The sequence below is a fragment of the Leclercia sp. W6 genome (genome assembly GCF_003336345.1).
Classification (GTDB): domain Bacteria; phylum Pseudomonadota; class Gammaproteobacteria; order Enterobacterales; family Enterobacteriaceae; genus Enterobacter.
Genome location: NZ_CP031104.1, coordinates 4,798,619 through 4,856,289, shown reverse-complemented (window position 1 = coordinate 4,856,289; position 57,671 = coordinate 4,798,619). Strand labels below are relative to the sequence as shown.

Sequence of the window (57,671 nt, the reverse complement as noted above, 5' to 3'; positions counted from 1 at the left end):
ACCACCGGCACGATACAGGGGGTCATTGCCGCCGGACAGACCACCGATGCCAACCGCCCGACCCTGAACGGTAGCGGTGAAGCGGGCAGCACCATCCGGATTTATGATAACGGCCAGCTCGTGGGCGAGACCGTTGTCGGTGCAGACGGCACCTGGAGCTTTACTCCGGAGACGCCCCTTGCCGACGGGCCACACTCCCTCACCCTGACGGAAACGGATCTCACCGGCAACACCAGCGCCCCCTCAGAGCCGTTTGCTTTTACTGTCGATAGTACGCCTCCGGACCAGCCGACCATCGACCAGATCCCTTACGGCACCCAGGTCATAGGCACCGCCGAGCCAGGCAGCACCGTCACCATCTACAACGCGTCCGGGGAGCCGATTGGCAGCGCCACAGCCAACGCTCGCGGCCAGTTCAGCATTACCCTCACTGAAGGGCAGGCCGTGGGGGATGGCATCCGCGCGGTAGCTTCCGATGCCGCCGGAAACCAGAGCCAGCCAGCGACCGCCGTAATCAGCGATATCACCCCGCCTGACGCGCCAACCGATCTTCAAATCTCCCTGGACGGAGCCACCGTTACCGGTAAGGCGGAAGCGGGCAGCACCGTGACCATCCGCGATGGCGACGACGTGATCGGCGCAGGCCCGGCGGACGCTGACGGCAACTTCACCATTATTCTCACCACCCCGCGGCTGAACGGTGAGAACCTGGCGGTTACCGCTACCGATGCCGCGGGCAATACCGGACCAGAAAGCAGCGTTACCGCCCCGGACGTCACCCCGCCCGAGGCGCCGGTTATCGTAAGCGTGGTGGATGGCATGGACGACATCACCGGCGTGGTCAATGACGGGCAGGTCACCAATGACCGCCAACCGCTCATCACTGGCACCGGTGAGCCGGGCGCCACCATTTACATCTATAACGGCGACGAGGAGGTCGGTTCTGCCAACGTCAACGCAGACGGCACCTGGTCTACCAACGTCACGCTGGGCGCGGACGGCGGCTACGTCCTGCGGGCGGAAGCGGTGGACAGTGAAGGCAACCGCAGCGTCCCGTCCAACACCTGGAGCATTATTCTCGATGCCACCGCGCCGGGTACGCCTGCCATCGTCCAGGTGATCAACGATCTGCCTGACTCCGCTGGCGTGATCGATAACAACAGCGCCACCAACGACAACCGCCCTACCCTCTACGGCACCGGTGAAGCCGGGTCGACCATCACTATTCTGGTGGATGGCGTGGAGGTGGGCACCGCGCTGGTAGGCAGCGGCGGCGAGTGGAACTTCACCCCGGCGACAGCGCTTGAAGATGGGGAGCACGCCATCACGGTGGTGGCAAAAGATACCGCCGGGAATAACAGCGCTGCCTCCGACGCCTTTACGCTGACCGTTGATACCACCGCGCCCGCCGCCCCGGTCATTACCCGGGTGGCAGATAACACCGGCAGCGTGCAGGGTGATGTGGGCAACAACGTCCCCACCGACGAAACCCGTCCGGTGTTCTACGGCACCGGCCCGGCGAACGCGCAGATCGCCCTCTATGAAGGCACCACGCTGCTGGGCACTGCCATCACCAATGCGCAGGGCGAATGGAGCCTGCAAGTGACCGCCCCGCTGGGGAATGGCACTCACACCATTACCGCCACCGTCAGCGATGCGCTGGGCAACACCGCCACCTCTGAGAGCTTTAACCTGGTGGTGGATACCCTCGCGCCAGACACCCCGGCGTTACCGGAGATCACCGTCAATCCTGAAGGCGGCGAGGAAGCGATCCTCACCTCCGGCGGCAGCACCCGCGACACCACCCCAACCCTGAGCGGTACCGGTACGGAAGGCGAAATCGTCACCATCTACGACAGCACCACCAAAATCGGCGAAACCACCGTCCAGCCAGACGGGAGCTGGAGCTGGACCCCGCCAGAGGGACTGCCTAACGGCACCTACGATCTCAGCCTGACCGTGACCAACAAAGATGGCGCGGGCAACGAGAGCGCCCCGTCGCAGCCGGTGAGCATTACCATCGATACCGACGCGCCGGATCAGCCCGCCGCCCCGGTTATTACCGATAACGTCAGTGAAATTACCGGCCCGGTTGGCAACAACGGCGCCACTAACGATACCCGTCCGGTACTGAGCGGCACGGGCACGCCAGATGACACCATCAGCATCTACGACAAGACCGCCACGGGCAACGTCCAGGTGGGCGAAGCGGTGGTCGACATCAACGGCAACTGGAGCTGGCGACCTGATGACGAGCTGGCCCAGGGGCAGCACAGCTTCACCGTGACCGCCACCGACGAGGCGGGTAACGTCTCGGCGATCTCAAACACCATCATCGTGACCGTCGACAGCGTAGTACCGGCGATCCCGGTTATCAGCAGCGTGGATGACAACCTCCCGGCGGGCGGCAGCAGCAACGACAATACCCCGACCGTCACCGGTACCGGCGAAAACGGCACCACCGTGATCCTTTACAGCAACGGCGTGGAGGTGGGACGCAGCCAGGTCACTGACGGCAGCTGGAGCATCACCACTCCGGAACTGCGGGATGGCCCGACTACCCTGACCGTGGCGGCGGTGGATGCTGCCGGGAACGTCAGCGGTGCGGGCAACGATTTTGCCTTCACTATCGACACCCAACCGCCAGGTAACCCACAGCTGCTTGAGATCTCTGGCAGCACCCTGGCCGATGGCACGCTCTACGTGAAAAACGCTACTCCGACCCTGAGCGGCAGCGGGGAACCGCTCAGCACCATCACCATCGTTATCGACGGCAATGCCGTAGGCGAGGTGCAGACCGATGCCGAAGGCCGTTGGGAGCTGCCGCTGCCGGAAGGCACCCCGCTGAGCGATGCCAGCCATACCATCACCGTAGTGGCGCGCGACGCGGCGGGTAACACCAGCGAAAGCACGCCGGTTAACCTGATCGTTGATACCCAGGCGCCGGGCGTGCCGGTGGTGACCGGAATTGTTTCCGGCGGTACGCCGCTGACCGGTACCGCCGAGGCGGGCGCTACCGTGACGGTACGTGGCCCGGATGACGTGGTGCTGGGCACCGGCGTCGCCAACGCCCAGGGTCAGTTCTCCGTCGCCCTGACCCCGCCGCAAAGCGACGCGGTCACCCTGAGCCTGACCGCCAGCGACGTGGCGGGCAACACCAGCCAGCCGGGATCGTATGACGTTCCGGCCACGCCAGCGCTGCCGGACGTTCCGGTCATCAACGAGATTGTTGATGACAACGGTACCGGCGGCAACGTTAAAGGCGGCAGCTCCAACGACACCACCCCGACCCTCACCGGCACCGCCATCCCGGGCAGCGAGGTGACAATCTATCTCGACGGCAGTACCACGCCGCTGGGCACCGTCACCGCCGACGCCACCACCGGCGCCTGGTCGTTCCCGATCGTAACCGCCCTGGATGAGGGCAGCCATAGCTTCAGCGTCACCGCCACCGTTGACGGCCAGACCAGCGGCCTGTCGCCGGAAGCGACGGTCAATATCGATATCACCCCGCCATCCGCCCCGGCGTTCGGTAGCGTCGTGGACGACGTGGGCCCGGTTTCGGGCGCCATCGTCAGCGGCAGACCGACCAACGATGACCTGCCGACCTTTAACGGCACGGCGACGCCGGGCGACGTCATTACCCTCTATGCAGGCGACACTGTGCTCGGTACGGCAACGGTGGGCAACACCGGGGCCTGGAGCATTACCCTTGCCCAGCCGCTGGATGATGGCACCTACAGCCTGACCCTCAGCGCCACCGATCCGGCGGGCAACGAAAGTCCGCGCTCGGCACCGTTCACGCTGGTGGTGGATACCAGCGCAGGCGAAGTGCTTATCACCGGCGCTAACGACAATATCGATCCGGTCAGCGGCAACGTAGCTAACGGCGGCAGCACCAACGACAACACCCTACCCTCTCCGGCACAGCACAGGCGGGCAGCAGCGTGGCGATCTACGATGGCATTACGCTGCTGGGTACCGTCACCGCCAGCGCCACGGGCGCCTGGAGCTTCACCCCCACCCGCGTGCTGGCGGAAGGTCAGCACAGCTTTACCGCAGTCGCTACCGACAGCGCGGGTAACGTCAGCCCGGTATCCGGTACTTACACGCTGTTCGTGGACATGACTCCACCGGCCACCCCGGTCATTGTCAGCGTCAACGATAATGTGGAGGGTAGCACCGGCCCGCTGACCAACGGCCAGGTCACCAACGACACCCGCCCGGAACTGACCGGGACCGGCGTGGCGGGCAGCACCGTGCATATTCTGGATAACGGCGTGGAAATCGGCACCGCCTTCGTTAGCGAAAGCGGCAACTGGAGCTTTATCCCTGAGACCAATCTGACGCAGGGCTCGCACGATCTGCGCGTCAGCGCCACCGATGCCGCAGGCAACCTCTCGGGCACCTCGCCAGCCTTTACGCTGAATGTGGATACCGCCGCCCCGCTGGCGCCGGTGGTGATCACCGTGGCGGATGCTGTCGGCGCGGAGATCACCACGCTGGAAAGCGGCGATACCACCAACGACACCCGTCCAACCTTTACCGGCAGCGGCGAAGTGGGTGCCACGATCCGTATCCTTGTTGACGATCAGGAGATCGGCACCGCGGTGGTTAACGCCGCAGGCAGCTGGACCTTCTCGCCCGATCAGCCCCTGGAAGAAGGCACCCGCAGCATTCGCTTTACCGCCACTGACGTCGCCGGAAATACCGGGGATGCCAGCGAGCCGTTTGTTCTGACGGTGGATACCCAGGCCCCAACGGCGCCGACCCTCACCGCCATCAGCGATAACGTCGGCACCATTCAGAACCCGATCACCACCTCCGGCCAGAGCACCGACGACACCACCCCGACCCTGAGCGGCAGGGCTGAAGCCAATGCCACGGTGGATATTTATGACAACGGCGCTCTGATCGATACCGTGCAGGCTAACGAAGCGGGTGACTGGACATACACCCCAGACCAGGCGCTCAACAACGGCAGCCACACCTTTACCACCCGCGCCACCGACGCGGCGGGCAACGTCAGCGAGCTCTCGCCGGGCTTCACCCTGATTGTCGATACCCTTAAACCGGTTGCGCCGGTGATCGCCCTGGCCCAGGATGACGTCGCACCGGGCACCGGTGCGCTCGCCAGCGGAAGCAGCACCAACGACACTCTCCCGGTGCTCACCGGCACCAGCGAGCCGAATGCCCGGGTGCAGATCTTTGAAGGCGAAACCCTGGTGGGTGAAGGCGTGGCGGATGCGCAAGGAAACTGGACGGCCACGCTCACCGAGCCGCTCAGCGACGCTGAGCACAGCTTTACAGCGGTAGCCATTGATGCCGCGGGCAACGCCAGCGATCCATCCGCCGCCTTCACCCTGACCGTCGATACCCAGCCGCCAGCAGCGCCGGTGCTGGTTTCGGTCACTGATGATGTCGGTGCCGGAGGCATCCTCGACAACGCCCAGCTGACCAACGATGCGAACCCGACGTTGCGCGGCACCGCAGAGGCGGGCGCCACGGTGAACATTTACGACGGCGCCACCCTGCTGGGCACCGCGCTCGTCGGGGCCGACAACGCCTGGATCTTTACCCCGCAGAGCCCACTGGGCGACGGTCTGCACACCCTGACGGTGACAGCCACCGACGCGGCGGGCAACGTCAGCCCGCCGACCAGCGGATTTGTGATCAACGTGGATACCATCGCGCCGCCAGCGCCTGCCATCGTCTCGGTTGTGGATGACATCGGTTCGGTACAGGGGCCTGTTCTCAACGGCAACCCGACCAACGATACCCGTCCGACCCTCAACGGCACCGCCGAAGCGGGGGCCATCGTGCGTATTTACGACGGCGACATCCTGGTGGGCGAGACAATCGCTAACGCCGAGGGCCAGTGGACCCTGGCGCAGACCACCACCGCTCTCATCGACGGGGTGCATAACTTCACCGCCACCGCCACCGACACTGCGGGCAACCTCAGCGCGAGGTCACCGGTTACGTCGATCACCGTTGACACTATCGCCCCGGGCGCGCCGGGTAGCTTCACCGTGCTCAACAACGGCAGCACCCTCACCGGCCAGGGCGAAGCGGGCAGCACCATCACCGTGCGCGATGGCGACACCGTGATTGGCACCGGGGTCGTTGACGAGACCGGCAACTTCTCCCTCACCCTCACCACGCCAAAACAGAACGGGGAACTGCTGACGGTAACGGCAACCGACCGGGCCGGGAACACCGGCGCGGAAGGCCAGATCGTCGCTCCGGACACCACGCCGCCTGCCGTTCCGGCGATCACCGACGTGGTGGACAACGTGAGTGCGTATACCGGCACCGTCAACGACGGGCAGACCACCAATGACAACACGCCGCTGGTGCGCGGCACCGGCGTTGCCAACACCACCATCCTGCTCTACAGCGGCACGGATCTGGTTGGCACCACCCAGGTCAGCGCAGAGGGAACCTGGGAGATCCAGCTGACGGCACCGCTGCCTGATGGCGGCCATGTCCTGACCGCGCAGTCGGCGGACGCCGCGGGCAATAACAGCGCGCCGTCCAACAGCTGGAGTATCGTAGTGGATGCCACTGCCCCGGACGCCCCGGTTATCACCCAGGCGATCAACGATCTCTCCGGCAGCCCGGTTGCCATCAACAATAACGGCGCCACTAACGACAACCAGCCAACCCTGAGCGGTACCGGGGAGGCGGGCACCATCCTCAGCATTCGGGTGGACGGCGAGGAAGTGGGCACTGTTCAGGTAGGCGCGGGGGGTGAATGGACCTTCACACCGCCGGAGGCGCTCGGCGAAGGATTGCGCGTCATCACCGTGGTGGCGACCGATGCCGCCGGGAACACCGGTGAACCGTCCGCAGCCTTTAACATCACTATCGATACCGTACCGCCAGCCGCCCCGGTCATCACCCTGGCCGTGGACAACACCGGCAGCGTCACCGGCGACGTGCTCAGCGACCAGCCGACCGATGAGAATCTGCCGCTGATCCGCGGAACGGGTCCGGCGAACGCGCAGATTAACCTCTATGACGGCACCACCCTGCTAGGCACCGCCACCACCAGCGCGACGGGAGCATGGAGCGTACAGCTCACCACGCCGCTGGGGAACGGCACCCACGCTCTGACCGCCACGGTGATCGATGCAGCAGGCAACACCGCCACCTCCGACACCTTTAACCTGGTGGTGGATAACGTGCCGCCTGCCACGCCGGAGATTCCGGCTATCACCGTCAACCCGGACGGCAGCGGCGAGACCCCGCTTACCGGCGGGGGCAGCACCCGTGATACCACCCCAACCCTGAGCGGGACCGGGAATGAGGGGGATCTCGTCACCATCTATAACGGTACCACCCCTATCGGTGAAACCACCGTGCAGCCGGACGGGACATGGACCTGGACGCCGCCTGCGGATCTGCCTAACGGCACCTACGATCTGAGCCTGACCGTGACCAACAGCGACGGCGCGGGTAACGAGAGTGCGCCATCCCAGCCGGTAAGCATCACCATCGATACCGAAGCGCCAGAGACGCCAGCGCTGCCGGTGGTGACGGATAACGTCAGCGATATCAACGGCCCGGTAGCCAACAACGGCGCCACCAACGATACCCGTCCGGTGCTGAGCGGCACAGGCACGCCGGACGACATCATCACCATCTATGACGAGACCCTCAACGGAAACAATCCGGTGGGCGAAGTGGTGGTCGACATCAACGGCAACTGGACGTGGCGTCCGGACCTGCCGCTGACGGAGGGCACCCACAGCTTCACCCTGACCGCCACCGACCCGGCGGGCAACGCATCGCCGGTATCTGGCAGCATGACCGTCACCGTTGACAGCGTCGTGCCAGCGATCCCAACTATCGGCATCGTGGATGACAACGTCGGTCCGGTCATCGGCAACATTGCGGCGGGGGGCAGCAGCAACGACAATACCCCAACCGTCACCGGTACCGGAGAGAACGGCACCACGGTGATTCTCTACAGCAACGGCATTGAGGTGGGACGCGGCCAGGTCACTGACGGCATCTGGACCATCACCACTTCGGAACTGCGAGATGGCCCAACCACCCTGACCGTGGCGGCGGTGGATGTTGCCGGGAACGTCAGCGCGGCGGGGAGCGACTTCGCCTTCACCATTGACACCCTCCCGCCTGCCATCCCGCAGCTGCTGGCGATCTCCGACAGCACCCTGGCGGGCGGCCAGCTCTACGCCAACAGCAGCACCCCGACCCTGAGCGGGACCGGGGAGCCGCTCAGCACCATTACCGTCTCTGTCGACGGACAACCGCTGGGCGAGGTGCAGACCGACGCCCAGGGCCAGTGGACGCTGCCGATCCCCGACGGCACCCCGCTCTCCGATGCCCCGCACACCTTTACCGTGGTGGCGCGGGATGCGGCGGGCAACACCAGCGAAAGCACGCCGGTTAACCTGATCGTTGATACCCAGGCGCCGGGTGCGCCGGTGGTGACCGGGATTGTCTCCGGCGGTACGCCGCTGACCGGTACTGCCGAAGCGGGTTCCATCATCACGGTGACCGGCCCGGGCAACGTGGTGCTGGGCACCGGGGTCACCAACGCCCAGGGGCAGTTCTCCGTCGCCCTGACCCCGCCGCAAAGCGACGCGGTCACCCTGAGCCTGACCGCCAGCGACGTGGCGGGCAACACCAGCCTGCCGGGATCGTATGATGTTCCGGCTACGCCAGCGCTGCCGGACGTTCCGGTTATCGACGCCATCGTGGATGACAACGGCACCGGCGGCAGCATCAACGTTAAAGGCCTCAGCTCCAACGACGCTACGCCAACCCTTACCGGCACGGCGATCCCGGGCAGCGTGGTGACCGTTTATCTCGACGGCAGCACCACGCCGCTGGGCACCGTCACCGCCGACGCCACCACCGGGGCCTGGTCGTTGCCGGTTGCCACCGCCTTGAGTGAAGGCAGCCACAGCTTCAGCGTCACCGCTACCGTCGACGGCCAGACCAGCGGCCAGTCGCCGGAAGCGACGGTGAATATCGACCTCACCCCGCCTGCGGCACCTGCTCTGGGCACGCTGGTGGATAACGTCGGCATTGTCACCGGTTCAGTAGTTAGCGGTACCCCGACCAACGACAACCAGCCAACCCTGAACGGCACGGCGACGCCGGGGGATGTGATCACCATTTATGCCGGTGATACCGTGCTCGGCACCGTACCGGTGAGCGCAACCGGAGCCTGGAGCTTCACCCCCACCGAGCCGCTGGCGGATGGCACCTATACCCTGCTCCTCACCGCCACCGATCCGGCGGGCAACCAGAGCCAGCCGTCGGCACCGTTCTCGCTGGTGGTGGATAATGTGGTAGCACCACCGGTTATTACCGGGGCGAACGATGACGTCGGGCCGGTGACCGGCAACGTGGTCAGCGGCGGCAGCACCAACGACAACACCCCAACCCTGACGGGCACCGCGGAAGCGGGCAGCAGCGTCGCCCTCTATGAAGGCACCCGCCTGCTCGGCACCGTGGTTGCCAACGCCAGCGGGATCTGGAGCTTCACTCCGACGGTAGTGCTGCCGGAGGGCCAACACAGCTTTACCGCCATCGCCACCGACGTGGCGGGCAACGTCAGCGCGGCGTCCGGGGCTTACACTCTGACCGTGGACATGACGCCACCAGCGACGCCAGTCCTGGTCAGCGTTAACGACGACGTGGCAGGCAACACCGGCGTACTGGTAAGCGGCCAGATCACCAACGACGCGCGTCCGGAACTGACCGGGACCGGCGTGGCGGGCAGCACCGTGCGCATTCTGGATAACGGCCAGCAGATCGGCACCGCGCTGGTGGACGACAGCGGCAACTGGCGCTTTACCCCGGACACCGATCTGGCTCAGGGGCCGCACGAGCTGCGCGTCAGCGCCACCGATGCCGCAGGTAACGTCTCGGGCACCTCTCCGGCCTTCTCCCTGAACGTCGACACCGTCGCGCCGCTGGCACCGGTACTGGCAAACGTGGTGGATGACGTCGGGACCCTTACCGGCACGGTAAACAACGGCGGCATCACCAACGATACCCGCCCAACCTTTAACGGCACCGGTGAAGCGGGCTCGATTGTCAGTATCCTTGTGGATGGAGAAGCGGTCGGCACCGCGGTGGTTAACGCCGCCGGGAACTGGACCTTCACCCCTGACACCGACCTCGCCGAGGGGCTGCGCAGCGTCACCTTCACCGCCACCGATCCGGCGGGGAACACCGGTCCTGCAAGCGCAGCCTTTACCCTGACGGTAGACACCACCGCTCCGGCAGCACCGACCATCGTGGCCGCCGCCGATAACGTGGGCAGTATCCAGACGCCGCTCACCGTTTCGGGCCAGGTGACTGACGATCCGACCCCAACCCTGTCCGGCCAGGCGGCCGCCAGCGCCACGGTGACGATCTATGATAACGGTGTGGCCCTTGGCAGCGTGCAGGCCAGTGCCGCCGGGGAGTGGAGCTTTACCCCGGCCACGGCGCTCGGTAACGGCAGCCACACCTTCACCGCCAGCGCCACCGACGCGGCAGGCAACCTCAGCGAAGCCTCGGCGGGCTTTACGGTGATTGTCGATACCGTCAAACCGCTCGCCCCAGTGATCGCCCTGGCCCAGGATGATGTCGGCAGCATAACCGGGGCACTCCCCAGCGGACAGCGCACCGATGACACCCTGCCGGTGCTCACCGGGACCAGCGAAGCGAACGCCCGGGTGCAGGTGTTTGAAGGCGATATCCTGCTGGGCACCGCCACCGCGGATGCCAGCGGCAACTGGTCGATTGCCCTGACCACGCCGCTCACCAACGACACGCACAACTTCACGGCGGTGGCAACGGATGCGGCGGGTAACGTCAGCGATCCGTCCAACACCTTCAGCCTGACGGTAGATACCCTGCCGCCAGCGGTGCCGGTGCTGGTCTCAGTGGTGGATGATGTCGGCACGGTGACGACCCTTACCAGCGGCCAGCTGACCAACGACGCGAGACCAACCCTCAGCGGCACCGCGGAAGCGGGCGCGACGGTGAGCATCTACGACGGCACCCTGCTGCTCGGCAGCGTGGTGGCCGATGCCAACAGCGCCTGGAGCTTTACTCCGACTACCCCGCTGGCGGATGGCCTGCACACCCTGACGGTGACCGCCACCGACGCGGTGGGCAACGTCAGCCTGCCGACCGCGGGCTTTACTGTGAATGTCGATGCCACCGCCCCGGCTGCACCTGTCATCACCTCGGTGGTGGATGACGTCGGCTCGATCCAGGGCCCGGTGATCAACGGCAATCCGACCAACGACAACCGTCCAACCCTCAACGGCACCGCCGAAGCGGGCGCAATAGTGCGCATCTACGACGGCACCACGCTGGTAGGCGAGGTAACGGCCAACGCCCAGGGCCAGTGGACGCTGGCGCAAACCACCACCGCCCTCACCAACGGGGTGCATAACTTAACCGCCACCGCCACCGATGCGGCGGGCAACCTCAGCGCAGCGTCGCCGGTCACCGCCATCACCGTCGACACCATCGCTCCGGGGGCACCGGGCGGCTTGACTGTACTGGAGAGCGGGGGCCGGATTAACGGCACCGCCGAGGCGGGCAGCACCGTCACCATTCTCGGCACCGACAACGTGACCGTGTTGGGCACCGGCATAGCCGACGCGTCCGGGCGCTTCAGCATCGCGCTCTCCACGCCGCAGGTGAACGCCGAACTGCTGCACCTCTTCGCCACCGACCGGGCCGGTAACGTGGGGCAGACGGTGGATCTGCGGGTGCCGTACTCGGTGATCCCGAATCCGCCGGTCATCACCAGCGTCAACGACAACGTGGGCAGCATCATTGGCAATCTGATCAACGGACAGAGCACCGACGATACCACCCCAACGCTGACCGGGACCGCGCAGCCGCTCTCCACCATCACTCTGTATGACAACAATGTGTTGTTAGCCACGGTGACCACCAACAGCGCCGGGGTCTGGACATACACCCCAACCGTGCCGCTGGGTAATGGCCCTCACGCCTTTACCGCCACCGCAGGCAATGCGGCTGGCACCAGCGCGGTAACGCCGCTGAGCTCGATTGTCGTGGACACCGTCGCCCCGGGCACGCCGCAGGGAACCTTTAACGCCGACGGCAGCGTTCTGAGCGGAACCGCCGAAGCGGGGAGCACCATCACCCTGCTGCTGAGCGATAACAGCGTGGTGACCACCACCGCTAACGCCCAGGGCAACTGGAGCTACACCTTCCTCGACAGACAGTCCGAAGGGGAGCGGATCACGCTTTCCGCCACCGATGCGGCGGGCAACACCTCCGCTACCGGCACGGTGATTGCGCCAAACCTGCCGCTGTCGGCGAGTGACAACGTGGTGGGGCTGGCCCTGACCACCAACGCCACCACCAGCACCGCCCAGTACAGCGACTACGGCGTGCAACTGGTGGGCGGCGTCGGCAACGTGCTGTCGCTGCTGGGAGAGAACTCCGCCCAGGTGACCTTCACCGTACCGACCGGCGGTAGCGCAGATATGGAGATCAACGCCAGCGCCACGGGCATCGTGCTCTCCCTGCTCAACACCCTGGAGATCATTGTGCAGCGCTGGAACGGCAGCTCCTGGACCACCGAAGTGGATACTGGCCTGCCGCAGTTCGCCAACCTGCTGACCCTGGGCGCCAGCGGCGTGACCCTGAACCTGGCCGGTCTGCCGGGCGGGCAGTATCGCGTGCTGAGCTACAACACCAACCTGCTGGCGACCGGGTCGTACACCAGCCTGGACGTGGACGTCACCCAGACCACGGCAGGTACGCTATCCGGCACGCTGGTGCAAAACGGTAACGTCATTACCGATATCGATCCGGTGAGCGGCAGTGACAGCGCGCCAAACGGCACGGTGGTGACCAGCGTGACCAACGCCAACGGCGTTACCGTCAACGTGGCGGCGGGTGCGGCGGGCACCACCATCAACGGGCTGTACGGCACCCTGACCCTGCACACCGACGGGAGCTACACCTACACCCTGACCAATACCAGCGCCTCGGTGCTGGGCCGGACCGACACCTTCACCTATAACATCGCCGGAAAAGGGGCCACGGACGACGCCCGCCTGGTGATCACCCTGGGTGAGAACACGGTGCGCAACAGCGTGACGGCGGTGGACGACACCGCCTCCCTGACCTTCGGCACGCAGGTACAGGCCATCGACTACGGCCCGTCAAGCCAGGGCGGCTTTACCGTGGTGGGAGTTAACCTCGGCAACGTGCTGAACCTTAACCTGCTGGACGATCGTAGCGAGACCATGAAGTACAGCGTGGCGGAGGGTACCACCCGCTCCATGACCATCCAGAGTAGCGTCGGCGGGGTGGCCCTGGCCTCGGTGTTTGACCTCTATATCTACAAGTTCAACCCGGCAACCCAGAGCTACGAGCGGGTGCGCACCGAAGCAGGCTGGCTGCGCGCGCCGCTGCTGGGCGGCACCTCGGCACCGCTGACCCTGACCCTGCCGGCAGGGGATTACATCTTCCTGATGAACACCGTCTCGGGGATCACCGCCCTGACCGGCTACCGTCTGAACGTGCTTGAGGACCACGTTTATGCCGTCACCAGCACCACCGCCAGCACCACCGGCGACGTGCTGCAAAGTGACATCGCGCCTGCGGGCACGCTTGTCACCCAGGTGAACGGCGTTAACGTGAACGCCACCGGCACCACCCGCATTGAGGGAGAGTACGGCACGCTGCTGATCGACGCCCAGGGCAAATATACCTACACCCTGCGCGCCGGAGTGGGCGCCGACCAAATCAGCACCCCGGACAGCTTCATCTACACCGTGACGGCACCGAATGGCGATAAGGACACCGCCTCGCTGAACATCACCCCGACACCGGTGGCGCTGGATGCGGTGAACGACGTCAGCCGCGAGCTGGTGGTGGATACTACCCCGCAGGTGGCCGCCTACCGCGATGACACGGTGGGTAACGCGACGTGGAACGCCGCCCTGCTGGCATCCACCACTGGCCGGGGCAGCGGCACGTTTGTGGTGGACGCCAACACCGCCCTGCATGACATCGTGCTCCACTTTAACGTCGCCTCCCTGCTTTCGCTGGGCGGACTGAACGTAAACTGGACCATTACCGGGGGAGGGGTTACCCGAAGCGGTTCATTCAATGGCGGCCTGCTGCTGGGTGGCGTGGCGACCATTAACGTCACCGGTCTGGATCTGGACGCCGGAACCTACACCCTGAGCTATACCGGCTCCATGGGGCCGCTGGGGTTAGGCCAGATCTCCATCACGCCTTATGTCACCGGTACCACCGTCTACCTGAACAATGAGCTCACCACTGCGGGCCACACCGTCACAGGCAATATCTTCGACGGCACGGATTCCGGCGGCGTGCTGGATCAGCTGCACTCGGTGGACAGCCGTCTGAGCATTACCGGCTATAACGGCACCACCACTATCCTTGATCCGTACACCACGGCCAACGCCACCGCCAACATTCAGGGGCATTACGGCGTGCTGAACATCGGAGTGGATGGTCACTACACCTACACCCTGAACAGCGGCGTCTCGCTGGCCTCAATGACCACGAAGGAGACCTTTACCTACAAACTGACCGGCGATAACGGCACGACCGACACCGCCACCCTCACCATCAACATGGCACCGAAGTTCGTCAGCACGGAGCATAACGATACCTTCACCGGTAGCGCCTATGGCGACACGCTGATTTACGAAGTGCTGAACAACACGGCGGGGAACGGGACGGCAGGCAACGGCGGTAACGACCACTGGACCAACTTCTCACTGGCGCAGGGAGACAAGATCGATATCAGCGATCTGCTGGTGGGCTGGAACGGAAGTAGCGCGACGCTCGGTAACTATTTGCACGTCACAAATAGCAATGGCAATACCGTGATCTCCGTCGACCGAGACGGAGCGGCAAATATTTACACGAATACTACACTGGTAACACTGGATAACGTTCAGACAACTTATGAGGAGCTGGTTAACCAGAATCACATCATCACCGGTTAGCGCTAATAACAAGACCCGGGCGCTCGTCGCCCGGGCTTAACATTATAAAGTTGTTCAGTTTTTTTAGGGATAATGCCATGAACAAAGTACCTTGCTGGTGGCTTGGGTGCTGCCTGTTGTCTGCACAGGTCCTTGCCGCCGATTCGCCTGCGGTAATCAGTTTTGGACAATTAAATGAAAATCAGGCGCTGCCCGCTCTGGATGGACGGGTCGCCCTGCCCACCCGTCAGGCTGCCCCCGGTACCTTAACCCTCGGCGATGCGGTGACCCGCGCCGTCAACTGGCATCCCACCATTCGCGAAGCGGTGGGCAAACTTTACGAACAGATCCAGCAGGTCGATGTCGCTAAATCGAAATACTATCCGCAAATCAGCGCCGGGATAGACAACGGCTACAGCAACAACTCCAGCGATACCGGCTTTACCCCCTCGGTGGTGGTCTCCCTCTCCCAGATGCTCTATGACTTTGGCAAGGTGGCAAGCCAGGTGCGCGCCGAAGACGCGGGCGTGGTGCAACAGCAGGCCAACGTGCTGTTGAGCATCGACACTATCGCCCGGGATACCGCCATCGCGCTGGTGCAGGTGCAGATGTGGCAGCAGATGGTGGAGACCGCCGAAGAGCAGCTTGAGGCGCTCGGCGCCATTGGCAAGCTGACGCGCCAGCGTAACGACGAAGGGGCCACCTCGCTCTCGGACGTGGTGCAGACCGACGCCCGTATCGAAGGGGCGCGTTCGCAGCTGATGCAGTATCAGGCCAACCTCGACAGCGCCCGCGCCACGCTGATGAGCAACCTCGGCTGGAGCAACCTGAATGCGGTCAGCAACGCCTTCCCGGAAAAACTCGCCCGTAGCTGCGACATCAACGAGCCGGATGACCGGCTGGTGCCCGCGGTGCTGGCGTCCTGGGCGCAGGCTAATGTGGCGCAGGCGAACCTCGATTATGCCAATGCGCAGATGACTCCTACCGTCTCGCTGGAGCCGCAGGTGCGTCACTACATGAACAACCGCTACCCCGGCCACGATACGCTGGACAAAACCCAGTACAACGTCTCGGTGAACGTCGAGATGCCCATCTACCAGGGCGGCGGGCTGAGCGCCCGGCGCAACGCCGCCAGCCACGCGGTGGAAGCGGCGCAGTCCAATATTCAGCGCACCCGGCTGGACGTGCGGCAAAAGCTGCTGGAGTCCAAAAGCCAGGTGATGAGCCTGATGAGCACCCTGCAGATCCAGTCCCGCCAGGAGACGCTCAGCCAGCGTACCCGCGAACTCTATCAGCAGCAGTATCTGGATCTGGGCTCCCGTCCCCTGCTGGACGTGCTGAACGCCGAGCAGGAGGTCTTTCAGACCCGCTTTACCCAGTGGCAAACCGCCGGGCAGCTCCGCCAGTTACAGATCAACTGCCTCTATAACACCGGGCGGATGCGCAATGCCTTCGGCCTTGAAAACCACACCATTCAGTCAGTGGAGATCCAACCATGATCCGAGACGATATCCTTTATGAGGAGACACTGACGCAAGAGGCGCTGGAGCACTGGGCGCAGGCGTTTGGCTACGTCGCCACCCGCTACCGGGTGGCCTGCTCCCCCGGCGCGCTGGTGGCGGGCGCGCCCTGGCTACAGGGCAAAAGCAAAATCCCGGCGCTGACCGGGCTTGCCCGCGAAGCGGGACTCTCCTTTCAGCTGCTGACCAACGGCCAAGAGTCCATCAACAGCTGGCGCCTGCCGGTGGTGGTGGAGCTTAACGACGGCAAGATTGGGGTGATTGAGCACTTTGACGGCGAGGATCTGCTGGATGTCTGCTTCTTTGACGGCAAGGCGCAGACCAATCGCATCTCGCTGGCGAAGATGCTCCCGGCCATTCGCCAGGTGGTGGCCCTGCGCCCGTTGGCGGCGCTGAAAGACAGCCGCGTGGATGCCTATATCTCCAAATACCGCCCGGACTGGCTCTACCGGCTGGTGATGCGCGACCTGCGGCCTTATACCTACGTCATGCTGGCGGCGCTGTTCATCAACCTGCTGTCGCTGGCGGGCATTCTCTTTTCAATGCAGGTCTATGACCGGGTGATCCCCGCTCAGTCCTACCCCACCCTCTATGTGCTGACCATCGGGGTGCTGATTGCCACCCTGTTCGGCTTTATCCTGCGTATCGCCCGGTCTCACATTATGGATCTGCTGGGCAAACGGGCCGACATGCGCGTCTCGGACCGGGTGTTTGGCCACGCCCTGCGCCTGCGCAACAGCGCGGTGCCCCGCTCCACCGGCAGCTTTATCTCCCAGCTGCGCGAGCTGGAGCAGATCCGCGAGATGGTCACCTCCTCCACCATCTCCACCATCGTCGACCTGCCCTTCTTCTTCCTGTTTGTGGTGGTGCTGGCGATCATCGCCCCGTCACTCGCCTGGATCGCCCCGGTCGCGGCGGTGGTGATGGTGCTACCGGGCCTGCTGCTGCAGAAAAAGCTGGCGGCGCTGGCGAAGCAGTCGGCCCACGAGGCGACCCTGCGTAACGCCGTGCTGGTGGAGAGCGTGCAGGGGCTGGAGGACATCAAGCTGATGCAGGCGGAGAACCGCTTCCTGCAACAGTGGAACAGCTACATTCAGATCACCGCCGAGTCAGGCCTTAAGACCCGGGAGCTGACCCAGGGCCTGATCAGCTGGGGGATGACCATTCAGAGCCTGGTCTACACCGCGGTGATTGTGGTGGGTGCCCCGATGGTGATCGAAGGCGAAATGACCACCGGTGCGGTGGTGGCCGCCTCGATGCTGGCCTCGCGGATGATCGCCCCGATGGCGACCCTGTGCGGCGTGCTGGCCCGCTGGCAGCAGGTGAAGGCGGCCAAAGAGGGGCTGGACAACATTATGCAACTCCCGACCGAGAACCAGCGTGAAGAGACGCCGATCCGCCAGGACGTGCTGCGTGGACACTACCTCTTCGAGCAGGCGCAGTTCGCCTACGGCGGCGACGCGCAGAACCCGGCGCTGCGCATCAACCGGCTGGAGATTAAACCCGGCGAGCATGTGGCGGTGCTGGGGCGTAACGGCGCGGGCAAATCGACCCTGCTGCAGGCGATGGTGGGCAGTATGGATCTGGTGGGCGGCGAACTGCGGCTCGACAACCTCAGCCTGCCCCATCTCGACATGGCGGATGTGCGCCGCAACGTCGGCCTGATGAGCCAGAACGCGCGGCTGTTTTACGGCACCCTGCGGGAGAACATCACCCTCGGGATGCCGCGGGCCACCGACGAGGAGATCTTTGCCGTGCTGGAGATGTGCGGCGCGGCCAGCTTTGTGCAGAAGCTGGCGAAGGGGCTGGATCACCCGATTATGGAGAACGGCGTCGGGCTCTCCGGCGGCCAGCGCCAGTCGATTTTGCTGGCGCGTATGTTCCTGCGCGATCCCAATGTCGTGCTGCTGGATGAACCCACCGCCTCGCTGGATGAGCACACCGAGCGCGAATTTATCCAACGTCTGGGCCAGTGGCTCGGCCACCGCACGCTGATTGTCGCCACCCACCGCGTACCGATGCTGGAGCTGGTGGAGCGCGTGGTGGTGCTGAAAGAGGGCATGCTGGTGATGGACGCGCCGAAAGCGCAGGCGCTGAGTAACAGCCGGATGCAGCAACCGCAGCAGGCAAATGGCCGGGAGTGGAAAAATGAAAATCAATCAGCGTGACGTTGCGGCGATGGATGACCTGGATAACGCCCTCGGCTCCGAGAGCGGCTATACCGGGGCGAGAAGCATTGTGTTATTCAGCCTGCTGCTGTTTGTCGCTGCCGGGGTGTGGGCGTGGTTCAGCATTCTCGATGAGGTTTCCACCGGCACCGGGAAGGTGATCCCCAGCTCCCGGGAGCAGGTGTTGCAGTCTCTCGACGGCGGGATCCTCGCCGAGCTGAAAGTTCACGAAGGGGATCAGGTGCAGGCCGGCCAGGTGCTGGCGCGCCTCGACCCGACCCGTTCTGAATCCAACGTCGGTGAAAGCGCCGCCCGCTACCGCGCGTCGCTGGCCTCCAGCGCCCGTCTGCGTGCAGAGGTGAACGATCTGCCCCTCACCTTCCCGCCGGAGCTGGCGAAATGGACCGACCTGATCGCCGCCGAAACCCGGCTCTACAACTCCCGCCGCGAGCAGCTGGAAGACTCCCGGCGCGAGCTGCGCCAGGCGCTGGATCTGGTGAATAAGGAGCTTGCGATCACCCAGCGGCTGGTGAAAACCGGCGCCGCCAGCCACGTCGAGGCGCTGCGCCTGCAACGCCAGAAGAGCGACCTTGAGCTGAAGCTCACCGACCTGCGCTCGCAGTACTATGTTCAGGCCCGGGAGGCGCTCTCTAAATCGAACGCCGAAGTGGATATGCTCTCGGCGGTGCTGAAAGGACGTGAAGACTCGGTGACCCGCCTGACGATGACCTCGCCGGTGCGCGGCATTGTGAAGAACATCAAGGTGACCACCATCGGCGGCGTTATTCCCCCGAACGGCGAAGTGATGGAGATTGTGCCGGTGGACGATCACCTGCTGATTGAAACCCGCCTGTCGCCACGGGATATCGCCTTTATCCACCCCGGCCAGAAGGCACTGGTGAAGATCACCGCCTACGATTACGCCATCTACGGCGGGCTGGATGGCGTGGTGGAGACCATCTCCCCGGACACCATTCAGGATGAAGCCAAACCGGAGGTCTTCTACTACCGGGTGTTTATCCGCACCAGCCAGGATTACCTGGTGAACAAAGCGGGCAGGCACTTCTCGATTGTGCCGGGGATGATTGCCACGGTGGATATCAAGACCGGCGAGAAATCGGTGATGGATTATATGATCAAGCCGTTTAACCGGGCGAAAGAGGCGCTAAGGGAGCGATAGCAAGAGCGCCGGGTGGCGGCTGCGCCTTACCCGGCTTAAAACGGCTCTCCAGCAGAGGTTCGGCGAGCCGCTGTAAATTACGGTTCGGCTATGTTCGCCAGGATGGATCTGTCTGCTCGATCAGTCGCGTAAGCGCTTTGAAAACATCTTGTCCTGCGCCAAATCGAGGATCGAACTGTAGCGAATCCTGGGTGCATTTGCGTTGGATATCTTCAGGTATCTCCAGTACCGGCCCCATCGACATTGAGGCGACCTGGATTTCACATGCCCGATTCAGGAGCCATAAATTCGCGAAAGCCTGAGGTAAATTGTGTCCCCAGGCCAGCAGACCGTGGTTTCGCAGGATAATACAGGGACGGTCGCCAATACTTCTGAGCAAGCGGGGCCCTTCGTCAGCATGTACCGTAATGCCTTCAAAATCATGATATGCCACTTTTTCATAAAGCTGTGCCGAGTAAAAGTTGCTCATTGAAAGACCTCCTGCGGAACATGCCACTGCCATGCCTGCGGTGGTATGGGTGTGCATAACGCAGTGAGCTTCCGGGATACTGTCATGTATGGCGCCATGAATGGTAAAGCCGGCTGGATTGATGGGCCAGTCGCTGTGTCCGATGATGTTGCCTTTATTATCAATTTTCACCAACGACGAAGCCGTCACCTCTGAATACATCAGACCAAAGGGGTTAATAAGAAAATGTTTTTCAGGCCCTGGCAAGCGTAAGGTGATGTGGTTGTAAATCAGCTCGTTCCAGCCAAGGTGAGCAAAGATACGATAACAGGCTGCAAGATCGACCCTTGCCGCCCACTCTTCCGGACTGTAGCCAGCGGGAATGTCATTACGGGAATCAGGATAAGAATGGGTTAATGTTATGGTCATGATGACTCTCCTTTTAAGATGAACAGGCAGGGTTTTTGTCTGCAGCGGGCTTCATTGGAATGGCAGCGATAAACAGCGTCCCTAATAACAGAACGACCACCGCGTAAAGCAGGCCAGAGGAAAAGCTGTTGGTCGCATCTCTCAGATAACCCACGACAAAAGCGCTCAGGGCCGATCCGATATTGCCAACCGCATTTATCAGGGCTATACCCACAGGTTTACTACGACTTGAAAGGACTTTATCTGGCGCGGTCCAGAATATCGCCATGGCGCAGAAACCACCGGTAGAGGCCATTGCGATGCCAGCAAGACGAATAATGGGGTTTTCAGCGTAGGCCGTTAGCAACCAGCCGACCGCTGCGAACAACATGGGGATCGCAATATGCCATTTTCGTTCACGACGGCGATCGGAGCGTGCGCTCCACCAAATCATGCCGATGATGGTGCATATCTGAGGAATAGCAGCGAGTAAACCAATAGTGATGTTGCTGCTGGCAGCATTAAAGCTTTTTACAATCTGAGGGATCCATATCCCAATCAGGCTAAGCGTATTAACAAGGCACAAATAGGCTAGGGCAAATTTTATTATGACCGGCTGACAAAGTTCGCTTATCAGACTTCCCTTTCGCTCTTTCGGTACGTCCGCCTGGCTTTGTTCAGCAGCCAGCATTGCTGTCAGTCGTGCTTTTTCCTCACGGGTCAGCCAGTTTGCTTTCATCGGGTTATCATCGAGATAAAACAGGACGGCGATGCCCAGGACGACCGAAGGGAGGCCTTCAAGGAGAAACAACCATTGCCACCCTTTCAGGCCTAAAAAACCATTCATTTCAAGGATGTAACCGGACACCACTGACCCCAGGGCTGTGGTAACGGGTGTGGCTATCATAAATAAAGCGTTGGTTCGTCCGCGGCAGGCCTGAGGGAACCAGAATGTCAGATAAAGCAATATTCCCGGAATAAAGCCCGCTTCAGCGATCCCCACAAGCGTGCGCAATATATACAGACTTTGCGCGTCGTGGGCAAAAAGCGTCGCCGTAGAAGCAACCCCCCAGACGATCATAATAATCGACAGCCAGCGTCGGGCGCCGAAGCGTCCGAGGGCAATATTGCTGGGAATACTGAAGGCAATATAAGCGATATAAAAGAAGGTTGTTGCGAGGCCAAACATTGTCGCAGTCAATCCAAGATCCTGCGACATGGTAAGGCCCGCAAAACCAATATTAATGCGATCGAGGAAAGCAAACACGTAAAGCAGAAACAGAAACCAGACTAGTCTGCCGGACACTTTTTTAATAAGTTCATTATCCGTTTGCATAGAGCCCACAGAACTGAACTCTGTTTCGCCGCGGGCGGGGCTCACAAAATAACCAGATTTTTCCAAAGTCATTGCAGGGTAGCTCCTCTGCTGTAGGGTGTGGGTAGAGGTTTTATATTTATTTGAAACCATTAATATGTTAATGACTTGTTGTGTACAATTTAATTAATCTGGTTTATTTGTTAGAAAACATCGTTAATCGGAACTGCCACCATGCCGTTTTTACGCTTTACCCTGCGTCAGCTGGAAACCTTTCTTACGGTCGCTGAAACCCATAGTTTCACGGATGCCGGTGAGCGTCTGGGGTTGACACCCTCTGCGGTCAGCCAGCTTGTACAAGAACTTGAGTCCGTGCTGGGTTTCCGCCTTTTTGATCGCAGTACCCGTCGCGTTTCGTTGTCTGTCACTGGCAAGGAGTTTCTCAATTCTGCGGGGGCGGTACTTAAACGTGCCAGGCAAGCTGAAACCATTGCCACAGCGATTAATGCCCGGGCGACAGGTGTGGTTCGTATTGCGGCACCGATGATTATTGCCAGCGCGATGCTGCCAAAAATCATCAAAGAATACAGAGTGCTTCAGCCAGAGGTAGCTGTTCGGATTATTGATTGCCCGGTGGAACGCCTTATCGATATCGTTATTGACGGTGATGCCGATATGTCGGTAGGTCCTAATGCGTTCTGTGGCGAAGAGATTATTTCCACCGTGTTATTTGAAAGTCCGTGGGTATTGTGGTGCACGCCGGATCACGCGCTGGCGCAGTTTGAGGAGGTAAGCTGGGAAAACCTGAAAATGTATCCGCTGGTCGCGGCAGGACGAGATCATGAACAGAATGTCGCTAAAATGGGAAGAGCTTTACCCAGTGCCGAAAGGATAAGTCCTGTCGATGTGGTAGATAATATTTCTACCGCTCTGGGTATAGCCTCTTCTGGCCTGGCCGTAACCCTGTCCCCTGCTTACGTTAAGCTACTGGCTAAACCTTTCGGTTTGGTTATGCGCCGTATTGTTGCGCCGGACGTGGTTCGCCAGGTTTGTTTATACCAGTCTTCAAAATTTTTTAACTCACCGGCCGCTGAAGGTTTTGCAGAACATCTTATTGAATGGATTGCTGAAAATGTTGAGTAATAACTTGCCGGTTTTGCGAAGTCACTCTGTTTCACTGTACACTAGGCATTTCTGTAAAGGGGACTTGTTCATCCCCGCTGTCACTGATGCTGGCGCTAAGCGATATGCAATAACATGAGCGTGACTAATAACATTATGTGTGGACAGATTTAGCGCACAGTGTATTTCCAACAGCTGGCTTGTTGTTTAGAGTCGCAGTAACGCGGCAAGCCGGGTCGTTAACCCTTACGCAGATTCGCCTGTTTGAACGTCTCTGTGTGATGCCCAAGGAACTTCAGCCTTCCCCGGCTCTCTTCTAACGCCGTTTCAAGCTTATCGACCTCATTAGAGAGACGGGAAACCATAACGAAGAGTATGGCAACCGCGATAACGACAGGAACAATTAACCACCATGACACAAACATATGCATTACCCTGGAAGATAATTAACGTAGTTACAGTCTTATGGTTAGCGATTTAAAAACAATAATAACAATTTATGAGTTTGTCTTAGGGCGAGTGCGGTTTGCTCCCCCTTTTCCTCAAGTTTTGTCGGCCGGGTAAGGCGGAGCCGCTATCCGGCAATGCAGTGCGGCCTGATGCCCTCTCCCACCGGGAAAGGGCGCATCTTGCATTTACCTAAGCGCCCGGTGCTCTGGGGAAAATCTCCAGATACTTCTCCGAGCCATAAAATGGGATCACCAGAAACGCCATGCCCGCCGTTCCGCTGGCTAACTGCACCGCCATATCGCCGTTGCGGGTAATAAACAGCGTCCGGTCCTGCCAGCGGCAACCGACGCTCATATCCGGGGTGCAATTTTTAAACTTCGTTAACAGCAGGCCCTCTTTGCTCAGGAAAAAATACCGGCTTTCGACATCGGACGGTTTTGCCGCCGACTCATCCAGCAGCGTGAAAGTCTCCTCCCGCAGCGTTCTGTTTTGTGCATCCAGCGATTTCACCTGTAGCGATCGGCCAGGATAGTTGAAGCGTAACTCCACCATCGCCGCATTGTCGGCTCTGACATATAGCGTCTCGGCCAGATCGTTTGCGCCGTAGTATTTCCCCCCGCCCGGCTTGAGCGGTTTATTCATAAAGCGGTACACCGTATGGCTGCGAATATCCTGGCGGTTGGGATACTCCGCATTAAATTGCGCTTTCTGTGGCGAGCTGACGACGCAACCGGTGAGTAATAACAGACAGAGCAGGACAGAGAGGTGACGCATTACATTCCCCTTTGGGATTGCCAGTGCAGCGGCGTACCAAACGCCTCAACGTAGTAATCAATCACCGCCCGCACGTTCAGCGGCGGGTGGCGCGTATGGGGGTAGATCGCCGCAATGTTGTAGGGCTCGGTATTGATGGAGGTCTCCCAGGCCGGCAGCAGTTTCACCAGCTCCCCGCTCTGGAACCGGTCGCCAATCAGCCAGTCCGGGAACAGTACCATCCCCATCCCGCCCAGCGCGGCGATAAGCAGCGTTTCCGCGTTATTGGAAGAGATCAGCGGCGTGACGGGATAATGAGTCCACGCCTCGCCGGGCCGGCGCAGCAGCCAGCGGTTGGGGCCGGACGAGCCGCGATAGACCAGGCATTTGTGACGCATTATGTCGTCCGACGTTTCCGGCGTGCCGTATTTGCGCAGATAAGCCGGAGAAGCAGCCAGATGATAAAACTGCTGGCCCAGCACCCGGGCGTGAAAAGAGGAGTCGGTCAGCATACCGATGCGAAAGATCAGGTCGGCGGCATCCCGGTGGGGATCGATATAGTCGTCCGTCAGCGTCAGCTCGATGCTAAGACGGGGGTAGCGTTCCGTCAGGCCGGGAAGCCCCGGCGCGATATGCCGCTGACCGAAAAAGACGGGAGCGTTGATGCGCAGCAGACCGGAGGGCTCCTGCTTGCGCGCATCCAGCTCCCGGCGCGCCTCCTCAAGATTACCGAGCATCAGGCGGGCATAGCGGATAAAAAGGTGACCACTTTCCGTGGGAATAATTGCCCGCGTGTTGCGGTAAAAAAGCTGCTGACCGAGCGCATCCTCAAGCTGATGGATGACCCGCGAAACCTGCGAAGCGGAAATCCCCTCCCGGCGTGCCACCACCGAAAAATTTTGGGATTCATAGACATCTTTAAAGGTTTGCAGCCAGCGGAGGCTGATCGTGGCGGGGTCGCGCATTAATGCATTTCCTGCACAAGTGTTTCTTACATTATGGCATTTTTCTCACGGATGTTCAGGCGTACGCTTCCCCGCCTTGAAAACGGAGAAGAGTAACTATGCAGCTGATATTGATTTTACTGGTTATTGCCGGGGGGATGGGGTTGTCCGTCGAGGCAGGGCTACTGGGGCCGCTCGGCGGTGAGGTAGGTGATTTATGGGCCACGTTCAGCGTGTTTGGCGTCGGTGCCGCCCTGACCTTTTTGCTGATGCTCTTTTTCAGCCCACGCAACAGCCCGTCCTTTTTTTCACAGCCTTCATGGCAGCTGCTGGGCGGCGTTCTCGGCCCGGTCTACGTCATTATTCTCACCGTGGTGACGCCCGCCATCGGTATCGCCATGACGATGATTGGCATCCTTGCCGGCCAGGTCTTTAAAAGCCTGATCATCGATCACTACGGCCTGCTGGGCACGCCGCACCGCAAAATTGACACTAAACGCATCATCGCGCTGATTTTTATCATTGCCGCGCTGGTTCTGGTTGCACAGGGGTAAGACGATGACATTGATTATGATTATTCTGGCGGTGATTGGCGGTGCGACGCTGAGCATTCAGGCCGCCATCAACGGCCAGTTGGGCAGCAAGGTGGGCGTATTCAAAAGCGCGTTCCTGACCTTTTCCGTCGGCGCGCTGATCACCGCCCTGCTGATCTTCTTCTTTGAACCGCGCCATGCCGTCAGCCTGCTGGATGTGCCTAAATGGCAGCTGCTGGGGGCGATGTTTGGCGTACCGTACATCGTCATTATGGTGCTGGCCGTGCAGCGTATCGGTACGGCGGTGGCCACGGTGGCGGTGATTTTCGGCCAGCTGACCATGAGCATGCTGATCGACAATTTTGGCTGGCTGGGGAACGACGCCATTCCCTTTTCGATGACGCGCCTGGGCGCTGTCCTCTGCCTCGGGATCGCACTCTGGTTCATCTACTCCAGCAGCACGCAAAAGTCAGATGAAAAGGCGCCTGCAGAAACGCGGAGTTAAGCTGGCTTCGGTGAGGGGAGGCGCAAGCAGGTGTTTTTGCCTTTCAGGTCATTTATAGTACTTCCCCTCATCCCGTAGCCATTAACACCATGAAAACCGATAATAAACGCGTTCGTGCTTATCATTTTTCCCCCTTTCGCCATCTTTTTGCCGCACGTTTTCTCACCGTCCTGGGCAACGGTATCGCCCCCATCGCGCTGGCATTTGCGGTGCTGGATATTGGCGGCTCGGCCTCTGATTTAGGTATCGTCGTGGCCTCCCGCTCGATTTTTAACGTGCTGTTTCTGCTGCTGGGCGGAGTATTAGCGGACCGCTACTCCCGCAGCCGGGTGCTCGTCTCCTCGTCGGTGGTGGCCGCCATCTCGCAGGCTATCGTGGCATGGTCGGTGCTGGACGGGTCCGCCACGGTGCTCAGCCTGACCCTGCTTGGCGCGGTAAACGGTGCCGCCGCGGGCATCACCCTTCCCGCCTCTTCTGCCCTCGTTCCCCAGACGGTTCCCGGTAAAAGCCTGCGCGAAGCCAACGCCTTCATTCAGCTTGGGGTGTACAGCGGGACGGTCATTGGCGCGTCGCTGGGCGGCGTTCTGACAGGCGCCGTCGGACCGGGCTGGGGGCTTGCCATTGATGCCCTGGGGTTCGCTGCCGCCGCCCCCCTCTACCTGATGATTCGCGTGACCGCCCTCGAAGCCGGGCCTTCTAAAAGCAACATGCTGCAGGATTTAAAAGCGGGGTGGCAGGAGTTCGCCAGCCGGGCCTGGGTGTGGTCGATCGTCGTGCAGTTCACCATTATTAACGCCGCTTTCAGCGGGGTAATGATGGTGCTCGGGCCGGTGATTGCTGATACCTCTTTTGGCCGGGCGCAGTGGGGGATTATTGTGGCGTGCCAGAGCATTGGCCTCATCGTGGGCTCCTCCCTTGCCCTGCGCTGGCGACCGCGCCGGGATCTCTTTATTGGCGTGATGCTGGTGTCATGCTGCGCCCTGCCCATCTTTATGCTGAGCCTGCTCCCCTCCACGCCCTGGCTGATTGCCGCGTTCTTTATTGCCGGGGTGACCTTTGGCCTCTTTGGGGTGGCCTGGGCCCAGTCCCTGCAAACGCATATCCCGCAGGATAAGCTGGCGCGCGTCTATGCCTACGATGCGGTGGGATCGTTTGTGGCGATCCCCTTCGGCGAGCTTATCGCCGGGCCGCTGGCCAACCAGTATGGCACCAGCAACGTACTGCTGGTGGCGGCCTGTGCCGTGGTTCTCGCCACGGTAGCCGCCAGCCTGGTGCCCGCCATCAGACGACTCGATAACACATCACAGCTTAAATCGCATACGTAATGGGTTATCATCCGTCTCCCTCTTGTTTCTGCGGTCAGCCTGATGTCAGTGATTATCGATAATTTTATTGCCCCGCCCAGCCATGAGGCGATAGAGACGCTCTGGCAGGACGACCATCTGGTGCTGATCAATAAACCCAGCGGGCTGCTCAGCCTGTCGGGGAAAAATCCGCAAAACCTCGATTCGGTGCATTATAGGCTGGTGCAGACCTTTCCGGGCTGCACGCTGGTACATCGCCTCGATTTTGGCACCTCCGGGCTGATGGTGATTGCCCGCAATAAGGCGATCAATGCCGCCCTCTGCCAGCAGTTCAGCCAGCGCAACGTAACCAAGACCTACACCGCCCTGCTCTGCGGACATCTGGCCGATGATGAAGGGGTGATAGACGCGCCTATTGCTAAAGATCCGGCGCTGTTCCCGCGGATGTCGATTTGCGCTATCAACGGCAAGCCTGCCCGTTCCCGCTATCGGGTGGTGGAGCGCGGGTATTATCAAGGGGATGTGCCGGTCACGCGGGTGGAACTGACCCCGGAGACGGGGCGCACCCACCAGCTGCGCATTCACTGCCAGCAGCTGGGACACCCGATTTTAGGCTGCGACCTGTACGGCGGTGTGCAGATGCCCGGCACCGAACGCATGCCGCGCCTGATGCTGCACGCCAGCGAGCTGCGGTTTACGCATCCGGTCAGCGGGGAGCCTGTTCATATCCGCCATGCCAGCCCGTTTTAATAGTGCCATTTTGCCACGCGGCTTGCTGTCAGTTCAGCCCCACGCCTGGTTCTGAATCACCACCCGGTACCCGTTGTCATCCATGAATGTGCGCCCATTGACCTCCCAGTACGGGTTAAACGAACTTACCGGGGTAAAACCCGCACTGCGCATTCGCCCGCAGGTCTGTTCCCATTCCGCTTTATCGGGATAATAGAGAACGATCAGATCCTCGTTCGTTTGCAGAGGCTGAACGGGATGGTGGTGACATACGGTAAATTCGATATGCCAGGGTAAATCTTCCCGCCCTAACATGATCCCGCTGAAACCCTGATGATCGCTAAAGTCCGCAATCTTTTTCAGTCCTAACCCCTGGCTGTACATCAGGAAAGCGTTGTCGAGGTTTATGACAGGTCTGGCAATACGCATATGGGTGAACATCCGGGCTCCTGTGGGCTGCTGGTTTATTATGCCGCCTCAGTCTACCTGCCGTTGCGTTTGCCATTTTCCTCTCAGTGCGTTCCGACATAACGGCGGCACGCCTGACGGGCGGTCCGGGTGATTTGCAGCGGAATGGGGATATCCGGGTAATTCAGAACGATGAGCCCTCTCACCCCGCCTGCTGCACCGGTGCCGACAAATAGACCCGCACGTAGCGTACAAACTTGCCGACAAACACCCCGGCGAACAGCCCCCCGGTAATGATGGCGAAGGCGCTTGCACCGGGGCGTTGCAGGGTCTCGGGCGCAATGGCGCTGATCGCTCCCAGCACATATTTCACCGTGAAGGCCAGCATCATAATGGGCAGTGCCGAGTAGTCCGCCGAACGGTAAATGCTGCGCGGGGCGGCAGCCCGGCTTACTATCGCCCCTTTGATCAGGATATAGCCCATTGCCGCGCCGCTGAGTAGACCTGCCAGCCACAGGGAGCCGGTAGCGAGCGTGAGCGTGCGAAAGACCAGCAGGTCGTAGATATCCCAGATCAGAAACAGGGCCGGAACGATAGCGAGCTTTTCCAGCGCAACGGTGGCGGGCTTACGCGCCCGGATGCCTCTGCTTATCAGGAACAGCAGAATCAGATAGACCCAGACGGGGGTATGGATCAGGACACCAGAGATGAAATCAAGCATAGGGTTCACCTTCGCCTCCGCGGTGACACCGCGTCACCGTTCCGGTTGAGTATTGCCTGGGGTACGCGATCCACCATCATACTTTGTCAGGTTCTTTTATTTGCCCTTCGCTTACTCTTTTTGAAGTAGTAATTCCCGTGATTAACTGGAACCCATACATAATATACGTAAACAATTTGTTATATTATTTAACAACCGAAAACAACGACCATAAATAATATAAAAATCAATTAAGATTAATCCCACGTACAATATTTTTATATGCGCTATAAGCGAGCTCCCTTAAATGTAAACTTACGTAAAGAGCCCCGCCACGCCTGGACTCGCCCGTTTCAGCGAAACACAAAACAAGCGATAAAGCAGAACGCCCGGAAGGTCGTTTGTTTACATTACCTTGGCGAAACTTATTTGTGAAACAAGCGGAGCGATATATTCAGTTAAATCTTAAAACATAAGATAATTTATTTTCAAAACCACATTTGACTCTTCGGAAATAGGGGCTAAATTTAATCCTGAACGACAACGGATACGAATAAAAACGTATCTTACTGACATAAACGATGTAAATGAGGAAACATAATATGGCAGAGCAACGTGGTGGTTCAGGTAATTTCGCACAGGATCGTGAAAAGGCCTCTGAAGCAGGGAAAAAAGGCGGTCAGCAGAGCGGTGGTAATTTCAAAAACGATCCGCAGCGCGCTTCCGAAGCAGGTAAAAAGGGCGGTCAGCATAGCCATGGTGGCGGACGCAAGTCTGACAACTCTTAATTCATCTCATTATTAAAGCCTGTTCTTCACTTTAATGGGTAACCTCTGCGGGTCCGCGGGCTCGCAGAATTTTTATAGCACTGGAGAAAAAGTATGAATATGAAAAGTATAGAGGATGTATTTATTCATTTGTTATCCGATACCTATAGTGCAGAAAAACAGCTTACTCGTGCGCTGGCTAAATTATCCCGCGAAGCCGCCAGCCCTGATCTGAGCGCTGCGTTTAAAGCGCACCTGGAAGAAACCCATGGCCAGATTGAGCGTATCGATCAGCTCATCGAGAAAACGCCAAATATTAAATTGAAAAGAATGAAATGCGTGGCGATGGAAGGGTTAATTGAAGAAGCCAATGAAGTTCTTGAAAGCACAGAAAAAAATGAAGTCCGCGATGCAGCATTAATCGCTGCGGCGCAAAAAGTCGAACACTATGAAATTGCCAGCTACGGCACGCTCGCTACCCTGGCGGAGCAATTAGGATATACCCAGGCAGTCAAATTATTAGCCGAGACGCTGGAAGAAGAGAAATCCACCGATCTTAAACTGACCGATTTGGCAGTCGGTAATATTAATCAGAAAGCAGAAAAGTAAGCCTGAAATAACCGAACCCGAGGACGAAAATATGAATCACGTAGAACACTACCATGACTGGCTACGCGATGCTCACGCCATGGAAAAGCAAGCGGAATCCATGCTCGAATCAATGGCGAGCCGTATCGATAATTATCCTGATGTCCGCGCCCGTATTGAGCAGCATCTTACTGAAACCAAACAGCAAATAAATGTACTGGAAGAGATCCTCGACCGTAACGATATTTCCCGCTCAATGTTGAAAGACTCCATGAGCAAAATGATGGCGTTCGGCCAGTCTGTCGGCGGCATTATGACCTCGGATGAAATCGTAAAAGGCTCTATTAGCGGCTACGTTTTCGAGCAGTTCGAAATCGCCTGCTATACCTCCCTGCTGGCCGCGGCGCGAAAAGCTGGAGACGTGGCATCGATTCCTGCGATTGAATCGATCCTCGCGGAAGAGCAGCGCATGGCCGACTGGCTGATCCAGCATATTCCTGACACTACTGAGCAGTTCCTGCTGCGTTCAGATGCCGACGGTGTCGAAGCGAAAAAATAACCAGGGAGTGAGCGTATGTTTCGACACGTAAAACAATTGCAGTATACCGTCCGCGTTGCCGAGCCGAATCCCGGCCTGGCAAACCTGCTGCTTGAACAGTTTGGCGGCCCTCAGGGCGAGCTGGCGGCCGCCTGCCGTTACTTCACCCAGGGGCTGGGCGATGATGATGCAGGCCGCAGAGAGATGCTGATGGATATCGCGACCGAAGAGCTCAGCCACCTTGAGATCATCGGTACGCTGGTAGGCATGCTGAACAAAGGCGCCAAAGGCGAACTGGCAGAAGGCACCGAAAGCGAAGCGGAACTCTACCGCTCCCTGACGCAAAACGGTAACGACAGCCATATCACCTCCCTGCTGTACGGCGGTGGGCCACCGCTGACCAACTCTGCAGGCGTGCCATGGACTGCGGCGTATATCGACACCATCGGGGAAGCCACCGCAGATTTGCGCTCCAACATCGCGGCGGAAGCGCGTGCCAAGATCATCTATGAACGCCTGATCAACGTCACTGACGATCCGGGAGTAAAAGATGCCCTTGCGTTCCTGATGACCCGTGAAGCCGCACACCAGCTCTCGTTTGAGAAGGCGTTGCAGTCGATTCGCAATAATTTCCCACCAGGGAAACTACCGCCAATCGAACAATACGCAACCACCTACTACAATATGTCTGCAGGTGATGATCTTCGCGGCAGCTGGAACAGCGATGAAAACTTTGAGTACGTTGCCGATCCGCAACCCGCCGTTGATGGCGGCGATGGCAGCGCCGAGGTTACGCTCACGAAAGAGCAGGCCGCACTACTCAAAGCGATGGCGAGCCGCACCGAGTCGGATCCAACAGCCGATCCGCTCACTGGCGCTGAGCTGGGTGCCGGTAAAAATAAACCGTAACCCCGCCCGCAACAACAGCCGTACCACGATGCCCCGTTCTATACGGGGCTTTTCGCTGACAGGGGAAGAGTACGATGTTCGAACTCGATGCGTTTTATCTCGCCAGGCTTCAGTTTGCCTTCACTGTCTCATTTCATATTATCTTCCCGGCGTTAACCATCGGCCTTGCCAGCTATCTGGTGGTACTGGAGGGGATGTGGCTGAGAACGAAAAATGATGTCTGGCGCTCGCTCTATCATTTCTGGTTAAAAATCTTCGCCGTTAATTTCGGCATGGGCGTGGTCTCCGGGCTGGTGATGGCTTACCAGTTTGGCACCAACTGGAGTGGCTTTTCGCAGTTTGCCGGCAGCATCACCGGCCCGCTGCTCACTTATGAAGTGCTTACCGCCTTCTTCCTCGAAGCGGGTTTCCTTGGCGTCATGCTGTTTGGCTGGAACAAGGTTGGGCCTGGCCTGCACTTCTTTGCCACCTGTATGGTGGCGCTGGGGACTCTGATGTCCACCTTCTGGATCCTCGCCTCCAACAGCTGGATGCACACGCCGCAGGGCTTTAGCATCGAGAACGGCCAGGTCATCCCCGAGGACTGGTTCGCCATCATCTTTAACCCCTCTTTCCCGTATCGTCTGATCCACATGTCCATTGCCGCCTTCCTGAGCAGCGCCCTGTTTGTTGGTGCCTCCGGCGCATGGCATCTGCTGCGCGGTAACGACAGCCCGGCGGTGCGCAAAATGTTCTCAATGGCGCTGTGGATGGCGCTGCTGGTGGCGCCGATTCAGGCGTTTGTCGGGGATATGCACGGCCTGAACACCCTCGAACACCAGCCAGCAAAAATTGCCGCCATCGAAGGTCACTGGGAAAATCCCCCTGGCGAAGCGACGCCGCTGCTACTGTTTGGTGTGCCCGATATGGAAGAGGAGCGCACCAAGTATGGGCTGGAGATCCCGGCGCTTGGCAGCCTGATCCTCACCCACAGCCTGGATAAGCAGGTCCCGGCGCTGAAAGATTTCCCGAAAGATGAGCGCCCTAACTCGCTCATTGTCTTCTGGTCGTTCCGCGTGATGGTGGGCCTGGGGCTGCTGATGATCCTGATGGGGGTTATCAGCCTTTGGTTGCGCCATCGCCGTCGGCTCTATCACTCCCGCCCGTTCCACCGCTTTGCCCTGAGCATGGGGCCAGCGGGTGTAGTCGCGATCCTCGCCGGCTGGGTCACGACCGAGGTGGGCCGCCAGCCGTGGGTCGTATATGGCTATCTGCGCACCATTGATGCGGTGTCGCTGCACAGCACCCTGCAAATGAGCATCAGCCTGCTGGCGTTTATCGTTGTTTACTGCTCGGTATTTGGCGTGGGGTTAGTCTACCTGGTGCGGTTAATTAAGAAGGGGCCGCAGCCTACCGACAATCTCTCGATGAAGACCGACGGCAGACCCGCACGCCCGCTCTCGGCGGCAGAACCGGTTCCGGAAGAGGAGAAACTGTAATGGGCGTCGATATCTCAGTTATCTGGTTTGCCATCATCGTTTTCGCCACCCTGATGTACATCATCATGGATGGCTTCGATTTAGGTATCGGCATGCTCTTCTACTTTGAGCGCGACCCGCAGGCGCGCGACGTGATGGTAAACAGCGTCGCCCCGGTATGGGACGGAAACGAAACCTGGCTGGTGCTGGGGGGAGCCGGGCTGTTTGGCGCCTTTCCGCTGGCCTATGCGGTGGTTATCGACGCCCTTACCATCCCGCTAACCGCGATGCTGATCGGGCTCATCTTCCGCGGGGTAGCGTTCGAGTTTCGTTTTAAAGCCACGCCGTCGCACCGCGCCTTCTGGGACTACTCCTTCGCCGGGGGCTCGCTGCTGGCGACCTTCAGCCAGGGGATTGTCGTCGGGGCGATGATTAACGGCTTTGACGTTGAAGGCCGCCGCTTCGCGGGTTCGTCGCTGGACTGGCTGACCCCCTTCAACCTCTTCTGCGGGCTGGGGCTGATGGTGGCCTATACCCTGCTGGGCACCACCTGGCTGATTATGAAAAGCGAAGGGGCATTACAGCGCCATATGCGGGATTTGACCCGCAAGGTGCTGCTGGCGCTGCTGGCGGTAGTGGCGGTGGTAAGCGTCTGGACCCCGCTCGGCTGGCAATATGTGGCCGACCGCTGGTTCACATTGCCGAACTTCTTCTACTTCCTGCCGGTGCCGCTGCTGGTGGGGATCTTCGGTCTGTGGATCTGGCGACTCACCCGCGATCCGCACAGCCATACCCGGCCCTTCCTGCTGACCCTCGGGCTGATCTTCCTTGGCTTTAGCGGGCTCGGCATCAGCCTGTGGCCCAACATTATCCCGCCACGCATCACCATCTGGGACGCCGCCGCGCCGCCGTCCAGCCAGCTCTTTATGCTGGTGGGCACGCTGCTGATCATCCCGTTGATTCTGGTCTATACCGCCTGGAGCTACTACGTGTTTCGTGGCAAGGTGACTGACACCGAGGGCTACCACTAAGCGTCGCAGTATTGCCGGGTGGCGCTAACGCTTACCCGGCCTACAAATCGCCCCCAGGCCCGGCAAGCATCGCGCCGCCGGGCGGTGCGCAATAAAAAGCCGGGTGGCGGCTTTGCCTTACCCGGCCTACAAAACGATACTGCTTAACCTATTTTCGCCGGGCGATCAGTTTCCCCACCAGCAGCAATCCCGCCAGCGCAGCGCTACCCAGCAGTACTTTCCCCGGCACGCCGGAGGTGATGGCCGTCGCCCGGGTTCTCGACTCGTCCGAAAAGCGCCCATGGACCTGATGCATCCCCCTGACCGGCCCGGAAAGATAATCCTGCCGCTCGGGGACGTTGAGTTCGTTGGTCATCTGCCCTTCCCACGCCTTTTTCACCATCATGCGATCCAGCAGGCCGGGGAAGAGAAACTGGCCGATAATCGCCTGCATGGTGCTGCGCCCGACCCACAGCTCCCGCACCGGGCGGCGGGTCACGTTGAAAATCGCCTCGGCGGCCACCTCCGGCTCGTAAACCGGCCCGATGGGGCGCATGGCGAAGGCAAACTTATTGCGCGCCCAGCTAAACTGCGGCGTGTTAAGGCCCGGCATCTGCACCATCGACAACTGGATATTGATACGCTCGTGGATAAGCTCGGTGCGTACCGCGTCGGTAAAGCCGCGGATCGCCGCTTTCGCGCCGCAGTAGGCGGACTGGAGCGGGATGGAGCGGTAAGCCAGCGCAGAGCCCACCTGGATAATCTGTCCCGCATCGCGCGGAGTCATCACAGACAATGCCGCCCGGGTGCCGTTAACGTAGCCCAGGTAGGTTACGTCCGTGACCCGGCGAAACTCCTCATCGCTCATGGCGCGAAACGGCGCCAGCACCCCGCACATGGCGTTGTTGATCCATACGTCAATTGCGCCGAGCTGCGCCTCGAACGCGTTAGCCGCCGCCATGATGGCCGACGCGTCCGTCACATCGGCGTTCACCGTGTGACACTTCACGCCGAAGCGTTCAATTTCGGCCCGCGCCGTCTCAAGGCTGGGGTCATCCCGGGCGATAATTCCCACGTGATAGCCCGCCTCTGCAAAACGCAGCGCCGTGGCTTTGCCTACGCCTGCCGTCGCTCCGGTGATCACCACAACGCTCATCATGCTCTCCTTAATGCAGTTGCTTTTTCCAGTGCGGGATCTGCCGCAACAGTTCAGAAAGCGCGTAGCGAACCGATTTCTCAATCACATCTTCGCACTCGCCGGTGAAGTGCTGCACGGCGGTAGTAACCTCGCCGCGAAAAGACCAGCCAAACCAGACGGTGCCTGCCGGGGTGCCATCCTCACCGCCGTCCGGCCCGGCATAACCGCTGATGGCAATGCTGATATCCGCGTCGGCAAGCTCCAGTGCGCCCTGCGCCATCTCGCCCACCGTCTGGCTGCTGACGGCGGTGTACTTTTCCAGGGTGGCATTGTTGACACCCAGTACCTTGTGTTTGGCTTCGTTGTTAAAGGTGACCACGCCGGTACCAAAGAACGAGGCGGTATCTTTCTCGGCGCAGAGCGCAGAGGCCAGGTTGCCGCCGGTGCAGGATTCTGCGGTAGTGAGCAGCCAGCCCAGATCGATCAGGACAGTAGATACCTGGCGGGTGAGTTCTTTGGTGGTTTTGGCCTGGTTCCAGACATTTTCATTTTCTTTCATGATGCACTCTCTTCAGGAATAATCGAAATATGACCATTACGTTCAAGTATGGCGTATTTAATTTCTTCCAGAGTGGTTATGCCGTGATTTTGCCGGGCAGAGACCAGAATGTCGTCGCAGGAGACATCGACTTTCTTTAATTTTTCGTTTTGCAGTTCACCGTGCACCACCAGAATAACCGGGGAGCCGTCGATGGCCGATTCCGCACCGGATATATATTTTTTCACCATGCCAAACAGCATATCCACCACCACCAGCGTAATAATGGTGAGCATGGCGCCGGTTACGGAAAAATCATCCCCCAGCAGCGCCTGTTGCGTGGCCTCACTAATAATTAATAACAGGATCAGATCGAAGCTGGTCATTTGCAGCAGCGCCCGCCTGCCGGCGATTTTAAATACCACCAGCAAAATCAGATAAATCGCCACCGCCCTGAGTATCATTTCCATGTTGGTGCCTTAGGGATAGATAAATTGCCAGAAAGATAGGCCCGGTTGATTATTTACCGTGACAGAAAGGTCGGTTTTGCCGGGGCGTTGTGGGGTGGTATAGAGCCAGACGGTTAAATCCTTGCGCGGTTCCTGATAAACCAACACCATCTCTCCGCCCTCGCTGTACATTTCATCGGGCTGCGGCCAGATATTATCGGTTTGCATCCGTTCCATATATTCGCCGCCAATGCGCAGCGTCAGCGGCGTAGTACTCTGTTCTGGCACGCTAATTTTCAACTCAATAGGCGTTTGCAAGCGTCCAAAACGTTCATACTCCACCTGCAGATTGCCCGGAGCGTTAGTTTTTGTCGCTTCGCTAAAATAGCCGCCAGAAAAAAGCCCTAACAGCGCAGCGACGATAATGAGTATTAACAGAACAAAACCGAAGCGGTGCGCATCGTATTCAAACTGCAGGGCAGCATGACTCTGTTTGACACCGGGCAATTCAGGGGGATTTCCTTTGGCTTTTGCCATATATCACCGCACCGTCTCGTTAATTAATATTATGCAGCCAGATGATTTTTATAGATAAATTTGATTAAGACTGTTCTTGTTTGCAAATTAAAAAATAGCAACCAGGCTTAATCTGTCAAGCAGGCTAAACCAAGGAGGTCGTATGAAATTATCCGTCGCACCCTTATTGTGTTGTCTTATAATTCCGGCCGCGTATGCCGATGATAATGGTGGACTGAAGAAAGATACTGCCCCTCCTCCACCGCACGCGCTGGATGATGGTTATCGTGGGGCGGAAGATGCCCGCATCATGACCGTGGAGCAGGCCAAAGAGATGCACGATGGGGCTACGATCTCCCTGCGCGGTAATCTCATTGAAGGTTCCGGCGGCGATAAATTTAAATTCCGCGATAAAACTGGCACTATTGATATGGTGATCCCCCAAGCGGTATTTGATGGCCGTACCGTCCAGCCCGATAATATGATCAGCATTAACGGTAGTCTGGATAAAAAATCAAATCCACCGGTGGTCCGTGTCGACCGCATTCAGAAATAACGATAAATTTCACTTAAGTTTCTCGTGGATATTCCCGAATATCCACGAGAACCCTGCGGAATATATTCTCTAAGCCTTAACCTACCAGATTTAAGGAGCCAAAAACTCGGATAATTCCGGGCTTTAGGATTAATCCCCCTTTCCTTCCCCTCGCAATACTTAAACAATTTTACACAAATTCACATTGCCTTCTTTATTGCTTACACAGCACGGATTCGCCGATGAAAGCCCGACATAATATCGCCCTGATAATGGCGACAGCCTCTGGTCTGCCTTTAATGTTCTCTGCCCACGCGGCACCACCCGATAATCAATTTATTATTCAGCAGCAGCGCCAGAGAGCATTAGAGGAGCAATTAACCCCGCCGGTCCCGGATGTGCGCCTTTCAGAACCGTCGTCCGGCTCTGGCAACATTGCTTTCCCGACTGAAACGCCCTGTTTTCCGATTAACCGCGTCGAGCTGAGCGGCGAGGAGGCCCTGCCCCACTGGCTGCCGTTGCAGCGTATCGCGGACCAGGCGCAGGGGCGCTGTCTGGGCGGCAAGGGCATTAACCTGCTGATGAGCACCCTGCAGAACCGCATCGTCGACCACGGCTGGATCACCACCCGCGTGCTAGCCCCGTCGCAGGATCTGAAGAGCGGCACCCTGAAACTTGCCATCGTGCCGGGCACTATCCGCCACGTGAAGCTGACCAAAGAGAGCGACGACTATATCCAGCTCTACAGCGCCTTCCCGGCTCACGAGGGCAACCTACTGGATCTGCGCGATATTGAACAGGGGCTGGAAAACTTACAGCGCCTGCCAACGGTCGAGGCCAGTATGGAGCTGCTGCCAGGGGAAAACCCGGGCGAGAGCGACGTGGTCATCACCCGCAAGCAGAGCAAAATGTGGCGTATCGGCCTGTCGCTGGACGATGCCGGGACCGAAACCACCGGGCGCTACCAGGGCGGCGTGACGCTGTCGCTGGATAACCCCTTCTCGCTGAGCGATCTGCTTTACGTCTCTGCCAGCCACGATCTGAACGACAAGGGCGGCAAAGGGAGTAAAAACGTCACCGCCCACTACTCGGTGCCCTTCGGCTACTGGATGCTGGGCGTCACCGGCAGCGACTACGACTACCACCAGACCGTCGCCGGGCTGAACGAGGATTATCGCTACAGCGGTAAAAGCAAAAACCTCGACATTCAGCTCAGCCGGGTGCTGCACCGCAGCGGCTCGCAAAAAACCACCTTCTCTTACGACGTGCTGGCGCGAGAGACCCGCAACTATATCGACGACACGGAAGTGGGCGTCCAGCGCCGTCAGACCGCGGGCTGGCGCATCGGGCTGGATCATCGCCACTACATCGGCCAGGCGACGCTGGATGCGGGCATCAGCTATCAGCGCGGCACCCGCTGGTTTGGCGCGCAGCCTGCGCCGGAAGAGTACTGGGGCGATGCCACTGCGCTCAGCAAAATTACCCTGCTGAGCGCCCAGCTCGACCTGCCGTTTGCCATCGGCACGCAAAACTTCCGCTACAACGTGCAGTATCTGCGCCAGATCAGCAACACGCCGCTGACGCCGCAGGATCAGTTCGCCATCGGCAACCGCTGGACGGTGCGCGGCTTTGACGGCGAACGCACCCTCAGCGCCAGCCACGGCTGGTACGTGCGTAACGATGTGGCCTGGCGCACACCGCTGCCGAACCAGGAATTCTATCTGGGCGCCGACTACGGCGAAGTGGGCGGCTACAGTTCCGATCTCCAGGTGGGTAAACACCTGGCGGGCGGCGTGGCGGGCCTGCGCGGCAACGCCTTTAACACCGGCTACGACCTGTTCGCCGGGACGCCGTTCTCGAAGCCGGACGGCTTTGAAACCAGCGATCTGACGCTCGGCTTTAACCTCAACTGGAGCTGGTGATGCGCGTCGGAGATCTGGATATCAAAGCGCCGCTGATCCTCGGCGGTGAGGAGAGCGAGGCCGAAGTGCTGGGCGCCACCGTCTGGCTGTGGATGCACTCCCCAATGCACCGGGATGCCCCCCTGCACGCCCTGCCCACCCTGCTGCTGCCGATCATCAAGCGCCGCCAGTACGTGCTGGTGAGCGAAAACGACCGTCCGGTCTTTTTCCTCAGCTGGGCCTGGCTGAACGAGGAGGCGGAAGCCCGCTACCTCACCCGCCCCGCCATCGAGATGCGAGAGGCGGACTGGGACTGCGGGGATCGGATCTGGTTCTGCGACTGGATCGCCCCCTTCGGCCATACCGCTGCGATGTACAACCTGATGCGTCGCGATATCTTCCCCGACCACGTCTGCCGCGCGCTGTATCACCGCGGCGCGGAGCGTGGCAAGCGCGTGATGCTGTTCCACGGCAGCCGCGTCAGCCGTCAACACGCCAGAGAGTGGCAACAGAATCACCCGCTCGCCGTGAGCCTGCCGGAAGCGTTTAAAGGAATGAACCATGAATAAGAACCTGTACCGAATTATCTTTAACAAAGCGCGCGGCATGCTGATGGTGGTGGCGGATATCGCCCGCTCCGGCCGCGCCGGTTCGTCCCGTTCTTCCGGCATTGGCCATACCCACAGCCAGCTTATCGGCAAGGTGAGCGCCTTAAGCTTTAGCCTGTGGCTGGCGATGGGGGCCGTGCAGACGGCGCAGGCCACTATCGTGGCCGACGCCGGTGCGCCAAAAAACCAGCAGCCAACGGTCATCAACAGCGCCAACGGCACGCCGCAGGTCAATATCCAGACGCCATCTGCTGCGGGGGTATCGCGTAACAACTACACCCAGTTCGACGTGGACCAGAAAGGGGCAATCCTCAACAACTCGCACAAAAACGTGCAGACCAATATCGGCGGCATGGTGGCGGGCAACCCGTGGCTGGCGAAAGGCGAAGCCAAAGTGATCCTCAACGAGGTGAGCTCCCGCGACCCGAGCAAGCTGAACGGCATGATCGAAGTGGCGGGTAAGAAAGCCCAGGTGGTGATCGCCAACCCGTCAGGCATTACCTGTAGCGGCTGCGGCTTTATCAACGCCAACCGCGCCACCCTCACCACCGGCCAGCCGCAGATGAAAGACGGCGCGCTGACCGGGTTTAACGTCGAGCGCGGCGAAGTGGTGGTTGAAGGCGCGGGGATGGATACCTCCGGCGCGGATTACACCGACATCATCGCCCGCTCGGTGAAGGTTAACGCCGGGCTGTGGGCCAACGATCTGAAGGTCACCACCGGGCGCAACAAGGTAGATGCCGCCCACGAGACGATCGAAAAAGGCAGCGACGATCCTGCCACCCGCCCGCAGCTGGCGGTGGACGTGGCCAGCCTCGGCGGCATGTACGCAGGCAAAATCCGCATGGTCGGCACCGAGAGCGGCGTCGGGGTACGTAACGCCGGGGCCATTGGCGCCCAGGCGGGCAGCGTGACGATCTCCGCTGACGGACGCATCGAGAACAGCGGTACCCTGCGCGCCGGCGACAGTACCAGCCTGCAAACCGCAGGGGAAGTGAACAACAGCGGTGTAATGACCGCCGCGAATAACGTCCGGGTGAACGCGGCCAGCTTCACCGGCACTCAGCAGAGCGTGCTGGCCGCCGGGGTGAAAAGCGACGGCAAGCTCGCCGATGCGGGCGATCTGGAAATCAGCACCGGCGGCCAGCTGAGCGCCCACGGACAAACCCTGGCGGGCGGCAATCTCAGCGCCCGCGGCCAGGGGGTGGACGTCAGCGGCAGCCAGACCCAGGGCAAACGCGTGCTGCTGGACGGCGGCGCGGAAGGCGTGAGCACCGCCAGCGCGAAGGTTAACGCCCGCGAACTGACTGTGCGTACCGGCAAAATGCTCAATAACAACGGCGGCACGCTGGGGGCAGAGACCATCAGCGTCAGCGCCCACGACCTCAGCAACCAGAAAGGCAACATCGTCCAGCGCGGCAGCAGCCCCCTGGAGGTAGCGCTGCCGGGCACCCTCAATAACCAGCAGGGGCAGATTGGCGCGGCGAACGGCGTGCAGCTTAAGGCCGGGACCCTCAACAACACCGCCGGGCAGATCGTGGCGGTAGCGGGCAACACCCGGCTGGAGGCCGGGAGCGTAAACAATCAGCAGGGGTTGATCTCAGCTAGCGCGGGTGATGGCGAGATTGCCAGCCAGCAGGCGGTAAACAACGCCAAAGGCCGCATTGAGGCGGCGAAAACCCAGCGCATAAGCGCCGCAAGCCTCGACAACCAGCAGGGGGTGATTGTCGCCGACGGCGCGACACTGGCCCTGAATGAATTTGATAACCGTTCCGGCTCCCTGCTCTCTCAGGGTTCCCTTAATCTTGAGAGCGGCGCGCTGAATAACCAGCGCGGCTTCCTGGCGAGCGAGGGCGATTTTAGCCTGAGCGCGGGGGCTATCGACAACACCGACGGACAGATTGGCGCGAACCGGACGTTGACCGCCGGGTTCGACACCCTCACCAACAGCGGCGGCGCGCTGAAATCGGTCGGGGCTATGACCCTCAGCGGCGGCCTGCTGGATAACAGCCAGGGGACTACCTTCTCCGGCAACAGCCTGAATTTCAATGGTGACACGCTGAACAACATTTCCGGGCAACTTGCTGCGACAGGGAGCTTGTCGCTGGGCACCTCGCAGCTCATCAATAATAAAGGCGTGCTGCAGGGCGACGGCGTAAACATCACCACTGATGCCCTCGATAACCGCGACGGCACCCTGAACAGCCTGGGGGCACTGAACCTCTCGGCGGACACCGTGAATAACCAGGCGGGCACCCTGGCGGCCAGCGGCGCGGCGGAGATCGCGGCAACGAACCTCGATAACCGCAACGGCGGACGGGTAATTGGCGAGGCCGATACCGCCCTGCATACCGGTAACCTGCAAAACGGCGGCGGAGAGATCCAGTCGGTGGGCGACCTGCTCCTCGACAGCGCCCAGGGTGTGGTGGATAACGTCTCCGGGCTGATCCGCAGCGGCAAAAACGTGACCCTCACTGCCCTGGACTTTGTTAACACCAGTACGCTCGGCGAGAACCAGGGGCTGGAGGGCCAGAGCCTGGCGCTGAACACCGGGAGTCTGGATAACCAGCGCGGCAGTATCCTGGCGAATAACACCCTGAGCATCAATAACAGCGGCGTGCTGAACAACGGCGCGGGGGTGCTGGCCTCGGGCGATACCCTGGATCTCAGCGGTAGCGCCCTGAACCTGCTGAACGCGGACGGCACCCTGAAAGCGGGTAAAGCGCTGAGCGTGGAGGCTCAGTCTCTGGATGCCAGCGGCCAGCTACTGTCGCTGGGGGATATGACGCTTCACAGCAACAGCGGCGTGAACAACAGCGGCAGCACCCTCGCCAACGGCAACCTGACGTTCACCACCGACGGCGATCTCACCAACAGCGGCCAGCTGATGGCGGGCAGCGCGCTGGACGTGCAGAGCGCGAATCTTAACAACCTCGCCAGCGGTGAAGTCAACGCTGGCAGCACCACCCTGACGGCCCGCGGCACGGTACGCAACACCGGCCTGATCGACGGGATCGCCACCCGCATCAACGCCAACATCCTGACCAACGCCGGCACCGGGCGGATTTATGGCGACGCGGTGGGCGTCAATACGATCACCTTTAACAACCTTGCGGAAAACGGCACCGCGGCGACGCTGGCCGGTCGCGAGCGCGTCAACCTCGGCGTGCAGACCCTGAATAACGCCGACCACGGCCTGATCTACAGTGCGGGCAGCATGAGCATCGGCGGCGCGCTGGACGACAGCGGCGCTGTCACCGGCCGGGCGGGAACCCTCAACAACCACAGCTCGACCATCGAGTCCGCCGGGGATATGGTGATTGCCGCCGGGCAGATCAACAACATCAACGACCACTTCTCCACCGAAGTGGTGCGGGTGTCGCAGGAAGATCTCACCGACTATCAGCACACGGGCTCAACCAACCGCTGGAGTTCGACAGAAAAAGGCGTCTGGGTGGATGACAACTCCTCCGATGGGCTGCGTAACCTGAATACGCCAGACGATACCGGCGCCAATAACGACAACTTCAACCAGTACGACTACACCCGCACCATTGACGAAACGCGCATCAAAGAGAGCGACCCGGCGAAGATCCTCGCCGGGGGCAACCTGCTGATGACCGGTGACAAACTGTTTAACGACAATAGCCAGGTGATCGCGGGCGGCACCCTGGCGATTGACCAGATGGGCAGCGTGCAGAACGACGACGTGCCCGGCAAGCGTTACACCACCGATGAGGGCACCGTCACCCACTACTACCGTATTCGCCACAAAGGCGACGATGAACAGGGCCGGGATCGCACGGCATACACCCCGCCAACCACCATTCAGGACATCTCCCTGAAGCCAGGCCAGCTGATCAGCAACGGCAGCGTCGAGGGCAGCAATCTCAGCATCACTCCGCGGGTAGCTCAGGGAACGGACGTGACCATTGGCCATGCCTCCGGGGTAAAACCCGCCCCGCAGCAGACCGTTTCGCCGGGCGAGCCGGTGACCCCGCCCGCCGGGCAGCAGTTTGAAGTGACCCCGGCCGACGGTGCGATCCGCATTATCGGGCCCAACACCACCCTGCCGGACAACAGCCTGTTCAAGGTGAACCCGTCGGCGGAGGTGCCGTACCTGGTGGAGACCGATCCGCGCTTCACTAACGAGCGCCAGTGGCTCGGCAGCGACTATATGCAGGACGCCTTTACCGCCGATGGCGACAACACGCTGAAACGGCTGGGGGATGGCTACTATGAGCAGCGCCTGATCCGCGAGCAGGTGATTGGCATCACCGGCCAGCGCTACCTGGATGGCTACAACAACGACGAAGAGCAGTACAAGGCGCTGATGGATCGCGGCATCACCTTCGGCAAGCAGTACGACCTGAAGATTGGCGTGGCGCTGACGCCAGAGCAGATGGCGCTGCTGACCGGGGATATCGTCTGGCTGGTCAACACCCGGGTGAAGATGCCGGACGGCTCCACCGAGAACGTGCTGGTGCCGCAGGTCTACGCCAAAGTGAAACCGGGTGATATCGACGGCTCTGGCGCGCTGATTGCCGGCAACAACGTCTCCATCAAGCTTAACGGCGACCTGTTTAACCGTGGCACCCTTGCCGGGCGCAAAGTCCTGCAACTGGACGCCGACAACATCACCAACCAGACCGGCACCATCCAGGGGGCGGACGTCAACCTCAACGCGCGCACCGATATCAACAATATCGGCGGTGCCATCGTGGGCGACAGCAGCCTGCTGGCCAGCGCCGGACGCGACATTAACCTCACCAGCACCACCCTCAGTGCCGACAGTGTGAACGGCGAGAACCGCTTCGCCCGCACCACCATTGACAGCGTCTCCGGCATCTACGTGCAGGGTGACGACGGAAAACTGGCGTTGCAGTCCGGGCGGGATATCACCCTGACCGGGGCGCAGGTGATCGCCAGCGGCGAGAACGGCAAAGCGCAACTGGTGGCCGGGCGGGATATGAACCTCAACGATCTCCAGACCGCCAGCCGCGATAGCCTGGTGTGGGATGGTGACAACAGCCTGAAACAGGGGCAGACCAACAGCATCGGCAGCGAGGTGACCGGCAAAGGCGACGTGACCCTGGCGGCGGGCAACGACCTCAACGCCCGCGCCGCCGCCCTCTCAGCCGGGGAGGCGCTGAACGTCAGCGCCGGGAATAACCTGACCCTGACGGCGGGTGAAAACAGCCAGGATCTGGACGAACGGCATAAAGTGGTGGGCGGTAACGGCTGGCTGTCGAAAACCACCACCACCACCCGCGACCAGATCGCCCGTCAGACGGTGCAGAGCAGCGAGCTGAACGGCGACACGGTAAACCTCACCGCCGGAAACGATCTCACCGTGCGCGGCAGCAACGTGGCGGGCACCGGGGATGTGGCTCTGCTGGCAGGCAACAACCTGAGCGTGGAGACCCAGGCCGAACGCAATAATGAGCTGCACCAGAAGCAGGAGAAAAAATCGGGGCTGCTGAGCTCGGGCGGGATCGGCTTTAGCGTCGGCACACAGAGCATCAAAACCACCGACACCGGCGCGGACGTGACCCAGGCGGGCAGCACCGTCGGCAGCGTCGACGGCGACCTGACCCTGCGCGCAGGGGATCGCCTGACGGTAAGCGGCTCCGATCTGGTGGCGGGTCAGGACATGACGCTCACGGGTAAAAATGTCGACATCACGGCGGTGAACAACCGCAGCCAGCAAACCCATGAGGTGGAACAGAAAACCTCCGGCCTGACCCTGGCGCTCTCCGGCACCGTCGGCAGCGCACTGAACAGCGCCGTCGAGGCCTTGCAGCAGGCGAAATCCTCCGGCAGCAGCCGCCTGCAGGCGTTACAGGGCGTGAAGGCCGCGCTCTCCGGCGTGCAGGCTGCCCAGGCCGCACGCATGGACCAGGCGCTGGGGGCAGGCAAATCAAACACCAATACCGTGGGCATCAGCCTCTCTTACGGCAGCCAGTCGTCGAAATCGACCCAGTACAGCGAGCAGAACACCGCCCAGGGCAGCACGCTAAACGCCGGACGCGATCTCAGCGTTGTTGCCACTGGCAGCGGCGTGCGCGGCGCCGACGGGGATCTGACCGTGGAAGGCAGCCAGCTGAAGGCGGGCAACGATCTGACCCTCGCCGCCAACCGCGATCTGTATCTGCGCTCGGCGCAAAACACCCAGCTGCTGGACGGTAAAAACGAGAGCAAGGGCGGCAGCGTCGGAGTGGGCATCGGGTACGGCTCCGGCGGAGCGGGCATTAACATCTCCGCCAGCGTCAACCGCGGCAAGGGCAACGAGAGCGGCACCGGCACCACCCACAGCGAGACCACCGTTGACGCGGGCCGCCAGGTGAATATCCTGACCGGACGTGACGCCACCCTGACCGGTGCGCAGGTGAGCGGCGAAACGGTGAGAGCGAACATTGGCCGCAACCTGACCCTCACCTCCGAGCAGGACAGCGATCGCTACGACTCGAAGCAGCAGAACGCCAGCGCGGGGGGCAGCTTCAGCATCGGCTCCATGACCGGCTCGGCCAGCGCCAACCTCAGCCGCGACAAGATGCACAGCAACTACGACTCTGTCGTGGAGCAGACCGGGATCTTCGCCGGCAAAGGCGGCTACGACGTCACCGTGGGCGAACATACCCAGCTCAACGGGGCGGTGATTGGCTCGACGGCTACCGCTGATAAAAACCGTCTCGATACCGGCACCATTGGCTTTAGCGATATCGAAAACAGCGCCGACTTCGAAGTGGAACACCAGAGCGTGGGTATGAGCACCGGGGGCAGCATCGGCAGCCAGTTTGCTGGCAACATGGCGAACGGCCTGCTGGTGGGGGCCAACCGCGACGGGCATGACAGCAGCACCACGCACGCCGCAGTATCGGACGGCACCCTGATTGTCCGCGACCAGGATCGTCAGGTTCAGGATGTCAATCAGCTCAGCCGCGACGTGGAGCACGCCAACCAGACGCTCTCCCCTATCTTCGACAAAGAGAAAGAGCAGGAGCGGCTCCAGCAGGCGCAGCTGATCGGCGAGATTGGCAATCAGGTAGCGGATATTGCCCGCACCGAGGGGAGCATCCGCGCCACCAACGCGGCGAAAGAGAAGCTGAAAAACGTCAACGCGCAGGATCTGCAGGGGGCGAAAGCGGCGTGGGAAAAAGCCAACCCGGGCAAAACCGCGACGCTGGAAGACATTAACGGCCAGATCTACCAGACAGCCTGGAACGATGCGTTTAACGCCTCCGGCTTTGGCACCGGCGGGGAGTATCAGCGGGCGATTCAGGCGGCGACGGCGGCGGTTCAGGGCCTGGCGGGGAGCGATCTCAGCGCGGCCCTCGCGGGCAGTGCCGCACCGTACCTGGCTGATGTCATTGGGCACCGCAGCGGGTTGAGCGACGAGGGCAAAGTTGCCGCGCACGCGGTGGTCAACGCTGCGCTGGCCGCCGCTCAGGGGCAAAACGCGCTGGCGGGCGCTGCCGGAGCCGCCACGGGCGAGCTGGTGGGGATGATCGCCACCGAGATGTACGGGAAACCGGCCGACGAGCTGGACGAAACCCAGAAGCAGACGGTCTCTGCGCTGGCGACGCTGGCGGCGGGCTTATCCGGTGGACTGGTGGGCGACAGCTCTGCGTCTGCTGTGGCGGGGGCGCAGGCGGGTATGACCACGGTTGAGAATAACTATTTGAGCCAGAAACAACAGGCTCAGAGAGATAAAGAAATTGCCGAATGTCAGACTTTAGCTTGTAAGGCAGGCGCACAGGCTAAATGGACTGCGATTGACCTTGGACAGGATGGCAGCTTTGCAGCAGGGATGATCGCAGGCGTGCCGGCAGGACTGTATGATGCCGTTGACGGTATCGTAAAGGTCGGGGCAAATCCGCAGCAAACTTACGAAGCGCTGAAATCACTGTTTAACAGTGGCGATGTGTTAGGTAACGTTTCAGATGCGATAAAGCAGTCTTATATAGATCGTATTGACCATATGGAAGCAGAGTATAAGAAAGCTGGCGCAAGTGGTTCGTTTAATGCGGGGGTCGAAGGTGGCAAGCTGGTTACCGATATAGCTGGACTGCTTGCTGGTGGTGCAGGGGTGGTGAAAAACGGCGTCGTTCTCACGCAGAAGATTGTTGTGAAAACCACGAGTATGGTGGAAACAGCATTAAAATCTTCGGTTGTTAATAAAATTCTTAAAGCAGACAGAATTGGTAGTGGTTTAAAACCCGATCCCACTCATCGGGGGGCAAGTTATCTGAGCCGGGAGCAATTGATGGAGGGAAAAGTTTTCACGCTCAAAGGGGGTGATGGTGTAGAAAGAAAACTTCTTCAGGCTGAAGGTTCCTTTAATGATAAGAAAGGTATATATGAGTATATCTATGATAAGCAAGGGAACGTAACACACCAAAGATTTATTGAAAATGGTAAGATAACAGGTCTTCCTAATCAACGGCCACCGAAGGATAAGTGACATGACGTTATATCCGGTACCCTATGATTTTATTGTTGAAAATACTTATCTTTCATGGTGTGAGGTGAAGTGGGGTTATGAAAATAATCTCATTGCATCAGACGTGCCCATAAAAATGGCGGAACAAATAGTCTTAACGGGAAGTTATGCTGATTCTGAACTTGAATTATCATTCCTTATGCCTGACAGTTCAAATCAGGTGTCTCTCTTTTTAGAGGAATTGTGTACAGGGTTTGAGCAAGAAAATGACTCGACGATTAGGCAAAAATGGTTGTTTATTGTTCTAAGCTGGCTTTGGAAAAATCGTGATAGTTTTGCAGATCCATTATCTGAAGTTGAAATTATTTATGCAGATTTTGACTACCCCACTGAAATAGAGGGTTTTGTTAAATATATGCCTGCTTCTGATGGATATGATCCATCAACGCATTCTCAGATGGAAAATATGAATCATTTAATGGAGAACTGGATGAATTATTTAGAAGAAAAGTTTGTCGAGTATAAAAAGTAAACATCCTAAATCTGTGTCGGCACTCCAGAATGTCCCGTTTCAGGTTTTCAGGTAAGGAAGGCCCGATCATTAGCATCGGGCTATCAGGTTTTTCAGACATTTAGTCAAATGAAAAACAGCACTAAATCGTTTATTCACCTTGTTTACCTGTGCTGCGCAATAGGTCTGGCCGTGTTCATCCTGACGCTCCCTGGCCGTTTAGTCGGCGCAGGATTAGCATGGAACGTGAAGGAGGGTTTTCCTTTCTCTTTCAAGGACGTGTGGATATGTCTTGAGTTAACCTGGCTGGGGCTCCCTGCGGGTTTGATCATCTGGTTTTTTTATCACCGGTAAAAGCCAGGGTAGGCGGTATTAAGATAGCTCCAGTTTAACTGAATCTAATCTATCAATGATGGGCCGTCAGTAGAGAAACGATTAACCACAATGAAGACAAGAAACTTTAAATGACAAACAGAACTGTTAGCGAACTACAGGCGGGATTAGAGCGTTATCTGTTAAACGGTCATGTCGAATCAGATTCATTTAACGATCCGAATGAGGATGCTCTGGAATATCTGGGCATGCTGCTTGTGGAAGATCAACCCACGGCGCTAAAGTATTGCCAGAGATTTTTGCAGCAGTCCCATGCCAATGATGAACTAAAATCAGCCGCACTTGATTTTTTACTACTGTCCAGTAAATGGAGTTTCGCGTATCAGTATCTTTATAGCCAGGCGGAAAGACTTTCTATCCCGGAACTTGAAAAGGCGTTTTTTTATTTTTATTGTGATAAAAACGAAGCCGCACCTCATCCCGTTCCCGAAGGGCTATTCACAAAATTGTTAGCACGATACGAGATTGTTAAGAATGAGCCCGATGCTTATTTTGGTAATGACTCCAACTTACTGATAGTGTTTTATGTTCAGATAATGCCCGATGACCTTGTCATGCAGCTCCACCGATTTTGAGAACGACAGTGACTTCCGTCCCAGCCTTGCCAGATGTTGTCTCAGATTCAGGTTATGTCGCTCAATGCGCTGAGTGTAACGCTTGCTGATAACGTGCAGCTTTCCCTTCAGGCGTGATTCGTACAGCGGCCAGCCATCCGTCATCCATACCACGACCTCAAAGGCCGACAGCAGGCTCAGAAGACGCTCCAGTGTGGCCAGAGTGCGTTCACCGAAGACGTGCGCCACAACCGTCCTCCGTATCCTGTCATACGCGTAAAACAGCCAGCGCTGACGTGATTTAGCACCGACGTAGCCCCACTGTTCGTCCATTTCAGCGCAGACAATCACATCACTGCCCGGTTGTATGCGCGAGGTTACCGACTGCGGCCTGAGTTTTTTAAGTGACGTAAAACCGTGTTGAGGCCAATGCCCATAATGCGTGCACTGGCGCGACATCCGACGCCATTCATGGCCATATCAATGATTTTCTGGTGCGTACCGGGCTGAGAGGCGGTGTAAGTGAACTGTAGTTGCCATGTTTTACGGCAATGAGAGCAGAGATAGCGCTGATGTCCGGCAGTGCTTTTGCCGTTACGCACCACGCCTTCAGTAGCGGAGCAGGAGGGACATCTGATGGAAATGGAAGCCACGCAAGCACCTTAAAATCACCATCATACACTAAATCAGTAAGTTGGCAGCATTACCAAATTCATCGATGATAAAGGGAAGCACGGCGCCAATATTGGTTCTGTCTGCATAATTAATGGCATACACAATAAATATTAACGCCAGCACCACGAAGCGGTAATTGGTTTTTTTAGTGGCTATGTAGGGGACAGCTTGTTCTATACGAGACATGTTTTACCTCATTATTCGAACAACGTGAGTCGTTTTAATTTCGCGTTCGAACTCAATATATCGGCTTACGTTTGAAACACCATTCAATAAAACTCATTTATTGCTGAGATAAATTTGATTTGCGAAGCGCGTCATAAAAATAACGGCTTCGTTTATGGGGATATAGGTTTTTTAAAAAATGTGGCGGGGATCCTGTTTAATCCATTCAGCCGCAATAATATTGCCGGTGCAGGGCCAGGATGTTATGTTTTTTTACCGCAACATCCTCAAGGAGGACCGGTTATGCCCGCGCAGGATCGCCAGACGCTCCCCATCCCTTCGCTGCGAAACATTCAGTCTTTTATCGCGGTCGCCAACTCCCTGAGCATTCACCTGGCGGCCGAGCAGCTTAACGTTACCCCCTCGGCGGTGAGCCATCAGATCGCCTCTCTGGAGTCCTGGATGGGCAAAAAGCTGTTTATCCGCAGCGGCAAGGGGGTCACCCTTACGCCTACCGGAGAGAAGTACCTGCGGGAGGTTTCGGCGGCCATGAGCGCCATCGGGCGCGCCACCGAGCAGGTGATCAAAGAGAAGGAGAACGCGGTGCTGCGCGTACACTCCTCCCCGACCTTCGGTTTATCCTGGCTGCTGCGCCGCCTGGGCAAGTTCCGCGCCGAATATCCCGATATCATCCTCAACCTCACCTGCTCTTATGAGAACCTGCAGTTCGCCCGGGATAACATTGACATTGATATTCGCCACGGTATCCCGGACTGGGACGCCTATCGGGTGATGACCATTAAGAATGATGCGCTGGTGGTGCTGGCCTCGCCCGATTACCTGCATGAGCACCCGGTCCAGTCACCGCAGGATCTCTTACAGCAGGCGCTGATTTCATCCACCAGCACCCTGGTAAACTGGGAGAAGTGGTTTGCCTGGCACAATATCGACCGGCCCTGGCTCAACTTCAGCCTGAGCTTCGATCGCTCTTATATGAGCTTTGAGGCGGCGCGCATGGGGCTGGGATTTATTCTTGAAAGCAAAATGATGGCCACCGATCACCTGAACGATGGCTCGCTGGTGCAGGTCCTGCCGGACAGTATGGGTATTGCCATTAACGCCCATCATCTGGTGATGCCGCACATGAACGAGCGCAGCTGGAAGATCCAGCAGTTTGTCGAGTGGATTGACCGGGAGTTGCGGCTGTCGGGGTATCACCTGTAACGCCGGGTGGCGGCTTCGCCTTACCCGGCCTACAGAACGTGCGGCCTGATGCCCTCACCCCAATCCTCTTCCACAAGGCTGAGGAATCCCCGGTAATTTTATTGCCTTTAAAGCAATGAAATAATCACATTAAAATAAATAACTTACAGCGAATCCCTGGTCCGGCTGAAAATCGCCGAAGCGTTTCAGGAAGGCCGGGGCGAGGCGCAGGGACGCGCCGAGAGGGCATAGCCTGCAGGGATGCAGGCTGGTGCCCGACCCGAAAGCCTGAAGGAATAAGCTGAGGGGACCGCGAAGCGGCGATTTTCTTTGCCGGGAGCCGGGGTTGCCAGGGGGGAGGCGGCGAGCCCCCCTGGCACGTTCACTGGTTCAGGCGTATCAGAGAAGCAAGGAACGTGAGGTGAACGGAACCCCCTCCTGAGTCGCATGCTCCCCCTCAGCCCACAGGGTAAGTACGCAAACACTAAAAACGGTAACTGGCGCTACCGTTTTGCTTTTACCTTGTAGGCCGGGTAAGGCGTAGCCGCCACCCGGCTTCACATCACCCCACCGTGCCCCACACCAGATTCCCGTTATGGAAGGTCGCGGTACGCGGGGAAATACGCGCCACCGCTTCGGCGGAGCAGGAGGCGTCCACCAGCACAAAGCTGGCGGCATCCTGCGCCTTCGGCCAGACACGCTCGCCTTGATCGTTCAGCGGCAGCACGTCACCGGTGGCGATACCCAGCGCGCGGGAGAGCGTCTGCTCGTTCGGGCGGATATAGAGCTGGGCATAGAGATTCGCTTTCTCCAGCATGTCCCCCAGGCCATACGGCGACCAGTGGTCGATCACGCTGTCGGTGCCGGTCATGACAAACACGCCTTTGTCACGCAATTGCTTGAGCGGCATGTGGAGCGTGCCAATCGGCACCGTGGAGGCGATAGTCACCTGCTGCGCCGCCATCCGGGTGGCGATCTCATCCACCTGCGGCTCGTTCATCGTCGCCAGCGCGAAAGCGTGGCTGATGGTCAGCTTACCCTTCAGCGCCGGAGTCTTCTCTACGGTCTGCACCATGTAGTTCACCGCCGCCACGCCCGCCGGGCTGGTTTCGTGCAGGTGGATATCCACCCCTTTGTCGTAATCCAGCGCAATCTGGAACATCAGGTCGAGGGATTTCTCCATCGCGCCGTCAACGCTGGTGGGATCCAGCCCGCCGACGTAGTGCGCTCCGGCCTGCATCGCCTCACGCATCAGCTTTTCAGCATTTGAGAGCAACAGGCCGTGCTGCGGGAAGGCGACAATCTCACAGTCGAACCCGGATTTACGCCGGGCCAGTACCGCCTGTAAATTTTCCAGGTTTTTCAGCCCGGAGGTCGGCTCGATATTGCAGTGGCTGCGGGCGATGGTGGAGCCCTTCGACTGGATCAGATCGATCAGCTTTTCCGCCCGCTCCTGCGTATACGGTTGCAGCTCCGGGAGCAGCTTTTGCTCCAGACGGATCATATCCTGAATGGTGGTGCCCGCCGGGCGGTTGAGCGAGAGCCACGGGCCGCCGTAGAAGGTCTTATCCAGATGGATGTGCATATCGCGCATCGCCGGTAACAGCAGTTTGCCGCCCGCATCATAGTGCGGCAGCGTGGCGTCGGCGTGGCTGTTGTTGTCGCGCAGGGCAGCGATCTTGCCGTCCTTGATCTCCAGCGTTTTCAGCTCGGTGCGGGTGCTGACGGCCACGTCGCCGTCAAAGTTAAACCCGGCCTCCAGCAGCACGTTGTCCAGATAGTAGTGTGTCGCGGTGATGTTCATCGGTTTGCCCGTTTCGCAGGTCGCTTTTGCGGTGTCAGCAGCATACGCGACGGAGCCAGCAGTGCCAAACAGGGCGCAGGCGGTTGCAGCGGTGGCGATTTTGCCGCTCTGGCTGAGAAACTCCCGGCGGCTTTTATTCTCACTCATTGTCTTGTCCTTTTACTTACGCATTCACACAGCGGGCGGGAAGCCCGCCAGGGTTAAGCCACAATATGGGTCCCGGTTTCACCACGCAGGGCTGCGGGCAGGCAGTCCGGCGAGGTGATGATCACCCGCTTGCCGCCGTGGTGCAGAAATTCCAGCGAGGCCACAATTTTCGGCAGCATACTGCCCGCCGGGAAGTGCCCCTCTTCCATGTAGCGCGTCATCTGCGCCACGTTGACGGTGTCCAGCGCCTGCTGGTCTGGCTTGCCGAAGTTAATGCACACTCTCTCCACCCCGGTGGTGATCAACAGCACGTCGGCGCGGATCTCCCGCGCCAGCAGCGCGGTAGAGAGATCTTTGTCGATCACCGCATCCACGCTCTGGTAGTCGCCCTGTTCGGTACGCACTACCGGAATGCCGCCACCGCCCGCGCCAATCACCACAAAGCCTTGTTGCGTCAGGGCCTTGATGGCGTCCGCCTCAACGATGCGCACCGGCTGGGGCGAGGCCACCACCCGGCGGTATCCGCGGCCTGAATCCTCGACGAAATGCCAGTCGGGATGGGCGCGTTGCAGCTCATCGCGCTGCGTCTCGCTGAAAAACGCCCCGATGGGCTTGGCAGGATGGGTAAAGCCGGGATCGTTTTTATCCACCTCCACCTGGGTGACCACCGTGACCGCTTTCTGCTCCCCGCGGGCGGCAAGGCGGTTATTCAACGCCTGCTGGATCAGGTAGCCGATGCCGCCCTGGGTATCGGCCACGCAGTTTGCCAGCGGGGTCAGCGGCAGCCCTTCCCGCTCGTGCGCAATCTCGGCGCGGCGCAGATCCAGCCCCACCTGGGGGCCGTTGCCGTGGGTGAGGACGATGTCGTAGTCGGAAGCCAGCATCTCCAGCACCGACTCGGCCACCGCTTTCACCGCCTGCGCCTGGTGCTCAATCGACTGGCTAGCGTTATCTTTGATAATGCTGTTGCCACCAATGGCAACGACCATAAGCTCTTTCATACGTTGTCCTTTATAACGGTGCCCGACGTCGCGCTTGCCGCTTCGCGGCTATCCAGAACATGCTTCAGCACAAACATGCCGCTCATCATCAGGTAGGCCAGCACAAAGGTCAGCGAGCTGCCCTCGGCGAAGCCCACCACCGGGGCGTGGATGACCCCGAACAGCGCCAGCAGCGCACCGACCGCGGCGGCAACGGCACCGCGTAGCGGCTTGTTGATGATGGCGAAGATGGCGATACAGCCCCACAGCATGCTGGCGAGCGGTGCACCGTTACCCAGGTGCATCAACCCTTCGTAGTAAATGCCCTTGCTGTGCAGCACGTCGGTACCGATTTTCGCCGCGCTGGTGCCCGCCGCGCCCATCACGCTGTTCATCATGGTCAGCGCCCAGTTGGCGATCCACGGGAACAGACAGATAAAGATGACGGGCACCTCCACTTTGGGCGTCTCCCTCACCACCTGGTTGGCGGTGACCACGCCGATAAAGACCAGAATCGGCACGATGGCGGTCATTGGGATGATGGCGAGCATAAAGGCTCCCAGCCCGAACAGCGGCACGATGAACATGGTGACGCCGGAGGCCAGCGTGTAGCCGATGCTGGCCCCCATCGCTTTCCAGCCCGCGTGGCCGACGTAGACCGTCACCGGGAACGGGTTCCCCATCAGGCAGCCGAGCATGGACGAGAGACCGTTGGCCAGCATCACCTTGCGGGTCGGGTATTCGTCCCCCGCCGCGTGGGCGCTTTCGATGTTCTCCAGGTCAAAGATGTAGTTCGCCAGCCCCAGTGGCACGGCAGAGGCCAGATATGGCAGGGCGTGTGGCAGACCCTGCATAAAGCTGTCGATATGCACTTCCGGCGGGTTAAAGCCGAAGGAGGACATCGACGCCTTGATCGCTTCCGGGCTTTGCAGGCCGGAGATCCACGCCAGGGCCGTACCGGCGATCAGCAGCAGGAGACCGGTGGGGATGCGGGCGAAGATCGGCTTTTTGCCAAACCAGTTGATGAAGATCAGTAGCAGGACGATAAAGGAGACCGTCGGCGCTTCGAACGCCTGCAACATCGGGTTCATCGCTAACAGCAGCAGACCCAGACCGGAGAGGCACGAGAGCAGCACGGTACGCGGGATCATCTTGCGGATGGTTTCGCCAAGGAAAGAGCCGCCCGCGAGGATCATTGCCTCCACGAAGCACCACACCAGACCAATCTGGATGGCGAAATCCGCGTCACCGGTCTGCTGGTAGACCGGCATCAGCACCAGAAAGGTGACGGTGAAGATCGAGGGCGCGCTCGGCCCCGACGGCAACGCAGTCACATCGTTACGCCCGGTCTGGCGCGCCATCTGTAAACCGAACCACGCGTAGCAGATACTCGCCACCAGTACCGCCAGCCCGAAGGCTGGCGCAATACGTCCATAAACAATCTCTTTCGGGATGCCGACGACAAAAATGAGCAGCCCCATCATGGTCAGCAGGTTCGTCAGGTTGTTGGTCATCAACCCGAAGTACGCCGCCCAGTCACCTCTTTTCCACTCCAGTTTCATGCTTTTCATGGATGCTTACCTTAAAGGAAATAGCGATCGCGGAAGGCTAACAGCGCCTTTTCAAAACAGCTAAATGGCGGATGAACGATCCCGGCACCAATCATGCCGATGCCCGCATCTTTATGGGCAATGGCGGTGTTGATCACCGGCAGAATACCGCTGCCCGCCACGCGGGTGATGTCAATGGCGGTGGGAACGCCCATAAACGAGAGGAGCGGAATGGTGACGTTCGGGTTTTCGCCCAGCGTGATCTCGCGCATCTGGCGGGAGAAGTCGATGGCTTCTTCCACCGTACCGCCCACCAGGGCGACAATCGCCGGGGCCGTCGCCATCGCAAAACCGCCAATGCCGTAGGTTTCGGTGATGGCGCTGTCGCCGATATCCAGTCCGGAGTCTTCCGGCTTGTATCCCGCGAACATCGGGCCAATCACCTGCTGCGCCGGACCGGTGAACCACTGCCCCGGCAGGCCGGAAACGCGCAGGCCGAACTCGTAGCCGTTGCGCGCCATGGTGGTGACCACGGTGCTGTACTCGATGCCGTGGGCGGCATCCAGCGCGGCCTTACACATCGCCATCCAGGTCGGGCCGGAGAAGTAGTCGCTGCTGGCGACGAATTCAAACACCTGCCGCTGCTGCTCCACCGGATAACCCGCCTGGATCAGCCCCGGGGTTAAGGCCTGAATCAGCAGCGTGGTGCCGGCGTTGTTGCGGTTGTGGCACTCGTCGCCCATGTGCAGCGCCTGGGCCAGCATCAGGCGCAGGTCGATTTCGCCGATGATTTTCATAGCGTCGCGCAGCAT

At 59.6% G+C, this 57,671-nt stretch carries 38 protein-coding genes and 2 pseudogenes (2 of these 40 running past the window's edge); 23 read left to right on the top strand and 17 right to left on the bottom strand.

The genetic code is table 11. From position 1 onward, the window contains the following. The 5 genes and pseudogenes from DVA43_RS23870 to DVA43_RS23850 all read left to right on the top strand — a co-directional run. A pseudogene (locus DVA43_RS23870) lies at positions 1-3,759 on the top strand (Ig-like domain-containing protein); its annotated part reaches 1,173 nt to the left of the window's first position; the annotation flags it as partial. 188 nt (positions 3,760-3,947) lie between these two features. Next, entirely contained in the window at positions 3,948-15,014 is an 11,067-nt protein-coding gene (locus DVA43_RS25215) for a BapA/Bap/LapF family large adhesin (protein WP_114316976.1), read from the top strand. Between the two features lie 77 nt (positions 15,015-15,091). Continuing rightward, a complete protein-coding gene (locus DVA43_RS23860) occupies positions 15,092-16,492 on the top strand; it encodes a TolC family outer membrane protein (protein ID WP_114316975.1) in 1,401 nt (466 codons plus the stop codon). Next, a complete protein-coding gene (locus DVA43_RS23855) occupies positions 16,489-18,681 on the top strand; it encodes a type I secretion system permease/ATPase (protein WP_114316974.1) in 2,193 nt (730 codons plus the stop codon). The genes DVA43_RS23860 and DVA43_RS23855 overlap by 4 nt, the downstream gene beginning before the upstream one ends. Before the next feature lie 10 nt (positions 18,682-18,691). Then, a complete protein-coding gene (locus DVA43_RS23850; RefSeq protein ID WP_114317191.1) occupies positions 18,692-19,861 on the top strand; it encodes an HlyD family efflux transporter periplasmic adaptor subunit in 1,170 nt (389 codons plus the stop codon). An 88-nt stretch (positions 19,862-19,949) separates the two neighbouring features. Here DVA43_RS23850 and DVA43_RS23845 read toward each other — a convergent pair whose 3' ends face one another. Further along, positions 19,950-20,738, bottom strand: a complete 789-nt coding sequence (locus DVA43_RS23845) for a class II aldolase/adducin family protein (protein WP_114316973.1) — start codon at positions 20,736-20,738, stop codon at positions 19,950-19,952. 13 nt (positions 20,739-20,751) lie between these two features. Then, positions 20,752-22,053: an MFS transporter gene (locus DVA43_RS23840; protein ID WP_114317190.1), complete on the bottom strand. Its 1,302-nt coding sequence runs from the start codon at positions 22,051-22,053 to the stop codon at positions 20,752-20,754. A 213-nt stretch (positions 22,054-22,266) separates the two neighbouring features. Here DVA43_RS23840 and DVA43_RS23835 point away from each other — a divergent pair, with 213 nt between their 5' ends. After that, the gene (locus DVA43_RS23835) at positions 22,267-23,175 is read left to right on the top strand and encodes a LysR family transcriptional regulator (protein ID WP_114316972.1); all 909 of its coding nucleotides are present in this window, start codon (positions 22,267-22,269) and stop codon (positions 23,173-23,175) included. Positions 23,176-23,393: 218 nt separating this feature from the next. Here the strand turns inward: DVA43_RS23835 and DVA43_RS23830 are convergent, their stop codons facing one another. The 3 genes from DVA43_RS23830 to DVA43_RS23820 form a co-directional block, all read right to left on the bottom strand. After that, positions 23,394-23,579, bottom strand: a complete 186-nt coding sequence (locus DVA43_RS23830; RefSeq protein ID WP_114316971.1) for a hypothetical protein — start codon at positions 23,577-23,579, stop codon at positions 23,394-23,396. Positions 23,580-23,793: 214 nt separating this feature from the next. Continuing rightward, positions 23,794-24,378: a hypothetical protein gene (locus tag DVA43_RS23825; protein WP_114316970.1), complete on the bottom strand. Its 585-nt coding sequence runs from the start codon at positions 24,376-24,378 to the stop codon at positions 23,794-23,796. Beyond that, positions 24,378-25,322: a LysR family transcriptional regulator gene (locus tag DVA43_RS23820; protein ID WP_114316969.1), complete on the bottom strand. Its 945-nt coding sequence runs from the start codon at positions 25,320-25,322 to the stop codon at positions 24,378-24,380. The genes DVA43_RS23825 and DVA43_RS23820 overlap by 1 nt, the downstream gene beginning before the upstream one ends. Before the next feature lie 98 nt (positions 25,323-25,420). On the opposite strand from DVA43_RS23820, the gene DVA43_RS23815 reads away from it, so the two are divergent. The 4 genes from DVA43_RS23815 (at position 25,421) to DVA43_RS23800 (ending at position 28,393) form a co-directional block, all read left to right on the top strand. Beyond that, entirely contained in the window at positions 25,421-25,855 is a 435-nt protein-coding gene (locus DVA43_RS23815; protein ID WP_103180810.1) for a DMT family transporter, read from the top strand. Positions 25,856-25,859: 4 nt separating this feature from the next. Then, positions 25,860-26,339, top strand: a complete 480-nt coding sequence (locus tag DVA43_RS23810) for a DMT family transporter (protein ID WP_103822598.1) — start codon at positions 25,860-25,862, stop codon at positions 26,337-26,339. An 89-nt stretch (positions 26,340-26,428) separates the two neighbouring features. After that, the gene (locus DVA43_RS23805; protein ID WP_103822599.1) at positions 26,429-27,664 is read left to right on the top strand and encodes an MFS transporter; all 1,236 of its coding nucleotides are present in this window, start codon (positions 26,429-26,431) and stop codon (positions 27,662-27,664) included. Positions 27,665-27,706: 42 nt separating this feature from the next. Then, on the top strand, positions 27,707-28,393 hold the full coding sequence (locus tag DVA43_RS23800; RefSeq protein ID WP_114316968.1) for an RluA family pseudouridine synthase: 687 nt from the start codon (positions 27,707-27,709) through the stop codon (positions 28,391-28,393). A gap of 33 nt (positions 28,394-28,426) precedes the next feature. Here DVA43_RS23800 and DVA43_RS23795 read toward each other — a convergent pair whose 3' ends face one another. Beyond that, a complete protein-coding gene (locus tag DVA43_RS23795) occupies positions 28,427-28,813 on the bottom strand; it encodes a VOC family protein (protein WP_114316967.1) in 387 nt (128 codons plus the stop codon). Between the two features lie 169 nt (positions 28,814-28,982). After that, positions 28,983-29,501, bottom strand: coding sequence for a hypothetical protein (locus DVA43_RS23790; RefSeq protein WP_114316966.1), 519 nt, complete (start codon positions 29,499-29,501; stop codon positions 28,983-28,985). A gap of 581 nt (positions 29,502-30,082) precedes the next feature. Between DVA43_RS23790 and DVA43_RS23785 the strand changes: the two genes are divergently transcribed. The 6 genes from DVA43_RS23785 to cydB all read left to right on the top strand — a co-directional run bounded on the left by DVA43_RS23785 (position 30,083) and on the right by cydB (position 34,770). Next, positions 30,083-30,268, top strand: coding sequence for a general stress protein (locus tag DVA43_RS23785; RefSeq protein WP_103180815.1), 186 nt, complete (start codon positions 30,083-30,085; stop codon positions 30,266-30,268). Between the two features lie 93 nt (positions 30,269-30,361). After that, positions 30,362-30,856, top strand: a complete 495-nt coding sequence (locus DVA43_RS23780) for a ferritin-like domain-containing protein (protein WP_103180816.1) — start codon at positions 30,362-30,364, stop codon at positions 30,854-30,856. A 31-nt stretch (positions 30,857-30,887) separates the two neighbouring features. Next, positions 30,888-31,394: a ferritin-like domain-containing protein gene (locus tag DVA43_RS23775; protein ID WP_103822602.1), complete on the top strand. Its 507-nt coding sequence runs from the start codon at positions 30,888-30,890 to the stop codon at positions 31,392-31,394. A 15-nt stretch (positions 31,395-31,409) separates the two neighbouring features. Beyond that, on the top strand, positions 31,410-32,282 hold the full coding sequence (locus DVA43_RS23770) for a manganese catalase family protein (RefSeq protein WP_103822603.1): 873 nt from the start codon (positions 31,410-31,412) through the stop codon (positions 32,280-32,282). Positions 32,283-32,356: 74 nt separating this feature from the next. Continuing rightward, the gene (locus tag DVA43_RS23765) at positions 32,357-33,760 is read left to right on the top strand and encodes a cytochrome ubiquinol oxidase subunit I (protein ID WP_103822604.1); all 1,404 of its coding nucleotides are present in this window, start codon (positions 32,357-32,359) and stop codon (positions 33,758-33,760) included. Then, positions 33,760-34,770, top strand: a complete 1,011-nt coding sequence (gene cydB / locus DVA43_RS23760) for a cytochrome d ubiquinol oxidase subunit II (RefSeq protein ID WP_103180820.1) — start codon at positions 33,760-33,762, stop codon at positions 34,768-34,770. The genes DVA43_RS23765 and cydB overlap by 1 nt, the downstream gene beginning before the upstream one ends. Positions 34,771-34,918: 148 nt before the next feature. On the opposite strand, the gene DVA43_RS23755 is transcribed toward cydB, so the two are convergent. From DVA43_RS23755 to DVA43_RS23740, 4 genes are read right to left on the bottom strand one after another with little or no spacing between them, the layout of a single operon-like run. Beyond that, complete coding sequence (locus DVA43_RS23755; RefSeq protein WP_114316965.1) at positions 34,919-35,905, bottom strand: SDR family oxidoreductase; 987 nt, start codon at positions 35,903-35,905, stop codon at positions 34,919-34,921. Positions 35,906-35,915: 10 nt separating this feature from the next. Further along, the gene (locus DVA43_RS23750; protein ID WP_114316964.1) at positions 35,916-36,446 is read right to left on the bottom strand and encodes a 2-oxo-tetronate isomerase; all 531 of its coding nucleotides are present in this window, start codon (positions 36,444-36,446) and stop codon (positions 35,916-35,918) included. Continuing rightward, entirely contained in the window at positions 36,443-36,895 is a 453-nt protein-coding gene (locus DVA43_RS23745; RefSeq protein ID WP_103180823.1) for a DUF421 domain-containing protein, read from the bottom strand. The genes DVA43_RS23750 and DVA43_RS23745 overlap by 4 nt, the downstream gene beginning before the upstream one ends. A gap of 9 nt (positions 36,896-36,904) precedes the next feature. Next, positions 36,905-37,411 (bottom strand): hypothetical protein, encoded by a 507-nt coding sequence (locus DVA43_RS23740; protein WP_103822609.1) that lies wholly within the window; start codon positions 37,409-37,411, stop codon positions 36,905-36,907. A gap of 142 nt (positions 37,412-37,553) precedes the next feature. Between DVA43_RS23740 and DVA43_RS23735 the strand changes: the two genes are divergently transcribed. From DVA43_RS23735 to DVA43_RS23705, 6 genes are all read left to right on the top strand, one after another. After that, entirely contained in the window at positions 37,554-37,946 is a 393-nt protein-coding gene (locus DVA43_RS23735) for a YdeI family stress tolerance OB fold protein (RefSeq protein ID WP_103822610.1), read from the top strand. Positions 37,947-38,197: 251 nt separating this feature from the next. Continuing rightward, on the top strand, positions 38,198-39,847 hold the full coding sequence (locus DVA43_RS23730) for a ShlB/FhaC/HecB family hemolysin secretion/activation protein (RefSeq protein ID WP_168194695.1): 1,650 nt from the start codon (positions 38,198-38,200) through the stop codon (positions 39,845-39,847). Further along, positions 39,847-40,395 carry a toxin-activating lysine-acyltransferase gene (locus DVA43_RS23725; RefSeq protein ID WP_114316962.1) on the top strand — a complete coding sequence of 183 codons (549 nt, stop codon included), beginning with the start codon at positions 39,847-39,849 and terminating at the stop codon, positions 40,393-40,395. The genes DVA43_RS23730 and DVA43_RS23725 overlap by 1 nt, the downstream gene beginning before the upstream one ends. Further along, entirely contained in the window at positions 40,388-48,898 is an 8,511-nt protein-coding gene (locus DVA43_RS23720; protein WP_114316961.1) for a hemagglutinin repeat-containing protein, read from the top strand. The genes DVA43_RS23725 and DVA43_RS23720 overlap by 8 nt, the downstream gene beginning before the upstream one ends. Position 48,899: 1 nt before the next feature. Continuing rightward, positions 48,900-49,409 carry a DUF2247 family protein gene (locus DVA43_RS23715; RefSeq protein ID WP_114316960.1) on the top strand — a complete coding sequence of 170 codons (510 nt, stop codon included), beginning with the start codon at positions 48,900-48,902 and terminating at the stop codon, positions 49,407-49,409. Between the two features lie 443 nt (positions 49,410-49,852). Next, positions 49,853-50,356 (top strand): hypothetical protein, encoded by a 504-nt coding sequence (locus DVA43_RS23705; RefSeq protein ID WP_246842252.1) that lies wholly within the window; start codon positions 49,853-49,855, stop codon positions 50,354-50,356. On the opposite strand, the gene DVA43_RS23700 is transcribed toward DVA43_RS23705, so the two are convergent. Further along, positions 50,291-50,988, bottom strand: a protein-coding gene (locus DVA43_RS23700) for an IS1 family transposase (protein ID WP_225321516.1) whose coding sequence is annotated in 2 segments (ribosomal slippage) — positions 50,291-50,739 and positions 50,739-50,988 — 699 coding nt in all. Because the reading frame shifts where the segments join, the coding sequence is not laid out codon by codon here. The two genes, DVA43_RS23705 and DVA43_RS23700, sit on opposite strands and share 66 nt — an antisense overlap. Before the next feature lie 55 nt (positions 50,989-51,043). Next, positions 51,044-51,196: pseudogene (locus DVA43_RS23695) on the bottom strand (MFS transporter); the annotation flags it as partial. A 282-nt stretch (positions 51,197-51,478) separates the two neighbouring features. Between DVA43_RS23695 and DVA43_RS23690 the strand changes: the two are divergent. Next, positions 51,479-52,399, top strand: a complete 921-nt coding sequence (locus DVA43_RS23690; protein ID WP_114316958.1) for a LysR substrate-binding domain-containing protein — start codon at positions 51,479-51,481, stop codon at positions 52,397-52,399. A 541-nt stretch (positions 52,400-52,940) separates the two neighbouring features. Here the strand turns inward: DVA43_RS23690 and DVA43_RS23685 are convergent. The 4 genes in view from DVA43_RS23685 to DVA43_RS23670 are tightly spaced (at most 53 nt apart) and all read right to left on the bottom strand, a layout consistent with a single transcriptional unit that may run on beyond the window. Then, on the bottom strand, positions 52,941-54,329 hold the full coding sequence (locus DVA43_RS23685) for an amidohydrolase family protein (protein WP_114316957.1): 1,389 nt from the start codon (positions 54,327-54,329) through the stop codon (positions 52,941-52,943). A gap of 53 nt (positions 54,330-54,382) precedes the next feature. After that, a complete protein-coding gene (locus DVA43_RS23680) occupies positions 54,383-55,330 on the bottom strand; it encodes a carbamate kinase family protein (RefSeq protein ID WP_114316956.1) in 948 nt (315 codons plus the stop codon). Next, the gene (locus DVA43_RS23675) at positions 55,327-56,880 is read right to left on the bottom strand and encodes a xanthine permease (RefSeq protein ID WP_103822639.1); all 1,554 of its coding nucleotides are present in this window, start codon (positions 56,878-56,880) and stop codon (positions 55,327-55,329) included. The genes DVA43_RS23680 and DVA43_RS23675 overlap by 4 nt, the downstream gene beginning before the upstream one ends. Positions 56,881-56,891: 11 nt before the next feature. Continuing rightward, positions 56,892-57,671, bottom strand: partial view of a DUF1116 domain-containing protein gene (locus DVA43_RS23670; protein WP_210406688.1) — the 3' portion only. The gene runs 636 nt beyond the window's last position; 780 of the gene's 1,416 nt are visible here — the last part of the coding sequence; its start codon lies beyond the right edge, outside the window; it ends in the stop codon at positions 56,892-56,894.

Bases quoted from the DNA above. Each gene is read 5' to 3' on its own strand.
- DVA43_RS23860 (WP_114316975.1), top strand. From the start codon at position 15,092: ATGAACAAAGTACCTTGCTGGTGGCTTGGGTGCTGCCTGTTGTCTGCA.
- DVA43_RS23855 (WP_114316974.1), top strand. From the start codon at position 16,489: ATGATCCGAGACGATATCCTTTATGAGGAGACACTGACGCAAGAGGCG.
- DVA43_RS23850 (WP_114317191.1), top strand. From the start codon at position 18,692: ATGGATGACCTGGATAACGCCCTCGGCTCCGAGAGCGGCTATACCGGG.
- DVA43_RS23845 (WP_114316973.1), bottom strand. From the start codon at position 20,738: ATGACCATAACATTAACCCATTCTTATCCTGATTCCCGTAATGACATT.
- DVA43_RS23840 (WP_114317190.1), bottom strand. From the start codon at position 22,053: ATGCAAACGGATAATGAACTTATTAAAAAAGTGTCCGGCAGACTAGTC.
- DVA43_RS23835 (WP_114316972.1), top strand. From the start codon at position 22,267: ATGCCGTTTTTACGCTTTACCCTGCGTCAGCTGGAAACCTTTCTTACG.
- DVA43_RS23830 (WP_114316971.1), bottom strand. From the start codon at position 23,579: ATGTTTGTGTCATGGTGGTTAATTGTTCCTGTCGTTATCGCGGTTGCC.
- DVA43_RS23825 (WP_114316970.1), bottom strand. From the start codon at position 24,378: ATGCGTCACCTCTCTGTCCTGCTCTGTCTGTTATTACTCACCGGTTGC.
- DVA43_RS23820 (WP_114316969.1), bottom strand. From the start codon at position 25,322: ATGCGCGACCCCGCCACGATCAGCCTCCGCTGGCTGCAAACCTTTAAA.
- DVA43_RS23815 (WP_103180810.1), top strand. From the start codon at position 25,421: ATGCAGCTGATATTGATTTTACTGGTTATTGCCGGGGGGATGGGGTTG.
- DVA43_RS23810 (WP_103822598.1), top strand. From the start codon at position 25,860: ATGACATTGATTATGATTATTCTGGCGGTGATTGGCGGTGCGACGCTG.
- DVA43_RS23805 (WP_103822599.1), top strand. From the start codon at position 26,429: ATGAAAACCGATAATAAACGCGTTCGTGCTTATCATTTTTCCCCCTTT.
- DVA43_RS23800 (WP_114316968.1), top strand. From the start codon at position 27,707: ATGTCAGTGATTATCGATAATTTTATTGCCCCGCCCAGCCATGAGGCG.
- DVA43_RS23795 (WP_114316967.1), bottom strand. From the start codon at position 28,813: ATGTTCACCCATATGCGTATTGCCAGACCTGTCATAAACCTCGACAAC.
- DVA43_RS23790 (WP_114316966.1), bottom strand. From the start codon at position 29,501: ATGCTTGATTTCATCTCTGGTGTCCTGATCCATACCCCCGTCTGGGTC.
- DVA43_RS23785 (WP_103180815.1), top strand. From the start codon at position 30,083: ATGGCAGAGCAACGTGGTGGTTCAGGTAATTTCGCACAGGATCGTGAA.
- DVA43_RS23780 (WP_103180816.1), top strand. From the start codon at position 30,362: ATGAATATGAAAAGTATAGAGGATGTATTTATTCATTTGTTATCCGAT.
- DVA43_RS23775 (WP_103822602.1), top strand. From the start codon at position 30,888: ATGAATCACGTAGAACACTACCATGACTGGCTACGCGATGCTCACGCC.
- DVA43_RS23770 (WP_103822603.1), top strand. From the start codon at position 31,410: ATGTTTCGACACGTAAAACAATTGCAGTATACCGTCCGCGTTGCCGAG.
- DVA43_RS23765 (WP_103822604.1), top strand. From the start codon at position 32,357: ATGTTCGAACTCGATGCGTTTTATCTCGCCAGGCTTCAGTTTGCCTTC.
- cydB (WP_103180820.1), top strand. From the start codon at position 33,760: ATGGGCGTCGATATCTCAGTTATCTGGTTTGCCATCATCGTTTTCGCC.
- DVA43_RS23755 (WP_114316965.1), bottom strand. From the start codon at position 35,905: ATGAGCGTTGTGGTGATCACCGGAGCGACGGCAGGCGTAGGCAAAGCC.
- DVA43_RS23750 (WP_114316964.1), bottom strand. From the start codon at position 36,446: ATGAAAGAAAATGAAAATGTCTGGAACCAGGCCAAAACCACCAAAGAA.
- DVA43_RS23745 (WP_103180823.1), bottom strand. From the start codon at position 36,895: ATGGAAATGATACTCAGGGCGGTGGCGATTTATCTGATTTTGCTGGTG.
- DVA43_RS23740 (WP_103822609.1), bottom strand. From the start codon at position 37,411: ATGGCAAAAGCCAAAGGAAATCCCCCTGAATTGCCCGGTGTCAAACAG.
- DVA43_RS23735 (WP_103822610.1), top strand. From the start codon at position 37,554: ATGAAATTATCCGTCGCACCCTTATTGTGTTGTCTTATAATTCCGGCC.
- DVA43_RS23730 (WP_168194695.1), top strand. From the start codon at position 38,198: ATGGCGACAGCCTCTGGTCTGCCTTTAATGTTCTCTGCCCACGCGGCA.
- DVA43_RS23725 (WP_114316962.1), top strand. From the start codon at position 39,847: ATGCGCGTCGGAGATCTGGATATCAAAGCGCCGCTGATCCTCGGCGGT.
- DVA43_RS23720 (WP_114316961.1), top strand. From the start codon at position 40,388: ATGAATAAGAACCTGTACCGAATTATCTTTAACAAAGCGCGCGGCATG.
- DVA43_RS23715 (WP_114316960.1), top strand. From the start codon at position 48,900: ATGACGTTATATCCGGTACCCTATGATTTTATTGTTGAAAATACTTAT.
- DVA43_RS23705 (WP_246842252.1), top strand. From the start codon at position 49,853: ATGACAAACAGAACTGTTAGCGAACTACAGGCGGGATTAGAGCGTTAT.
- DVA43_RS23690 (WP_114316958.1), top strand. From the start codon at position 51,479: ATGCCCGCGCAGGATCGCCAGACGCTCCCCATCCCTTCGCTGCGAAAC.
- DVA43_RS23685 (WP_114316957.1), bottom strand. From the start codon at position 54,329: ATGAGTGAGAATAAAAGCCGCCGGGAGTTTCTCAGCCAGAGCGGCAAA.
- DVA43_RS23680 (WP_114316956.1), bottom strand. From the start codon at position 55,330: ATGAAAGAGCTTATGGTCGTTGCCATTGGTGGCAACAGCATTATCAAA.
- DVA43_RS23675 (WP_103822639.1), bottom strand. From the start codon at position 56,880: ATGAAAAGCATGAAACTGGAGTGGAAAAGAGGTGACTGGGCGGCGTAC.